General features: G+C 72.7%; 47 protein-coding genes, 1 tRNA gene and 1 pseudogene. 27 read left to right on the forward strand and 22 right to left on the reverse strand.

From position 1 onward, the window contains the following. Positions 1-359 precede the first annotated feature (359 nt). The 7 genes from eno to AB1460_RS01735 all read left to right on the forward strand — a co-directional run bounded on the left by eno (position 360) and on the right by AB1460_RS01735 (position 7,467). On the forward strand, positions 360-1,643 hold the full coding sequence (gene eno, locus AB1460_RS01705; RefSeq protein WP_368958751.1) for a phosphopyruvate hydratase: 1,284 nt from the start codon (positions 360-362) through the stop codon (positions 1,641-1,643). 7 nt (positions 1,644-1,650) lie between these two features. Continuing rightward, positions 1,651-2,052: an FtsB family cell division protein gene (locus AB1460_RS01710; RefSeq protein WP_368958752.1), complete on the forward strand. Its 402-nt coding sequence runs from the start codon at positions 1,651-1,653 to the stop codon at positions 2,050-2,052. A 158-nt stretch (positions 2,053-2,210) separates the two neighbouring features. Continuing rightward, a complete protein-coding gene (locus tag AB1460_RS01715) occupies positions 2,211-2,747 on the forward strand; it encodes a DUF501 domain-containing protein (RefSeq protein ID WP_368958801.1) in 537 nt (178 codons plus the stop codon). Next, positions 2,744-3,718, forward strand: a complete 975-nt coding sequence (locus AB1460_RS01720) for an exopolyphosphatase (RefSeq protein ID WP_368958753.1) — start codon at positions 2,744-2,746, stop codon at positions 3,716-3,718. Before AB1460_RS01715 ends, AB1460_RS01720 begins: the two co-directional genes overlap by 4 nt. Before the next feature lie 31 nt (positions 3,719-3,749). Then, positions 3,750-4,562, forward strand: coding sequence for a uracil-DNA glycosylase (locus tag AB1460_RS01725; RefSeq protein WP_368958754.1), 813 nt, complete (start codon positions 3,750-3,752; stop codon positions 4,560-4,562). A 1,649-nt stretch (positions 4,563-6,211) separates the two neighbouring features. Then, positions 6,212-6,286 (forward strand) — tRNA-Leu (locus AB1460_RS01730). A gap of 374 nt (positions 6,287-6,660) precedes the next feature. Further along, on the forward strand, positions 6,661-7,467 hold the full coding sequence (locus AB1460_RS01735) for a Bax inhibitor-1/YccA family membrane protein (protein ID WP_368958755.1): 807 nt from the start codon (positions 6,661-6,663) through the stop codon (positions 7,465-7,467). A 78-nt stretch (positions 7,468-7,545) separates the two neighbouring features. On the opposite strand, the gene AB1460_RS01740 is transcribed toward AB1460_RS01735, so the two are convergent. Together AB1460_RS01740 and AB1460_RS01745 are read right to left on the reverse strand one after the other, a co-directional pair. After that, positions 7,546-7,956, reverse strand: coding sequence for a PPOX class F420-dependent oxidoreductase (locus tag AB1460_RS01740; RefSeq protein WP_368958756.1), 411 nt, complete (start codon positions 7,954-7,956; stop codon positions 7,546-7,548). Between the two features lie 77 nt (positions 7,957-8,033). After that, positions 8,034-8,261, reverse strand: a complete 228-nt coding sequence (locus AB1460_RS01745) for a DUF4287 domain-containing protein (RefSeq protein WP_018634628.1) — start codon at positions 8,259-8,261, stop codon at positions 8,034-8,036. A gap of 127 nt (positions 8,262-8,388) precedes the next feature. On the opposite strand from AB1460_RS01745, the gene AB1460_RS01750 reads away from it, so the two are divergent. Beyond that, positions 8,389-8,802, forward strand: coding sequence for a hypothetical protein (locus AB1460_RS01750; RefSeq protein WP_368958757.1), 414 nt, complete (start codon positions 8,389-8,391; stop codon positions 8,800-8,802). Between the two features lie 103 nt (positions 8,803-8,905). Here the strand turns inward: AB1460_RS01750 and AB1460_RS01755 are convergent, their stop codons facing one another. Together AB1460_RS01755 and AB1460_RS01760 are read right to left on the reverse strand one after the other, a co-directional pair. Next, a complete protein-coding gene (locus tag AB1460_RS01755; RefSeq protein ID WP_368958759.1) occupies positions 8,906-9,889 on the reverse strand; it encodes an SGNH family hydrolase in 984 nt (327 codons plus the stop codon). Positions 9,890-10,312: 423 nt separating this feature from the next. Beyond that, complete coding sequence (locus AB1460_RS01760) at positions 10,313-12,016, reverse strand: MBOAT family O-acyltransferase (protein ID WP_368958760.1); 1,704 nt, start codon at positions 12,014-12,016, stop codon at positions 10,313-10,315. 219 nt (positions 12,017-12,235) lie between these two features. Between AB1460_RS01760 and AB1460_RS01765 the strand changes: the two genes are divergently transcribed. Continuing rightward, positions 12,236-13,144, forward strand: coding sequence for an alpha/beta fold hydrolase (locus tag AB1460_RS01765; RefSeq protein WP_368958761.1), 909 nt, complete (start codon positions 12,236-12,238; stop codon positions 13,142-13,144). Here the strand turns inward: AB1460_RS01765 and AB1460_RS01770 are convergent. From AB1460_RS01770 to greA, 5 genes are all read right to left on the reverse strand, one after another. Beyond that, entirely contained in the window at positions 13,119-13,580 is a 462-nt protein-coding gene (locus AB1460_RS01770) for a hypothetical protein (RefSeq protein ID WP_368958762.1), read from the reverse strand. The genes AB1460_RS01765 and AB1460_RS01770 overlap by 26 nt on opposite strands. 99 nt (positions 13,581-13,679) lie before the next feature. Beyond that, complete coding sequence (locus tag AB1460_RS01775) at positions 13,680-14,831, reverse strand: trypsin-like serine peptidase (RefSeq protein ID WP_368958763.1); 1,152 nt, start codon at positions 14,829-14,831, stop codon at positions 13,680-13,682. A gap of 103 nt (positions 14,832-14,934) precedes the next feature. Next, a complete protein-coding gene (locus AB1460_RS01780) occupies positions 14,935-16,938 on the reverse strand; it encodes a vWA domain-containing protein (protein WP_368958764.1) in 2,004 nt (667 codons plus the stop codon). Between the two features lie 80 nt (positions 16,939-17,018). Then, a complete protein-coding gene (locus AB1460_RS01785) occupies positions 17,019-18,530 on the reverse strand; it encodes a magnesium chelatase (RefSeq protein WP_368958765.1) in 1,512 nt (503 codons plus the stop codon). Positions 18,531-18,656: 126 nt separating this feature from the next. Further along, complete coding sequence (gene greA, locus AB1460_RS01790; RefSeq protein ID WP_368958766.1) at positions 18,657-19,142, reverse strand: transcription elongation factor GreA; 486 nt, start codon at positions 19,140-19,142, stop codon at positions 18,657-18,659. Positions 19,143-19,691: 549 nt separating this feature from the next. Here greA and mca point away from each other — a divergent pair. Beyond that, positions 19,692-20,597: a mycothiol conjugate amidase Mca gene (mca, locus tag AB1460_RS01795; protein ID WP_368958767.1), complete on the forward strand. Its 906-nt coding sequence runs from the start codon at positions 19,692-19,694 to the stop codon at positions 20,595-20,597. 162 nt (positions 20,598-20,759) lie between these two features. Continuing rightward, positions 20,760-21,173, forward strand: a complete 414-nt coding sequence (locus AB1460_RS01800) for a hypothetical protein (RefSeq protein ID WP_368958768.1) — start codon at positions 20,760-20,762, stop codon at positions 21,171-21,173. Between the two features lie 9 nt (positions 21,174-21,182). Here AB1460_RS01800 and arfB read toward each other — a convergent pair whose 3' ends face one another. Together arfB and AB1460_RS01810 are read right to left on the reverse strand one after the other, a co-directional pair. Continuing rightward, a complete protein-coding gene (gene arfB / locus AB1460_RS01805; protein ID WP_368958802.1) occupies positions 21,183-21,623 on the reverse strand; it encodes an alternative ribosome rescue aminoacyl-tRNA hydrolase ArfB in 441 nt (146 codons plus the stop codon). Positions 21,624-21,688: 65 nt separating this feature from the next. Continuing rightward, a complete protein-coding gene (locus AB1460_RS01810) occupies positions 21,689-24,688 on the reverse strand; it encodes a leucine--tRNA ligase (RefSeq protein ID WP_368958770.1) in 3,000 nt (999 codons plus the stop codon). Positions 24,689-24,953: 265 nt separating this feature from the next. Here AB1460_RS01810 and AB1460_RS01815 point away from each other — a divergent pair, with 265 nt between their 5' ends. The 3 genes from AB1460_RS01815 (at position 24,954) to AB1460_RS01825 (ending at position 27,822) form a co-directional block, all read left to right on the forward strand. Beyond that, positions 24,954-26,963 (forward strand): thioredoxin domain-containing protein, encoded by a 2,010-nt coding sequence (locus AB1460_RS01815; protein WP_368958771.1) that lies wholly within the window; start codon positions 24,954-24,956, stop codon positions 26,961-26,963. Between the two features lie 5 nt (positions 26,964-26,968). Beyond that, positions 26,969-27,106 (forward strand): hypothetical protein, encoded by a 138-nt coding sequence (locus AB1460_RS01820; protein ID WP_368958772.1) that lies wholly within the window; start codon positions 26,969-26,971, stop codon positions 27,104-27,106. Positions 27,107-27,252: 146 nt separating this feature from the next. Continuing rightward, complete coding sequence (locus AB1460_RS01825) at positions 27,253-27,822, forward strand: hypothetical protein (protein ID WP_368958773.1); 570 nt, start codon at positions 27,253-27,255, stop codon at positions 27,820-27,822. Between the two features lie 189 nt (positions 27,823-28,011). On the opposite strand, the gene trhA is transcribed toward AB1460_RS01825, so the two are convergent. After that, positions 28,012-28,629, reverse strand: coding sequence for a PAQR family membrane homeostasis protein TrhA (trhA, locus tag AB1460_RS01830; protein ID WP_051102316.1), 618 nt, complete (start codon positions 28,627-28,629; stop codon positions 28,012-28,014). 375 nt (positions 28,630-29,004) lie between these two features. Here trhA and AB1460_RS01835 point away from each other — a divergent pair, with 375 nt between their 5' ends. The 3 genes from AB1460_RS01835 to msrA all read left to right on the forward strand — a co-directional run bounded on the left by AB1460_RS01835 (position 29,005) and on the right by msrA (position 33,530). After that, positions 29,005-30,828, forward strand: a complete 1,824-nt coding sequence (locus tag AB1460_RS01835) for a phosphoenolpyruvate carboxykinase (GTP) (RefSeq protein WP_368958774.1) — start codon at positions 29,005-29,007, stop codon at positions 30,826-30,828. Positions 30,829-31,357: 529 nt separating this feature from the next. Continuing rightward, on the forward strand, positions 31,358-32,650 hold the full coding sequence (locus tag AB1460_RS01840) for a PhoH family protein (RefSeq protein ID WP_026310533.1): 1,293 nt from the start codon (positions 31,358-31,360) through the stop codon (positions 32,648-32,650). Positions 32,651-32,864: 214 nt separating this feature from the next. Further along, positions 32,865-33,530, forward strand: coding sequence for a peptide-methionine (S)-S-oxide reductase MsrA (gene msrA / locus AB1460_RS01845; protein WP_368958775.1), 666 nt, complete (start codon positions 32,865-32,867; stop codon positions 33,528-33,530). A 39-nt stretch (positions 33,531-33,569) separates the two neighbouring features. Here msrA and AB1460_RS01850 read toward each other — a convergent pair whose 3' ends face one another. Beyond that, complete coding sequence (locus AB1460_RS01850; protein WP_368958803.1) at positions 33,570-34,040, reverse strand: HIT family protein; 471 nt, start codon at positions 34,038-34,040, stop codon at positions 33,570-33,572. 51 nt (positions 34,041-34,091) lie between these two features. After that, entirely contained in the window at positions 34,092-34,775 is a 684-nt protein-coding gene (locus tag AB1460_RS01855; protein WP_368958804.1) for a JAB domain-containing protein, read from the reverse strand. Between the two features lie 195 nt (positions 34,776-34,970). On the opposite strand from AB1460_RS01855, the gene AB1460_RS01860 reads away from it, so the two are divergent. Next, positions 34,971-35,594: a hypothetical protein gene (locus AB1460_RS01860; protein WP_368958777.1), complete on the forward strand. Its 624-nt coding sequence runs from the start codon at positions 34,971-34,973 to the stop codon at positions 35,592-35,594. 19 nt (positions 35,595-35,613) lie between these two features. Continuing rightward, entirely contained in the window at positions 35,614-36,372 is a 759-nt protein-coding gene (locus tag AB1460_RS01865; protein WP_368958779.1) for a maleylpyruvate isomerase family mycothiol-dependent enzyme, read from the forward strand. A gap of 26 nt (positions 36,373-36,398) precedes the next feature. Here AB1460_RS01865 and AB1460_RS01870 read toward each other — a convergent pair whose 3' ends face one another. After that, complete coding sequence (locus AB1460_RS01870) at positions 36,399-37,850, reverse strand: hypothetical protein (protein ID WP_368958780.1); 1,452 nt, start codon at positions 37,848-37,850, stop codon at positions 36,399-36,401. A gap of 395 nt (positions 37,851-38,245) precedes the next feature. On the opposite strand from AB1460_RS01870, the pseudogene AB1460_RS01875 reads away from it, so the two are divergent. Next, a pseudogene (locus AB1460_RS01875) lies at positions 38,246-38,878 on the forward strand (adenylate kinase family protein); the annotation flags it as partial. 157 nt (positions 38,879-39,035) lie between these two features. On the opposite strand, the gene AB1460_RS01880 reads toward AB1460_RS01875, so the two are convergent. Beyond that, entirely contained in the window at positions 39,036-39,641 is a 606-nt protein-coding gene (locus AB1460_RS01880; RefSeq protein ID WP_368958781.1) for a hypothetical protein, read from the reverse strand. 369 nt (positions 39,642-40,010) lie between these two features. Here AB1460_RS01880 and AB1460_RS01885 point away from each other — a divergent pair, with 369 nt between their 5' ends. Then, the gene (locus AB1460_RS01885) at positions 40,011-40,562 is read left to right on the forward strand and encodes an NUDIX domain-containing protein (protein ID WP_420497158.1); all 552 of its coding nucleotides are present in this window, start codon (positions 40,011-40,013) and stop codon (positions 40,560-40,562) included. Between the two features lie 83 nt (positions 40,563-40,645). Then, positions 40,646-41,701 (forward strand): DUF3616 domain-containing protein, encoded by a 1,056-nt coding sequence (locus tag AB1460_RS01890; protein ID WP_420497164.1) that lies wholly within the window; start codon positions 40,646-40,648, stop codon positions 41,699-41,701. A 30-nt stretch (positions 41,702-41,731) separates the two neighbouring features. Here the strand turns inward: AB1460_RS01890 and sthA are convergent, their stop codons facing one another. The 3 genes from sthA to AB1460_RS01905 form a co-directional block, all read right to left on the reverse strand. Continuing rightward, positions 41,732-43,144, reverse strand: coding sequence for a Si-specific NAD(P)(+) transhydrogenase (sthA, locus tag AB1460_RS01895; RefSeq protein ID WP_368958783.1), 1,413 nt, complete (start codon positions 43,142-43,144; stop codon positions 41,732-41,734). Positions 43,145-43,557: 413 nt separating this feature from the next. After that, entirely contained in the window at positions 43,558-44,949 is a 1,392-nt protein-coding gene (locus tag AB1460_RS01900; protein ID WP_368958784.1) for a class II fumarate hydratase, read from the reverse strand. 445 nt (positions 44,950-45,394) lie between these two features. Next, a complete protein-coding gene (locus tag AB1460_RS01905; RefSeq protein WP_368958785.1) occupies positions 45,395-46,354 on the reverse strand; it encodes a 4-hydroxy-3-methylbut-2-enyl diphosphate reductase in 960 nt (319 codons plus the stop codon). Positions 46,355-46,476: 122 nt separating this feature from the next. On the opposite strand from AB1460_RS01905, the gene xseA reads away from it, so the two are divergent. From xseA to AB1460_RS01930, 5 genes are all read left to right on the forward strand, one after another. Further along, entirely contained in the window at positions 46,477-47,742 is a 1,266-nt protein-coding gene (gene xseA, locus AB1460_RS01910; RefSeq protein ID WP_368958786.1) for an exodeoxyribonuclease VII large subunit, read from the forward strand. After that, positions 47,729-48,007, forward strand: a complete 279-nt coding sequence (locus AB1460_RS01915) for an exodeoxyribonuclease VII small subunit (RefSeq protein ID WP_420497159.1) — start codon at positions 47,729-47,731, stop codon at positions 48,005-48,007. The genes xseA and AB1460_RS01915 overlap by 14 nt, the downstream gene beginning before the upstream one ends. 153 nt (positions 48,008-48,160) lie before the next feature. Next, positions 48,161-48,751, forward strand: a complete 591-nt coding sequence (locus AB1460_RS01920; protein ID WP_368958788.1) for a DUF4245 domain-containing protein — start codon at positions 48,161-48,163, stop codon at positions 48,749-48,751. 521 nt (positions 48,752-49,272) lie between these two features. Then, the gene (glpX, locus tag AB1460_RS01925; protein ID WP_420497160.1) at positions 49,273-50,211 is read left to right on the forward strand and encodes a class II fructose-bisphosphatase; all 939 of its coding nucleotides are present in this window, start codon (positions 49,273-49,275) and stop codon (positions 50,209-50,211) included. A 206-nt stretch (positions 50,212-50,417) separates the two neighbouring features. Continuing rightward, positions 50,418-51,209 carry a sterol desaturase family protein gene (locus AB1460_RS01930; protein ID WP_368958790.1) on the forward strand — a complete coding sequence of 264 codons (792 nt, stop codon included), beginning with the start codon at positions 50,418-50,420 and terminating at the stop codon, positions 51,207-51,209. On the opposite strand, the gene AB1460_RS01935 is transcribed toward AB1460_RS01930, so the two are convergent. Genes AB1460_RS01935 through AB1460_RS01945 form a run of 3 tightly spaced genes read right to left on the reverse strand, consistent with a single transcriptional unit; the run spans position 51,210 to position 55,980 of the window. After that, positions 51,210-52,667 (reverse strand): hypothetical protein, encoded by a 1,458-nt coding sequence (locus AB1460_RS01935; RefSeq protein WP_368958791.1) that lies wholly within the window; start codon positions 52,665-52,667, stop codon positions 51,210-51,212. Then, the gene (locus AB1460_RS01940; protein WP_368958792.1) at positions 52,664-54,007 is read right to left on the reverse strand and encodes a lipopolysaccharide biosynthesis protein; all 1,344 of its coding nucleotides are present in this window, start codon (positions 54,005-54,007) and stop codon (positions 52,664-52,666) included. Before AB1460_RS01940 ends, AB1460_RS01935 begins: the two co-directional genes overlap by 4 nt. Further along, entirely contained in the window at positions 54,004-55,980 is a 1,977-nt protein-coding gene (locus tag AB1460_RS01945) for a hypothetical protein (protein WP_368958793.1), read from the reverse strand. The genes AB1460_RS01940 and AB1460_RS01945 overlap by 4 nt, the downstream gene beginning before the upstream one ends. Positions 55,981-56,080 lie beyond the last annotated feature (100 nt).

Genomic DNA, 56,080 nt, shown 5'->3' on the forward strand with positions numbered 1-56,080 from the left:
CGGCGTCCGCGTGGCGCGACCGGGAGGCGACGCGGCGGCACGTCCCGGCGGTAGTCTCGCACCGACCGGTTCGTCCGGACGGCGTCGCTCGTCCCCGGGTGCCGAGATCCCGTGCCGTCCCGCGTTCCGGGCGCCCGGGCGGCTGCCCGGCGGGCCCGACGAGTCCGGCCGCCGGTGCCGCGGTGCCGGCTCACCGGCCCTGTCGCGGTCGGCCCACCGGGCCGGCCCCGGTGCGGCCGGTTCGCTCGGCGGCTCCGCGGTGTGTGTCCGTCCGCGCTTCCGTTGATCTGTCCGTCTGTCCGCCAGCAGCTGCCGTCCCGCGCCGGTGTCCCGGTCGCGTTCCGTCGAAAGGTGCGCTCGTGCCGTCCATCGAGGCTGTCGGAGCTCGCGAGATCCTCGACTCGCGAGGCAATCCCACCGTCGAGGTCGAGGTCGTTCTTGAGGACGGCACGCCCGGCCGCGCCGCCGTCCCCAGCGGTGCCAGCACCGGTGCCTTCGAGGCCGTGGAGCTGCGTGACGGCGACGACAGGTACGGCGGCAAGGGTGTCACCAAGGCCGTCGAGGCCGTCATCACCCGGATCGGCCCCGCGATCATGGATCTCGAGGCCACCGAGCAGCGGCTGCTGGACGCCCGCCTCATCGACCTGGACGGCACGCCGGACAAGTCCGCGCTCGGCGCCAACGCCCTGCTCGGCGTCAGCCTGGCCGTGGCCAAGGCGGCCGCCGCCTCCAGCGGCCTGCCGCTGTTCCGGTACCTGGGCGGGCCCAACGCCCACCTGCTGCCCGTGCCGATGATGAACATCCTCAACGGCGGGGCGCACGCGGACACCAACGTCGACATCCAGGAGTTCATGATCGCTCCGATCGGCGCCGGCACGTTCGCCGAGTCGCTGCGCTGGGGCGCGGAGGTCTACCAGGCGCTGAAGAGCGTGCTCAAGGGCCGCGGCCTGGCGACCGGCGTCGGCGACGAGGGCGGCTTCGCCCCGAGCCTGCCGACGAACCGGGAGGCGCTCGACCTGATCGCCGAGGCCATCGACAAGGCCGGCTTCAGCCTCGGCAGTGACATCGCCCTCGCGCTCGACGTCGCGTCGACCGAGTTCTTCAAGGATGGCGCGTACACCTTCGAGGGCAGCGCCCGCTCGTCCGACGAGCTGATCGACTACTACACCGACCTGGTCGACTCGTACCCGATCGTGTCCATTGAGGACCCGCTGGCCGAGGATGACTGGGCCGGCTGGGTGAGCATCACCACCCGGCTGGGCGCGAAGGTGCAGCTCGTCGGGGACGACCTGTTCGTCACCAACCCGGAGCGGCTCGCCCGCGGCATCGCCGAGGGCGCCGCGAACGCCCTGCTGGTGAAGGTGAACCAGATCGGCACACTGACCGAGACGCTCGACGCCGTCACCCTCGCCCACCGCAGCGGCTACCGGGCGATGATGTCGCACCGGTCCGGCGAGACCGAGGACACGACGATCGCCGACCTCGCGGTGGCCGTTGACTGTGGCCAGATCAAGACCGGCGCTCCCGCCCGCAGCGAGCGGGTGGCCAAGTACAACCAGCTGCTGCGGATCGAGGAGGAGCTCGACGACGCGGCACGGTTCGCCGGGGCCGCCGCGTTCCCGCGGCGGACGACCGCCGGCTGAGCTGACGGTGCCGTTCCGCCGCCGGGCGCTGACCACCCGGGCCACGCTGCTCGCGGTCGTGATCTGCGTGCTCGTGCTGACCCTGGCCTACCCGCTGCGGCTGTACCTGCAGCAGCAGGCCAAGATCTCCGAGCTCACGCGGGCCAACGCGGAGCGTCAGTCCAGGGTCGACGACCTGCGTGACCAGGTCGGCCGGTACAACGACTCCGAGTGGGTGGCTGACGAGGCGCGCCGCCGGCTGCACTACGTGCTGCCCGGGGAGAAGTCCTATCTCATGCAGACGACTCCCCAGCAGACGGCGGAGGCCGGGGCGGAATCCGGCGCTGGCACGGGCGACGGGTCCTGGTACAACCGGCTGTGGTCACAGCTCTCCGAGCCGGCTGTACCGACCGAGCAGGCGAAGCCGTGAGTACCGACCAGGCGGACGCCGGCGCCTCGTCCGGCGGGCATGGCGTGTACGGCGTGCAGGAGCGGCCTGGCACCGGCGCTGACGGCGGCGCCGGTGCCGGCTCCGGCTCCGGCTCCGGCGGTGGCGGTGGCGGTGGGCTTGGTGCCGAGGCCGAGACGGTGCGGCGGCAGCTCGGGCGCGAGCCGCGGGCGGTGCTCGGGGTCGCCCACCGCTGCTCGTGCGGGCTGCCCGACGTCGTCGAGACTGCGCCGCGGCTCGAGGACGGCACGCCCTTCCCGACCCTGTTCTATCTGACCTGCCCGCGGGCGTCGTCGGCGGTCTCGCGGCTCGAAGGCTCCGGGGTCATGCGGGAGATGACCGCCCGCCTGGCCACGGACCCCGAGCTCGCGGCTGCGTACGCGGCCGCCCATCGGGACTATCTGGCCCGGCGTGACGCCCGCGGCGCGCTGCCGGGCCACCCGAGCGCGGGCGGTATGCCCGAACGGGTCAAGTGCCTGCACGTGCTGGTCGCGCACAGCCTCGCCGCCGGTCCCGGTGTCAACCCGTTCGGTGACGAGGCCCTCGCCGCGCTCGCGGACTGGGGGGGCCGTGGGCCCTGCGTCGACGCCGACGGCGCATCCTGTGCTGAGGAGTCCGTGCGTTCGCGCGGTCGTGCGGCCGGACCCGGCCAGGGACGAGAGGAGACCGCCGGATGACCCGTGTCGCCGCGATCGACTGCGGTACCAACTCCATCCGCCTGCTCGTCGCCGAGGTGGACGAGGGAGCCGGCGGCTCCGGCGGCCGCCTGCACGAACTCACCCGTCGGATGGAGATCGTGCGGCTGGGAGCGGGGGTCGACCGCACCGGCGAGCTCGCCCCGGACGCGCTGGCCCGGACGCTCGCCGCGCTGCGCGACTACGCCGACGAGATCGACCGGCTGGGCGCGTCACGCGTGCGCATGGTGGCGACCAGCGCCACCCGGGACGCCCGCAACCGCACGGACCTGGTGGAGGGCGTCCGCGCGATCCTCGGCGTCGACCCCGAGGTGATCAGCGGCGACGAGGAGGCCGCGCTGTCGTTCGCCGGCGCGATCGGCGACCTTGACGGTGTCTCCACCCCGATCCTGCTGGCCGACATCGGCGGCGGCTCGACGGAGCTCGTCCTCGGCGACGCGGGTGGCGTCCGTGAGTCGATCTCGGTGAACGTGGGCTGTGTGCGCATGGCCGAGCGGCACCTTCACGACGACCCGCCCACCCCCGCCCAGGTGGCCGCGATCGTGGCCGACGTGAACGCGGCGTTCGACCAGGCGGAGCGCGTCGTCCCGCTCACCACTGCCACCACCCTGGTGGGTGTCGCCGGCACGGTGACGACGGTTGCCGCGCTTGCCGCCGCCCTGCCCGCCTACGACGCCGACCGCATCCACCTCATGGTCACCTCGGCGCAGGATGTCGCCGCGGTGACCGCCCGGCTCCTCGCGATGACCCACGCCGAGCGCGCGGCTCTCCCGGTGATGCACCCGGGCCGGGTCGACGTCATCGCCGCGGGCGCGCTCGTGCTGCGGACCCTGGTCGAGCGGTCCGGCACCACCGCGGTGATCGCCAGCGAGCGGGACATCCTGGACGGCATCGCGTTGTCGCTCGGTGGAGTGGTGGGGTCCGGGGGAGTGGTGGGGTCCGGCGCCCGGTGAACGGGACCGAAGCGCGGACAGCCCGCATCGTGTGACCGCTCCGGCCCGCGGGCCCGCCGCTCCCGGGGCGGGATGGCCGGAGGACCCCGCGACGCCGTCGACCCCGGTCGCCCAGGCCGCCGCGCAGGTCGCGGACCTTGCCGCGACGGCGGCCGACTGCGCCGACCTGGACGCCCGGATGTCGGTCTGCCGGGCCTGCCCGCGGCTGGTGGCCTGGCGGGAGGAGGTCGCCTCCGCGCGCCGCGCCGCCTTTGCGGACCAGCCCTACTGGGGGAGGCCGGTGCCCTCGTTCGGCCCGTCCGACGCACGGTTGCTGGTCGTGGGGCTTGCCCCGGCGGCTCACGGAGGAAACCGCACCGGCCGGATCTTCACCGGCGACCGCAGTGGGGACTGGCTGTTCGCGGCACTGCACCGGGCCGGCCTGGCCCGGTTGGCGACGTCGGTCGCGGCCGGCGACGGCCAGTGCGTGATCGACACCAGGGTGGTGGCTGCGGTGCGGTGCGCACCGCCGGCGAACAGGCCGACCCCGGCCGAACGTGACACCTGCCGACCGTGGCTCGTCCGGGACCTCGAGCTGCTGCGTCCGGGGCTGCGCGGCATCGTGGTGTTGGGCGGGTTCGCCTGGGCGGCGCTGTGGCCTGCGCTGCGCGCGGCCGGGTACGAGCTGCCTGCGCGCCGGACGCCGTTCGGCCACGGTGTGACCGTCGACCTGGCGGTGCTGCGGGTCTTCGGCTGCTATCACCCGAGCCAGCAGAACACCTTCACCGGCCGGTTGACGGCCCCGATGCTCGACATGGTCTTCGCCGCGGCGGCCAGCCACGCTCGGGCAGGTGACCACTCGTGACCGCCGGGAGACCGGCGACGGCCGGGCGATGCTGTGACGAAAGTCGGTAACGCGCGCGTCGCCAGAAACCTCCGCGCACAGTATTGAGTGGGCCAGGGCTTGTTCCGACACCGAGAACAGTGGGACAGATCACTTTTCTCGCCGGATGGCCGCCCGGGCCGCCCGGACCGATCGCCCGATCCCGGTGAAGCGCGCCGCGGGCCCGGTCCCAGGCCTCGTTTTCGTCGCGAGGCTTCTCTGCGCCGAGAAGGTTTCCGGCCCAGAAGAGGGTTCATCCGGCAGCTCATTGTTGTCCGTGGATTGCGTAGCCGAACTCCACCGGACGGGATTGCGGGCCAGGTGTCGCCTCCGGGCCCGTCCGGGAGCGGGCGGTCCCGGGGTGCCGAGCTCGCGGTCCGTCCCGGATCTCTTGCGGAAAGTGTTGCCTTCGTGTTGCGCTTTCGTTCAGATGTGGCCAGCGTCACCTTGGTGCCTCGGACAGCGTGGGCCCACGCGTGTCCGGTGCGTGGAAGCGGTCGAACCGTGCCGCGAGGGCCTCCGTCGGCTGTCTCTCCACTCCGAGGGGCGGCCCGATCGCCGGGTGCTGGGGACGGCGCCGGCGCCAGTCGAGAAAGGCGGGAGCGGAGCCGCCCGCCGGCCTCTCTCGGAGGGATGGCGGGGCGCTCCCGGAACACCCGGGTGAGTGCCTGAGCAAAGCACGGGCGAGCGCGGAGAGCCTAATCCGGGGCCGCACCGACAGAACGGCGCATTGTTCTATCCGGCTGCAGGTGAATAGCACGGGTGCCATGCGCCCTGCATCGCCGCCCACGACGCGCGGCGCCCGCGACGGAGGCCGCCAGCGAATTCGGTGGAGCGCCGGATTGTTTTCCTTGTCGGGTGCGCGACGGCGCGCGGCGCCCGGCGGGTGCTGTCTGTCTGTGACGGTCCGACCGCTGTCGCCGGCGGCTTCCGTCGGGGCGCCCGGGCGTGGCTCCCGCCCCGGTTCGTGCCTCACCGGGCGCCCGTCCCGGCGTCGGGGCCAATGCCCTCCGTCTGGTGCCCTCCCTGGCCCTGTCGCGGCGTCGGCCCCGCCATCCGCGCCGGCATCCGCCCTGGCGTTTGCTTCGTCGCAGGCCACCGACCCACCTCGGCGTGGGCCGGTATCGGGTCCGGCCTCGGCTCGGCGAGGAGCGCGTACCCGCTCGGCGGTCGACCTGCAACAGCCAGCTGTGAAGTGAGGACTGCGGGCTGTCGCCGGGGCCGGTCGTGCCGTCGAGCGCGGCGGCGGATGCCGGGTGGGCCGCGCTACGCCGGGGCCCCGAGCGCCGGGGATCCGGCCCCCCGGACCTGTGCGGAAGTGAGCCGCCGGCTTCGGTATCCTTGATCTTCGCTGGTGCGGGCCCGTGCTCTGGGCGGCGGCTGGCCGGGGTGAGGCAGGGTCGCCAGGGCCCCGGTACCGAGCCGGCGGATGCCCGGTCGGTCGGCCGGCACGGCTGCCCTCCGGAAGCGAATCGACGCGTGACCGCCTGGCGTGAGATGACGGCGAGCGCGTCGCTGTCGTCACCAGGAGTCACGAAATGATCCGGGTCGGCCGCTCCGTACGACTTTTCCTGCGATGCGTTATTCCCAGACCCTACGTAGCGTGGTAGAAACATCAGCGATGTGCACGAGCCGGTGTATCCCAACAGGTAGAGGAGGCTGTCCTAAAAACAGCTCGAGTGTCGGTTCGACTCCGACCACCGGCACCTATCAATGGCGACCGTCTGCCTCCTATTGCCCCTGAGGTCGGCGGTCGGCCGGACGCTGGCGACGCCTAAGGGCGCTTTGTCTGAAGAGCGACTGCCAGCAGCTCGTTTCTGATCCAGTGGATCTCCGTGGCTGTGCGCCGCGCCTTCTTCCGATATGTCCAGCTTGGCCGCGGCTCGGCCGCGCGGTCCGTCTCCGGGCCGCGACAGCGCGCACCGCACCGCGGTACGCCCGGCCGGGCGCCGGTCAACCGCCCGTGGCCCGAAGGTCGCTCCGCGCACCTGGGCGGAACGGTGGGCGGGGCGGGGCCGTTGTACTGTGCGATCGTCGTGCGGCAGGTCGCCCGCGCGGGCTGCTGGGGAGGTCCAGGCCGATGGCAGAGCTGCACTCGTCCAATCCGGCGTTCACCCGGTCCGGCTTCGGGCAGACGAGGTCGCCGGTGCCGCCGCCCCCGGGATCCTGGCAGCCTGGTCCGTGGCCGCAGGGCCCGGGCTTCCCGCCCGCACCGCCGGCCCCGCCGCGGGGCGGGCTGACCTTCGACGACGTGGTCATGCACACGCTCGGCGTGTTCGCGGTGATGCTCGTCGGCGCGGGAGTGGGCTGGTACCTCTCGCCGGACTCGCCGGGCATCGCCTTGGGCGCGGCCGTCGCCGCGCTGGCGCTGAGCCTCGTGATCTCGTTCCGTTCCCGGATCAGCCCGCCTCTGGTCGTGGTGTTCGCCGCGCTCGAGGGCCTGTTCGTCGGCGGGGTCTCCCGGTTCTACGAGTCGGCCTTCTCCGGCATCGTCCTCCAGGCCCTGCTCGGCACGGCGCTGGTCTTCGTGGCCATGCTCGCCGCCTACCGCAGCGGCCGGCTACGGGCCACGCCCCGCATGGCACGGATCATCACCGGCACACTGCTCGGCGTGGTCCTGCTCGGCATCACCGACCTGGTTGTCAGGGCGGTCTCCGGCAGCCACCTGCCGATCATCAACGACGCCTCGCCGCTGGGCATCCTGTTCAGCGTCGCCGTCCTCGCCGTCGCGAGCCTGCAGTTCATCCTCGACTTCGACTACATCGAGCGGGCGGTCGCGAACGGCGCCCCGCGTGAGGAGGCGTGGCGGGCCGCGTTCGGCCTGCTCGTCGGCTTCGTGTGGGTCTATCTGGAGCTGCTGCGCCTGCTGTCCAAGCTCCGGCAGTAACTCGTCCGGGCGGCTGGCCACCCGCCCCTGCGGGGGGGCAGGTCGGGTGGCAACGGCTCGAAGTTCATCCCTCGAAGATCATCCCGAGCGGTCGGGGCCTGCCACCGTCGGCGTCACCCTGATCAGGCAGCGATGCTCGCGCTCCATGGCTGCGCGGTAGTCGTCCCAGTCGGCATGCTCGCCGGAGATCTGCCGGTAGTAGTCGACGAGGGGCTCCATCGCCTCCGGCAACCGGATGATCTCGGCCACGCCGCCGACCTGCACCCAGGGCCCGAAGAAACCATCGGACAGGACACACAGGGAAACCTGCGGCTCACGCTGGATGTTCGCCGTCTTCAGGGCTGTCGTCCGGGTGCTGATCACGAAGGCTCCCGCGGTGTCGACGGCCACGAGTACCGGGGAGAGCTGCGGAGTGCCGTCACGCCGAGCGGTGGCCAGCACGGCACGGTGCTGATCCCGGGCGAAGGAGCGGGCAGCGTCAAGGTCCACCGGGTCATTCTCGCCCGCCCGCCGCGGCCGGCCACCGAGGGCCGCGCCGGGCGGGCGATCAGCGCAGCGAGCGCAGGTCAGGTGCGGAGCGCATGCCGGCGCAGGTGGGCCTCGTGCACGACGGCCGCGGCGTACCGATGGGGCAGGCTGTGCACGTCCCGCAGCCAGCCCACTCGCTCGGAGGACCGGAGCAGCCCTGGACCCTCGTTGAGCTGGGCGAGCCAGTGCCCCAGATCGTGTCCGGTGGCTTTCGGCATGCGCTCGATGAGGCTCCGGTGGGTCTGCGGGGAGCGATGCTTCAACATGCGCGCCTCCAGAGATCAGGCCCGACGTCCGTCGAACCCGGAATCAGCGGTACATGCTTCGAGCGTGCGCCCCGCCGCACCGATCGGCAAGGCGTGCGGCACGGTTACGCGCGGGTATCCTGGCCGGATGTCGGATTCGCTCCGTGAGGTCTCCCGGCAGACGAGCATGCTGGTCTCCAGGGCCCGCGGGTGGATGGGCTCCGCCTGGGATGTGCGGATCTCCGGCGGTGCGACCCGCGCCGACCGACTCCGCGCGCTGATCGACGAGTTCGCGGCGCTCGGCCGGGAGGCGGGCAGCGGCGCGCCCTCCGGAGCCCGCCCGCCGCGGATCTCCGACCATGCACTGCCAGACCAGCTCATCGTCCTCGCGGACGACTTCTTCGCCGCGGCCGCGACCGCCGTGGCGGCCGTGGCGGGGAGCGGGCCCGGCGTGCCGCTGCCCCAGCACGAGGTCACTCGGCTGCTGGCACGTGCGGGCGCCGCGGTGAGCGCGGCCAGGGCCGATCTTGACACCCCGGGCTTCGGCTTCCGCCCGTTCTGAGGTGCCGGTGCCCCGGTGCCCCGTGCGCTGCGCCCCCGTGCGACGGGCATGACCGACCCCGGCCGACCTGCCGCCCGCCTGCCTGCCTGCCTGCCGACCTGCCTCAGCGTGGATGCCAGTCGCCTGCCAGCGCGGCGAGGACGGGCGCCGCGGCCATCCGGGCGCCGTCCAGCGTCAGGTGCACGCCGTCGCGGGTGCGGATGAGGACGGAGCGCCCGCCGCTGTCCGTCAGGTAGTCGGTGTAGCGCCCGCCAGTGGACAGCGTCGGGCGCAGGTCAAGGAAGCGCGCGCCGGGCACCCGCTCGGCCGCCGCCCGGGTCGCCTCGTTCATCCGGGTGAAGTAGCCGTTCAGGGTTTCCGACCGGGCGGGCGGCAGGCCGAGCCAGTAGACACGGCGGCTGCCGCCGTCCGACCAGATGCGCATCAGGACGATGGCCCGGCGGCGGTACTCGGCTGCCCACTCGTCGGAGCCCGCGGGCAGGATGGTGCCGTCCGGCTGGGTGATGCCCTGGCCGTCGTTGCCGCCCATCGCGACCACCACGGCCTCCGGGTTGCGCTCGCTGACCTGGTGGCGGGCGTGGGTGGCCCAGTCGAAGAAGTCGGGGCGGACGAGCCCGGTGCCGAAGCGGGTGTCGGTCTCGGCGCGGATCGCCGCCGGCGCGGTGTTCGTGATCGTCGGTCCGAGGGATTCGGTCAGGGAGTCACCGGTGACGAGGACCCGCAGCGGATCGGCGGCGGTCGGGGTCCGCAGCCGGGTGGCTTCGCTGCCGTTGCCTCCCCGGCGGGTGGCGCCGTCGCGGCTGTCGGCCGGTGGCTCGGCGAGTGCGGCGGCGGAGGCGAGCTCGGAGCTGTCCGCCTTCGCCCCGGCGGGGTCGGGGTGCCCGAAGGCCCTGGTCAGCAGCCGGTCCGGCTGGTCGAGCCAGAGCGTCGAGGTGACCTTGTCCAACGGGCGTGCCACGGCGAGCACCAGATCGCGGGTGGTACCCGGCGGCATCCCTTCACCCGCGTGCACCATCGCGGATGATCGCAGCACCGCCAGAAGCCCCAGGCACGCCGTGACCAGGATGAGCGCCTGCCGCGCCGACATCGCCGGGGTCCGCGGGCCCGACGGCGCATCGGGCTCGTCGGGTGTGTCCACGGGCGGGATGGCGGCACCCGTGGCACGCGGCCCGGTGGATGAGGCTGTCGGCTCGGGAGCAACGGGGCGCGGCGCCGTGGCCTGCGGTGCCGTCGGCCGAGGCGCCGGGGTGGCGGGCCGCGGCGGGGAGGTCGCCGGCCTGTCGGGATCCCTGCGCGGAGCGGGCGCGGATGGTGCCGATGCCGTGGGCTCGTCGCGCTGCGTCATGGCGTCTCCCGCCGTCATCGGGATGTCGTGTTCGAGCGATTACCTTAAGTGATGATCGCTCATGCTGCTGGTCGTGCGGCGTTCTGTCCGGTGCGCGTGGAGGCGGCCGGCCGGGACCGGCTGGCGGCCCCGGCCCATGAGCCGGGAACAGCCGTGAACACCGGGTCAGAACCGGAAGTAGATGAACGGTGCGACGTCCTGTTGGCCGACAAAGGTGTAGATGAGCAGGAGGAACGCGACCACCAGCACGATCTGCACCCCGAGGGGGCGGGCGGCGAAGACGCCCTGGGCGCGCACCCACCACCAGCGCGGGATGGCGGCCGCACCGAGCCCGGCCACGATGGCGACCAGCACCGTCGTCGTGACCAGAGGTGCTGGGCCCCAGGCGGTGAACAGCCGGGTGAAGATCTCGCCCGCGGTGCCGAGGTCGGGTGCGCGGAAGAGGACCCAGGCCACGCAGACGAAGTGGAAGACGAGGATCCGGCTGAGCCAGGCTCCGGGGGTGTGCGTGGGGCGGTGGGCCGGGCCGGTCGCCGCCAGCGTCGCGGGCGCTGGGTCCGGGGCCTCGACAGCCTCGGTTCCGATCCCGGTGCCGGCTGGCCCGCCGCCGGCTCCGGCGTGGGCGCCGAGCAGGGACTCCCGGGACGGCGTCGGTAGCGGCAGCGCGGGTGGCGGACCAGGTGGCAGGCCCGACGAGCGGGGCTGGGTGACCATCCCGGTCGGCTGGGTGATGACATGCTTCGGGCCGGACCCGGCAGGTGCGGACGTGGGCGTGTGGGTGGGCGTGGGCGTGCTCCCGGGTTGCTCCGGGCCCGGGTGGCCGTTGCGGCGCGCGCGCCAGGCCCGTTCCGCGGCGAGACCGGCGCCGTGCAGCGCGCCCCACAGGACGAAGGTCCAGGCGGCGCCGTGCCAGAGCCCGCCGAGCGTCATCGTGACCATGAGGTTGAGGTACGTCCGGCGGCGGCCCCGGCGGTTGCCGCCGAGGGGGAGGTAGACGTAGTCCCGCAGCCAGCGGGAGAGGGTCATGTGCCAGCGGCGCCAGAAGTCCTGCAGGCTGATGGCGGCATAGGGGCGGTCGAAGTTGTCGGGGAACCGGAAGCCGAGCAGCAGGGCCACCCCGATCGCGATGTCCGAGTAGGCCGAGAAGTCGCAGTAGATCTGGACGGCGTAGCCGTACACGGCGACGGCGATCTCCAGGGCCGAGTGCTGGCCTGGCGCGTCGAAGACCGGGTCGACGATCCTGGTCGCGATCAGGTCCGCCAGGACGACCTTCTTCACCAGGCCGCCGCCGATGAGGAAGACCGCGCGGGTCACCTGGACCTGCCGGGGGTCCCGCGGGGAGGCGAGCTGCGGGGTGAACTCGCTCGCGCGCACGATCGGCCCGGCGACGAGGTGGGGGAAGAACGCCTCGTAGACGGCGAAGTCGATCAGTGAGACGGGGCGGATGTCGCGCCGCCAGACGTCGATCACGTACGACAGTGCCTGGAAGGTGAAGAACGAGATGCCGATCGGCAGCGCCACCTGCAGCAGGGGAAGCGGGGCGGGCAGCCCGACGTCCTGCAGGGCCCTGTCCACGGAGAGGGCGAAGAAGCCGTAGTACTTGAACCAGCCCAGCAGCCCGAGGTCGCAGACGACAGCGGCGATCAGGATCCGGCGGTCCCGCCACCGGTGGATCGCCACCGCGGCCGCCTGGTTGATCAGCGTGGAAGCCATGATCAGCAGGACGAACCGGGCATCGGCGTAGGCGTAGAAGAAGTAGGAGGCGCCCAGGATGAAGGGCTTCCACAGCGCGGGGATCGGCATGAGAAGCCAGGAGACGGCCATGACGATCACCAGGAACGCGGCGAACTCGATCGTTGGGAATACCACGCGTAACCGTCCGGCATCTGCTACGGAGAGGATTCAGTCAACTACTGAAAGTAGTTGAGGCGCGGCTGTCGCGCTCCTCGACGTGCCCTCGGCGCACGTCCCGGGAAGGCCCTGGTGCGGTTTGCCCGGGACGGCCCGCCGGCCCGGCCGGGTGATCTGGGGCCGAATCCGTAGCCGTGTACTGACGAGATGGCCAGCCTGTCGCTACCGTCCCGGGGCATGAGAATCGTTCCGGTCAACGGCATCGAACTCGCTGTCGAGACGCACGGTGATCCTGACGGCCTGCCGCTGGTGTTGGTGAACGGGCTCGGGCAGCACCTCATCGGGTGGCATCCCGATCTGCTGGCGAGCATGGTCCGGCGTGGCTACCACGTCATCGTCTTCGACAACCGGGACGTCGGGTACTCCACCCACCTCGACTGGCACGGCCCACCCGACCTGCTGGGCATCGTGGCCGGCCAGCCCGGGCTCGCGCCCTACGGCCTGGAGGACATGGCCGCCGACACCGTCGGGCTGCTGGACGCGCTGGGCCTCGACTCCGCCCACGTCATGGGTGTGTCACTGGGCGGGATGATCGCCCAGCTCCTCGCGCTGAACAGCCCCGACCGGGTCCGCAGCCTCATCTCCGTGATGTCGCATCCGGGCGACCACAGTGTGAAGCCGACCGATGAGGCCATCAACCTGCTGCTGCGGCCAGGGGCGACCACGCTGGACGAGTTCATCCTCGGGGCTGAGGAGTCCGCGCGGGTGATCGGCTCGCCCGAGTTCGCGGTCGACGTCAGCTGGCTGCACAGCCGGTCGAGGGCTCTCTGGGAGCGGCGGCAGAACCCGGCCGGCGTCGCACGCCAGCTGGCCGCCGTCCTGGCCGCAGCGGACCGCTCGGCGGCCCTGGCCGGCCTGCGGGTGCCCACCCTCGTCGTGCACGGGTCACACGACCCGCTCATCCCCGTCCGCGGCGGGCGGCTGACCGCGGCCGCGGTCCCGTCCGCCGAACTCCTGGAGATCGACGGGATGGCACACGACCTGCCCCGGGAGATCTGGGCCCGCCTGCTGGACCGGATCGACGACACCACCCAGCACGGCGAGTCGTTGCGGACGGCGGTCAGGAGCCCGGTTTCACCACCATGAGCACGACGACGAGGATCCAGCAGGTGACCGCGGCGGCGGCGCCGATCGTGATCATGGGCAGCTGGCGACGGCCGTCGCCCCCGCGCTCGATCTCGTACACGGCCCGCCGCAGGTTCCGGGAGACGACGGCCATGGTGATCACGACCGCCGCGATCCACAGTGTCAGCGAGGCCGTCAGCCACGGATCGCCGAGGCCGCGCGTGCTGCCGAACGAGCCGGCCCGCAGGATCACCAGACCGAAGCCGGTGACCAGGACCGTCGCCGGCGGGTAGTACCGGGTGGAACGCACCGCGGCCCGCAGCCGGGGCAGGGCCGCCGGGCCACCGAGGACGAGGCGGGGGGCCGCTGCCGTCGTGACACAGAGCGGGCCGACGAGCAGGACGGCGGCGAGCACGTGCAGGGTCAGGAAGAGGCCGTAACTGCCTGAGTGAGGCATGCCCGAACCGTATCGGCCCGTCCCCGCCGGGCCGGGCGCGGGGCCGCGCCGGCCTGGTCAGAGCTCGCCGGACGAGCGTCAGGGCCCGCCGGACGAGCGTCAGAGCTCGCCGGACTGGTAGTAGAGCAGTTCGATCGCGCGCCCGAAGTAGGTGCCGTAGACCGTGTCCGGGTCCCCGGCGTACGCGTAGCTCACGACACTGTCGACCCAGCCGGCCCCCGGCCCGGCGCGGCCGAGGCCGACGAACAGCGGGCCGCCGCTGGCGCCGCCGGTCATGTCGCAGCGCAGGCCGATCGAGGTGGTGCCGTACGGGTCGGACATCGGCGGGCCGGCACAGTAGATCAGCCGGTCGCCGTCGTAGGGCGCGATGCGCGGGTAGCCGAACGCGTACTGGGCGCTGGTCCGTGGCTGGTTGAAAGCGATCTTCTGAGCGCCGACGACGTCCTGGATGTGCCGTCCGTCGAGGGTGTTGAACAGGACGAAACCGGTGTCGTAGTCGAAGTTGCCGCGCAGCCCCCAGTCCGGGGTGACCGTGATCCGGCGGGCGGTCCACAGCCCGAAGGGCAGTGAGCCGTCGGCGAAGCCCGGCATGAAGGCCACGTTGGTCGCGAACTGCCCGCCGTTGCCTTCGTGCAGGCAGTGCCCGGCCGTGACGGCGAGATCCCGGCCCGGGCTGGACACCACCGTCGCGGTGCAGGCGTAGTCGGTGCCGCGCAGGGTGGTGAAGAGCCGGCCCACCGTCCTCGTCACCAGCCCGCCGTAGGTGTAGGGCGTGCCGGTGGCGGGCGGTGGCGGGCCGGTCTGGTCCGGGGCCTGCCACGTGGCGGCCGGCCCGTCCAGGGTCCTCGGAACGGGTGCGCCGTCCCGGTCGACGGTGTCGGCCGCCTGTGCCCGGGTGCGGCGCTCGGCTGACCAGTACGCCGCGATCCGCGCCTGCTCGACGCCGCTGAGCGCGACGGGCGCCGACATCGGCTCCGCGAGCGGGCGTTCCAGCGGCTCGGAGTAGCGGCCGGCGAACGGCCCGGGCAGATCCTCGGAGATGACGGCACGCGGCGGCGGTCCCGCGGCCGGGACGCCACCGGTCGCCACCGCGGCCAGCGCGGGGACGGCCGGGGCCAGGGTGCAGAGCGCGAGGGCAGCCGCGGCGACGACGAGCCGTCGCCGGCCCACCCGACCGGGACGGTCAGGCTCCTGCCGAGCGGTCTCGTGCCGGTCCGGCCGGTGCTTGTCGTGCCGTGCGCGCTCTGCCACCACGAGCGCGCACGGTAGCAGCTAGGTAACGGAAGGTGCTGACGATGGGCGGGTGTGGTCCGCCAGTCCTCTCTGGTGGCTCAGCGGGACGGCCGCCGCCCGCTCAGCGGGCAACCCGCCGGGAGCTGCGGGAGTGCAGGTAGTCGTGGATGACGAAACTGCCCAGCGTGGATGGATCGGGCGAGAGGACGCGGCCGCCGTTGCGCCGGGCCATCTCCTCGACGAAGCGGACGAGCCGGGGCTCGTCGTCCAGCATGAAGACGTTGATCGACACGCCGCGGCGGGTCAGCCGGTCCACCTCGGCCAGCGTCAGCTCGAGGGTCTCGGGCATCGGCGGCCAGGAGAAGGACGGGGTACCGTCCCGCTGCAGGTGGGCGGTGGGCTCGCCGTCCGTCACCACCATGACGACCGGCTCGGACTCCGGATAGCGGCGCAGCAACCGACCCGCGATGAGCAGCGCATGCTGCAGGTTCGTGCCCTGGACCATCTCCGAGTCCAGGCCCGCGAGCTCGACGGGCCGCAGCTCCCGGGCGTAGTCGGAGAACCCGATGATGTGCACCTTGTCCTGCGGGAAGCGGGTGGTGACGAGCGAGTGCAGGGCGAGGGCGGTCGACTTCGCCACCCCCCAGGTGCCGCGCAGGGCCATCGAGTAGGAGAGGTCGACGAGCAGGCAGACGGCCGCGCTCGTGCGGCGCTCCGTCTCGGCGACCTCGAAGTCGTCGACCGTCAGCCGGATCCGGTTGCCCGGGCCCGGCGGCCCGCCCCGCAGCACCGCGTTGCGCACCGTGCGGACCACGTCGATCGGCTGGGTGTCGCCGAACTGCCAGCGCCGGGACGTCCCGAGCAGGTCGCCGGCCGAACCGGCGTCCGAGTGGGTGTGGTCACCACGGCCGCGGGCGGTGACGTCCCGGAAGATGCGGGCGAGTGCCGTCTCGCCGATGCGCCGCACCGCCCGCGGGGTGAGCTCGAGCGTCCCGGCACGGCGGGTGATGAAGCCCTGGCGCTCCAGCTCCCGTTCGACCTGCTGCAGCTGCGCCAGGTCGTCGACAGCGGCCCGGCCGAGCGCCCGCTCGACCGCCTCGGGGTCGACGTCGTCGAGGGAGGCCCCCGGGTAGTCCTGACTGAGCGAGGCGGCGAGTTCGTCGAGCTCGGCGAGCTCCTCCAGCGCGCTGGTCGCGTCGCCGAGGCCGAGCGGCTCGTCTCCGGTCATCGCGCCGGAGAAGCGCCCGCGGCCACGCCCCCGGCCGCGGCCGCGCCCGCCCCAGTCCAGCCCGGGCCGGGCGGACCGCAGCGCCCGCGACAGCCGCGACATCTCCCCGGCCAGGCCCATGTCCTCCATCGCCGTGGCCATCAGGTCGGCGAGCTCCTGGCGCTGCGCGGGCGTCAGCCCGGCGAGCAGACGCTCCGCGGCGGCGGCGCGGCGGGCCAGCGCGTCGACCAGCTCGTCGAGGTCACCCGGGTTCTCCGGGAAGAACTCGCCGTGCTGGCGCATGAACTCCGTGAAGCGGTCCTGGGTGTCCTCGCCGCGGGCGTCCGCCTCGAGCAGCTCGTTGAGGTCGCGGACCATGTCGCGCACCCGCGCCATGTCGTCGGGAGTGGCGCCCTCCAGCGCCTGCTTCATCCCGCGGAACTGCGCGTCGAGCACCTCCCGGCGCAGCAGGTCGGCGATCTGTTCGTAGGTCTCCCGGGCCTGCCGCGAGCGCCAGTCGTAGTCGGCCAGCTCGCGGACGGCACGGGCCGGGTCCGAGGGCAGGCCGTCAAGCTCCGCCTCGCGCATCCGCGCCTCGTCCGCCGGGTCGGGGAACAGCGCGGCCCGCTCCTGCCCGACGGCGGTGTCGAGCAGGCGGCGGACCTCCTCCAGCGTCCCGTCGAGGCGGCCGCGGGAACGGGCCTCCCGACGGCGGCGCTCCACCGCGCGGCGAAGGTCGTCCAAGCCGCGGCGGTTCGGCATGCCGCGGCGCAGCAGGGCCTCGAGGGCCTCCCGGGGCGTGCGCCCCTCGAGGATCTCGCGGGACATCTCGTCCACGGCATCCGTCGCCGCGAACGGGGACGCGAGCGGGTCGGGCCCGCCGTCCCACGGGCCGTATCGGAACTGTCCGGAACTCACCGGTGCCTCCTAGCCCCCATAGAACGCCTGGCCCCCGGAGACCGTCTGGCACCCGTGGACCGTCTGGCCCCGTAGACCGCCTAGCCCCCGTAGACCGTCCGGCCGGGAAGCTCCTCCTTGGCCAGGCGCCGGTTGAGGTGCAGGCCTTCCATCGCCAGCTCCAGGGCCGCGGCGGCCAGGCCGGGCGACTCCGCGCCATCGACATCCAACCGGTTGAGGATCGCGGCCAGCCCCGGCACCGGGCCGATCCGGCGCAGCAGCTCGGTGGCCGGGACGAGATCGCCCGTCTCCACCGCCCCGTCGCGCTCGAAGCGCTCCTGGAGGCCCGAGAGGTCGGACCCGGCCAGCTTGGCGCGGAAGGTCTCGGCGATCGCCCGCCGCAACAGCAGCGCCAGGACGTCGTCCTCACGCCCTTCCTCCAGCTGGTCGAACTCGACCTTGCCCCGCACCGCCGGGACGATCGCGGCCAGGTCGACGACCCGGGCCGTCGCCGTCTCCTCACCGGTCAGGGCGGCCCTGCGCACGGCCGAGGCCGCGACGGTCTCCGCGGCAGCCACCGCGAGCCGGGCGGAGACGCCGGAACGCTGGTCGACCTGCGGGGCCTCACGCACCAGCCGGGTGAAGCGGGCGACCACCTCGATGAGGTGGTCGGGCAGCTCGGGCGTGCCCAGCGGCGAGCCGGCCCAGGAGATGACCGCCTCCTGGCGGATCAGCCGCAGCTCGTCGTCGAGGCGCAGCGGGTAGTGGGTGCGGACCTCGGCACCGAAGCGGTCCTTGAGCGGGGTGATGATGCGCCCGCGGTTGGTGTAGTCCTCCGGGTTCGCCGAGGCGACCAGGAGCAGGTCGAGGGGAAGCCGCAGCATGTAGCCACGGACCTGGATATCCCGCTCCTCGAGCACGTTGAGCAGCGCCACCTGGATGCGCTCGGCCAGGTCGGGCAGCTCGTTCACGCTGAAGATGCCGCGGTTGGTCCGGGGGACCAGCCCGTAGTGCACCGTCTCCGGGTCGCCGAGCGTGCGGCCCTCGGCGACCTTGACCGGGTCGACGTCGCCGATGAGGTCACCGACGCTCGTGTCCGGGGTCGCGAGCTTCTCACCGAACCGCTCGGAGCGGTGCCGCCAGGTGATCGGCAGCTTCTCGCCCACCTCGGCGAGCAGCAACCGGCAGCGGCCGCAGACCGGCGCGTATGGATGATCGTTGATCTCGCATCCGGCGACGGACGGCGACCACTCGTCGAGCAGGCCGACCAGGGTGCGGATCAGCCGCGTCTTGCCCTGGCCACGTTCGCCGAGGAACACGATGTCGTGCCCGGCGAGCAGGGCCCGTTCGACCTGGGGGAGAACGGTGTCGTCGAATCCCACGATGCCCGGGAAGCGGTCCTCGTCCGACCGCATCCGGGCCAGCAGGTTGCCCCGCAGCTCGGCTCGGACCGACCGGTGCACATGACCGGAACGGCGCAGGTCGGCCAGGGTGATCACGGTCGGCGGGGGCCCGGACGCAGGCGGGTCGGCCGTCGCGGGGACCGCCGCGCCGGCGGCGGTCTGGTGCGTCGGAGGCGTGGACGGACTGTGCGGAGCCGGCGGATCTGCCACCAGCCGACGGTACGTCCACACCGGCCCGCGCGCAGCGGAGTGGGAGGCCGTCCGCTTATGGCGTAGTCGCCCCGGCAGCCCCGGCAGCCCCGGCAGCCCCGGCAGCCCCGGCAGCCCGGGCCGCGCTCACGGCGAGTACGGCGAGACCGAGACGATCTCCACCTTGGCCGCACGTCCGTTGGGCAGCGTGTACGTGACCGTCTCGCCGGCCTTGTGGCCGGTGACGGCGCCGCCGAGAGGAGAGGCGGGGGAGAAGACCTCGATGCTGGCGCTGTGATCCTCACGTGAGCCGATGAGGAACCGCTCGGTCTCCTTCTCGCCGGGAAACCGGATCTCGACGATGGTGCCGGGGCCGGCCTCGCCGGACGCGGCACGCGAGGACTCGCCGACGCTGGCGTCGCGCAGCAGATCCATGAGCTGGCGGATGCGGGCCTCCTGCTTGCCCTGCTCCTCCTTGGCCGCGTGGTAGCCGCCGTTCTCCTTCAGGTCGCCCTCCTCGCGGGCGGCCTCGATCTTCGCGGCGATCTCCGTACGCCAGGTGCCCGTGAGGTAGTCCAGCTCGGAGCGAAGTCGGTCGTAGGCCTCCTGGGTGAGCCAGGTCTGCTGCGTCACGCGTCACGCTCCTCGAGGGATACAAAGTTCTTACTTTAACGGAGGGAGCATTGGCTCCCGGCCGCTCCGCCACACGGTCCACCACCGCGCGCGGATCCGCCCCCGGCCGGCGCGGCGGCCGGCGCGGGATCAGGCCGAGCGGGTGATCCGGCAACTCCCGACGCCGTTCCCGGCCGCCAGGCCGTCCGTGAGGACAACCGGTGCGGCGCCGCTGCGGCCGTCGCGGGCGGCCGGGCCGACGACGATGTCGGGCCTTCGGCCGGATTCCGGCGGGCCGGCGGGCAGCCTGCCGGTCGGGCGACCGTGCGTCTTCGGGGCGGTACGTCACCGCCGATCGTGCGTCTCGGGTTCGGGCGTCATCGGAGTGTGCGCGGACTGTGCATTCTGCCACGGCGCTCGGTAACATTTCCAGATCGCACGTGAACTGGGTCTCCTTCTCTGACCGTTCTCCGGATACGCGCCGCCCGTCGGCCGGCCCCGTCCGTTCCGTTCCGCGGCGATGCGCGCCGGTCCGGCGGCCGTCGTCGTCCGTCCCATTCGTCAGCCACAATGGGGCGCATGCTCCCGGCCGACGAGGAGCGCGGGCTGCGGCTCATGGCCGTCCACGCGCATCCCGATGACGAGTCCAGCAAGGGCGCGGCGACGATGGCGCGCTACTCCCACGAGGGCGTCGAGGTGCTGGTGGTCACGTGTACCGGCGGTGAGGCGGGCAGCATCCTCAATCCGGCCATGGACACGCCCGCGAACCTCGCCCGGATGCCACAGGTCCGGCAGGAGGAGATGGAGCGGGCCCGGAAGATCCTCGGCGTGCGCCAGGAGTGGCTCGGGTTCGTCGACTCCGGGCTGCCCGAAGGTGACCCGCCGCCGCCGCTGCCCGAGGGGACGTTCGCCACGCTGGACGTCACCGAGGCCGCCCGCCCGCTGGTGCGTCTGATCCGGCAGTTCCGCCCGCAGGTCCTGACGACCTACGACGAGAACGGCGGCTATCCCCACCCGGACCACATCATGACGCACCGGATCAGCGTCGAGGCGTTCGAGGCGGCCGGCGACCCGCAGCGCTACCCGGAGGTGGGCGCCGACGTGGGCCTGGCCCCCTGGCAGCCGCTGAAGCTCTACTACCACCTCACCTTCCACAAGGACCGCATCCTTGCCCTGCACCAGGGAATGCTGGCCGCGGGGCTGGAGTCGCCCTACACGAAGCGGCTGGGCGAGTGGATCGACCGGGCCGAGGACGCGGGCCGGCTGACCACCCGGGTGCGCTGCGACGACTGGTTCGAGGTGCGTGACCGCGCCCTGCTGGCGCACACCAGCCAGGTGGATCCGACCGGGCCGTGGTTCCAGGTGCCGCTCGCCCTGCAGCGGGAGGCCTGGCCCACCGAGGACTACCAGCTCGCCCGGTCCCTGATCGAGGTCGGTGTGCTTCCCGAGAACGATCTGTTCAACGGCGTCCGCTGAGGGCGCCCCGCGGCCTGCGGTGCCTGCCGTGGCCGGCGGGTGCCGCCGCGCGGCGCGCCGCGGCGGCGGGTGAACGTAAGGTCGGCTGACGGACGGACGTCGCGATGTGCGGGCGTACGGGAACGTTGGGGAACTGACGGAACGGACAGGAGGTGCCGGTCGATGTCTGACACGCCCGGCGGACTGCGGCTCGCCGCGGAGATAGGCACGGGCACCAGCGGTGCCCTGGTGGTCTTCGCACTGATCCTCGCGTCGGTTGCGCTCTTCGTGTTCCTCTCGCGGAGCCTGCGCAGGATGCGCGCGAACGTCGCCAGCGGAGAGTTCGGGTCGGGCCCCGCCGCCAGGCCGGCGGCTCCCGGCGGCCCGGCGCCGGGGTCCACCAGCGCGGGCGACGGCTCGGGCTCAGGAGCAGGCGTCGGGGAGGCCGGTGCCGCGCCCGGCGGTGACCGGGCCGCCACGGTGGCGACCACCTCCGCCGGGGCGACCACCTCCGCCGGGGCGGCCGGGACGGGCACGCTCCCGCGTCAGCGCGAGGGAAAGGGCACCGGGGAGGATGCCGGCTCCGACCCGGCCTGACCGGGGTCGCTAGTCGTCGGCGCCGGGGGTTCGGCCGCCGCGCTGCCGCTTGACCTGTGCCCGCCGCTTCTTCCCGGCGAGCCTGCGCTCGACCGAGCCGCGGGTCGGGTTGGTGGGTCGCCGGGAGCGCGGCGGCGGGGCGGTGGCCTCCCGCAGGGCGGCCGCCAGCCGCTCCAGCGCCGCCTCCCGGTTGCGCAGCTGCGACCGGTGCTCGGACGCGGCCATGGTGAGCACCCCGCCGACCAGCCGGCTCCCGAGCCGGGACACCGCCCGGCTCCGCAGCTGCTCCGGCACCGACGGCGAGCCCGCCACGTCGAACAGCAGCTCCACCCGGCTGTCGGACGTGTTCACCGACTGCCCGCCCGGGCCGCTGGACCGGGAGTACCGCCACGTCAGCTCGCCGGCCGGGATCCTGAAACCCGGCCGGATCACCAGGACATCCGGCAGCATCATCACATCGTGCCAGGCCGCGCCGGGGGAGTCCCGGGGATTTCGCCCCGGGACCCGCGGCGCCGTCAGCCCAGCGCGATGTTGACGATCCGGCCGGGGACCACGATGAGGCGCTTCACGGTCCGGCCGGAGGTGTGCCGGGCGTAGTCCTCGTGGGCCTCGAGTGCCTGGCGCACCGCGGCCTCGTCCGCGTCGGGCGTGACATCGATCGTGAACCGCACCTTGCCGTTGACCTGCACCGGCATCCGTACCGTCGAGGCGGCGGCGAGCGTCTCGTCCCCTTCGGGGAAGGGCACCGCGGAGACCGAGCCGGTGTGCCCGAGCCGGCTCCACAGCTCCTCGGCGAGGTGCGGCGCGAGCGGTGCTGTCATCAGCACCATCGCCTCCGCCAGCTCGCGGGGCGGCCCGTCGAGGCCGGCGCCGAAGTGCTTGCTGGCCAGGTTGGTCAGCTCGATCAGCCGGGCCACCGCGGTGTTGAACCGCAGCTCGGCGTAGTCGGCCCGGACGGTCAGGATCGTCCGGTGCAGTGCCTGGGTGACCTCGTCGCCGAGCGCGGCGTCGCGGACCCGGGGGGCACCCGTCTCCTCATCGATGATGTTGCGCCAGAGCCGCTGCAGGAACCGGTAGGAGCCGACGATGTCGTCGGTGCGCCACGGGCGGTGGGCGTCGAGCGGGCCCATGGCCATCTCGTACACGCGCAGCGTGTCGGCCCCGTAGCTGTCGTACATCTCGTCGGGGCTGACGCTGTTCTTGAGGCTCTTGCCCATCTTCCCGGAGCGCCGGTTGACCGGTGCGCCCTCGTGGCGGTACGTCCCGTCCTCGTCGCGGACGACCTCGGCGGCGGCGACGTACATGCCCCGCTCGTCGGTGAAGGCGTCCGCCTGGATGTAGCCCTGGTTGTAGAGGCGCTTGAACGGCTCCCGGGTGGAGACCAGACCCAGGTCGTACAGCACCTTGTGCCAGAAGCGGGCGTAGAGCAGGTGCAGCACGGCGTGCTCGACACCGCCGACGTACAGGTCGACGCCGCCGTCGCCGGCGGACGCGCGCTCCGGGTGCATCCAGTACCGCTCGACGGTCGGGTCGACGAAGCTCTCGGTGTTCGTCGGGTCGAGGTAGCGCAGGTAGTACCAGCAGGAGCCGGCCCACTGCGGCATCGTGTTCGTCTCGCGCCGGTACGGGCGCGGGCCGTCGCCCAGGTCGAGCGTGACCGTGGTCCACTCGGCGGCCCTCGCCAGCGGCGGGACGGGTTCGCTCGCGTCGTCGTCCGCCATCGCCCGCGGCCGGAAGTCGGTCATCTCGGGCAGCTCGACGGGCAGCAGGTGCTCGGGCACGGCCAGCGGCGAGCCGTTGTCGTCGTAGACGATCGGGAACGGCTCGCCCCAGTAGCGCTGGCGGGAGAACAGCCAGTCGCGCAGCCGGTAGGAGCGGGTCGCGCGGCCGCGGCCGGCGTCCTCCAGCCAGCCGATCGTCGTCTTGACCGCCTCGCCCTTCGACAGCCCGGCCAGCGCCGGCAGGTCGGGCGGGCCGGGCAGGTAGGCGCCCTCGCCGGCGAACGACTCCGGCCAGGACGCCGCCGGCGCCCCGGCGGGCAGCCCGCGCTCGGTGAGCCAGGCCGCACCGGGATCCAGCACGGCCACGACGGGCAGGCCGAACTCGCGGGCGAAGGAGAAGTCCCGCTCGTCGTGCGCCGGTACCGCCATGATCGCGCCGGTGCCGTAGCCGAGCAGCACGTAGTCGGCCAGGAAGACCGGGATCGTCCCGCCGCCGACCGGGTTGGTCACGTACGTCCCGGTGAACACGCCGGTGCGGTCGATCTCGGCCCCGCCGCGCTGGCGGTCGGTACGCCGGCCGGCGAAGGTGCGGTAGGCGTCGACGGCGGCCCGCGGGGTCCACTGCTCGTCGGGTGTGCCGGCGGGGCGGTCCTGCCCGAACCGCCAGCCGGCGGGGGTGCCCGCGGGCCAGGTGCCCGCGGTCAGCGCGTCGACGAGCGGGTGCTCGGGCGCCAGGACCAGGAAGCTCGCGCCGGGCAGTGTGTCCGGCCGGGTGGTGTAGACCTCGATGTCGACGCCCGCCCCGCCGCCGGCCGCGGTGGAGAAGCGGACGGTGGCGCCGTCACTGGGCCCGATCCAGTTCCGCTGCATCTGCTTGATGGAGTCGGGCCAGTCGACCAGGTCGAGGTCGGACATCAGCCGGTCGGCGTAGGCGGTGATCCGCATCATCCACTGGCGCAGCGGGCGCCGGTAGACCGGATAGTTGCCGATGTCGCTGCGCCCCTCGGGCGTGACCTCCTCGTTGGCCAGCACCGTGCCCAGGCCGGGGCACCAGTTCACCAGCTCCTCGGAGATGTAGGTCAGCCGGTGCGCGTCGAGGACGCGACGCCGCTCGGCCGGCGTCAGCTCGGCCCACTCGGCGCGGCGCGGGTTCGCGTCGAGGCTGGCCGGGCCGGCGGCGGAGCGCCGCCCGCTCTCGAACTCCTCGACCAGCTCCTCGATCGGGCGGGCCCGCCCGGCGGCCTCGTCGTACCAGCTCCCGAAGATCTTCAGGAAGATCCACTGGGTCCACCGGTAGTACGCGGTGTCCGTGGTGGCGATCTCGCGGCGGGTGTCGTGGCCCAGGCCCAGCCGGCCGAGCTGGCGCCGCATGTTCGCGATGTTCGCCTCGGTCGTCACCCGCGGGTGCTGGCCGGTGTTGATGGCGTACTGCTCGGCCGGCAGCCCGAACGCGTCGTAGCCGAAGGTGTGCAGGACGTGCCGGCCGTTCATCCGCAGGAAGCGGGCGAAGACGTCCGAGCCGATGTAGCCCAGTGGGTGGCCCACATGCAGACCCGTGCCGCTCGGGTACGGGAACATGTCCAGCACGTAGAACGGGTCGCGCCCACGGACCGCGTCGAAGCCGCCGGAGAGCGGACCGGTCGGGTTGGGTGACTCGAAGGTGCCCTCGTCGAGCCACCGCCGCTGCCAGTTCCGTTCGATCTCGGCGGCGAGCCGGGAGTCGTACCGGTGGGGCAGGTCGCCGTCGCCGCCCGCGGGTGCCGCAGGGGTGTCGCGCTCGGTGGGCTCGTTCATGGCTGGTCGCATCCCAAGGCATCGATCACTGTTGACCCGCTCCCGCTCGCGCGCCCGGTCGGTGCCGGGCGACCGCGGAGCCGGCCGGGGCCGTGGGCCCGGGCGGCGGTCCTGGCGGTGGCGCCGGTCGCGGACCGGGGCGGGTGAGCGGCGGGGATCACCTCTGGCGTCCAGCGTATCCGGGCCGCCCCGATCGTTGCCGGCGGCGCCGTTCGTTGCCGCGGCGCCGCGGTGACCGGCCCGTCGCCGGTGGCATGGTGGTGCGGTGCCCAACAAGCTCGCGGAGCAGACGTCCCCCTATCTCCTGCAGCACGCCGACAACCCGGTCGACTGGTGGCCGTGGGGGCCCGAGGCCTTCGCCGAGGCCACGGCCCGCGGGGTGCCGGTGCTGCTCTCGGTCGGCTACGCCTCCTGCCACTGGTGCCACGTCATGGCGCACGAGTCGTTCGAGGACGCCGAGATCGCCGCGTACATGAACGAGCACTTCGTCAACATCAAGGTCGACCGGGAGGAGCGCCCCGACGTCGACTCGGTCTACATGGACGTCACGGTCGCGCTCACCGGGCACGGCGGCTGGCCGATGACGGTCTTCCTCACCCCCAGGGCGGAGCCGTTCTTCGCCGGCACCTACTTCCCGCCGCGCCCGCAGCGGGGGCAGACGTCCTTCCCGCAGCTGATGACGGCCATCGCCGACGCCTGGACGCAGCGCCGGGCGGAGGTCGAGGAGTCCGGCGCGGACATCGCCCGCCGGCTCGCGGAGATCGTCGCGCTGCCCGGCGGCGCCGCCGGGGGCGGGGCGGCACCGGTGGTCACCGCCGAGCTGCTCGACGGCGCGGTCGCCGGCCTGGCCGAGAAGTTCGACGCCCGGCACGGTGGCTTCGGCGCCCGGCCGAAGTTCCCGCCGTCGATGGTGGCGGAGCTGCTGCTCCGGCACTGGGCACGCACCGGCGACCCGCAGGCGCTGGCGATGGTGGTGACGACCTGCGAGCGGATGGCCCGCGGCGGCATCTACGACCAGCTCGCCGGCGGTTTCGCCCGGTACAGCGTCGACGACACCTGGACCGTCCCGCACTTCGAGAAGATGCTCTACGACAACGCCCAGCTGCTGCGGGTCTACCTGCACCTGTGGCGGGCGACCGGCTCGCCGCTGGCCGAGCGCGTCGTCCGGGAGACCGCCGAGTTCCTGCTCACCGACCTGCGCACCCCTGAGGGCGGCTTCGCCTCCGCCCTCGACGCCGACGCCGTTCCCGCCGGGCAGCCGGGCGCGCACGCCGAGGAGGGCGCCTCCTACTCGTGGACGCCCGCGCAGCTGGCGGACGTCCTCGGGCCGCAGGACGGGCCCTGGGCGGCCCAGGTCCTGGGAGTCACCGAGGCCGGGACGTTCGAGCACGGCACCTCCGTCCTGATGCTTCCCGCGGACCCGGACGACCCGGCCCGGTTCGCCCGCATCCGCGCCGCGCTCGCCGCCGCGCGGGCGGGCCGGCCGCAGCCCGCCCGCGACGACAAGATCGTCTCGGCCTGGAACGGGATGGCCGTCGCGGCGCTCGCCGAGGCCGGCGCGCTGTTCGCCGAACCGTCCTGGGTGGAGGCCGCGACCAGGGCAGCCACGCTGCTGCGGGACGTCCACCTGCACGAGGGGCGGCTGTGGCGGACCAGTCGCGACTCTCGCCGGGGGCCCGGAGCGGGAGTACTGGAGGACTACGGGTGCGTGGCCGAGGGCTTCCTCGCCCTGCACCAGGTGACCGCCGACCAGAGCTGGCTGACCCTCGCCGGCGAGCTGCTGGACGTCGTCCGGGCCCGTTTCGCCGCGCCGGACGGCGGTTTCTTCGACACCGCGGACGACGCCGAGGCGCTGTTGCGCCGGCCGCGCGAGTCCTCCGACTCGGCCACCCCGTCCGGGCAGGCAGCCGTCGCCGGTGCTCTGGTGACCTACGCGGCGCTGACCGGGTCGGCCGAGCACCGTGACGCCGGGCTGACGACGGTCGGACTGCTCACCCCCCTGCTCGAACGGGACGCCCGCTTCGCCGGCTGGGCGGGCGCGGTGGCCGAGGCGGTGCTGGCCGGCCCGGCGGAGGTCGCCGTCGTCGGCCGGCCTGACCTGGAGCGGCTGGCCAGGCTCGGAACCGCGCCCGGCGCGGTCGTCGTCACCGCCGGCCCCCTCACCGAGGGCCGGGACGTCCCGGCTGTCTATGTGTGCCGGGACTTCGTCTGCGACCTGCCCGTGACGACGGCCGAGGAGGTCCGCGCGAAGCTCGGCGTCCGCCTGCCCGGGTGACCCGGGTGACCCGGGTGACCCGGGCGACCCGGGTGACCCGGGCGACCCGGGCGACCCGGGTGACCAGGGTGACCCGGGTCGCGTTCGCTGAGACCGAAACCGGCTGGCCGGGCCCGATCGCGAGTGTGAGCATTCTGATGTAAGCGTGTAATCAGAACCGATGGGGCCAGTAGCGTGACGGGGGACGGCCGGCGGCCGGGCGCCTGGTCTCCGGCCGCACGTGTGCCGGCAGGTGCCGTCGGGTGTCGGTGGGTGTCGGTGGGTGCCGTCGACCAGTGAGGGGACTGTGATGGCCGGTCTTCGAGGGCGTGGGCCTGCGCGGGGAGGCGACAGCGGCGACGCCGTCTCCGCGGACGAGGTCGCGGCGTGGTTCACCGCCCGGGTACCCGAGGGCTGGTTCACCGGCCCGCCCAGAGTGACGGTCGACCGGGACGAGATCACGGTCGTCGGCGCGCTGCCTCCGGGAGATCCGCACTCCGGCGACCTGGCGGCCGGGCCGGGCCCGGTGGCTGGCGGAGCGGGGCGGAGCCGGCGCTTCCGGGAGGAGACCCGGGACGCCCGCATCGAACTCGCCCGCGACGCCGAGCACCAGTTCGGCCGCAAGGTGTCCTGGGGCGTCTCCCTCGGCGGGGGCACCGAGTTGTTCACGACGTTGTCCGTTCCGGTGATGACCCGTCTTCGGCAACCGGAACGACAGGTTCTGGACACCCTCGTTGATTCGGGAGTCGCGCGCAGCCGAAGCGAGGCCCTTGCCTGGTGCGTCCGGCTGGTCGGCGAGAACGCCGACGAGTGGCTCGCCCGGTTGCGTGAAGCCATGGAAAAGGTCGAGCAGATCCGGGCGGAAGGCCCGGGGATTTAACGCTCCGGGCATCTGCGGGCGGATTTCGTCACGCTGCGTCGGGCCGGGCGGGGCGGTCTGTCGTACGCGCCTCCGAGGGCGCCGCCGGGCCGGGTGAAACAGAAATCACCCCCCCGTCACGGGTGCGGGTGGCGTTCCGCGCTCAGGTGACGTTCCGCATTCGTGCGTTGCTGAGTGTGCGCGGGCGACTCAGCCCAGCATTGCGATCATCAGGGCGATGTAGTGGCAGCAGGCGGCGACCAGAGTGAAGGCGTGGAACACCTCGTGGTAACCGAACGTGGTCGGTGCGGGGTCCGGCCGGCGTGTGGCGTAGACCACCGCACCGAGGCTGTAACACGCGCCGCCGACCAGGAGCAGCACGATTGCCGCCACTCCGGCCTGGTGGAGCAGTTCGGGCAGGACGAACACGGCCACCCAGCCGAGCGCGATATAGAGCGGGATGATCAGGTAGCGCGGGGAGTGCAGCCAGAGCATGCGAAGCAGCACGCCGAGGGCCGCGCCGCCCCAGACGACGCCCAGCACGATCCGGGCGGTCCGCTCGGGCATCGCGATGAGCGCGAACGGTGTGTAGGTGCCGGCGATGAAGACGAAGATCATCGAGTGGTCGAGGCGCTTCATCAGCGACCGCGTGCGTGAGGTCGACCACACTTTTCGGTGATAGAGGGCACTGGTTCCGAACAGTGCCGCAATACTGACGGCGTAAACCGCCACACCCAGGCGGGCCCTCAGTGTCGTGGCCAGTGTCAACGCTATGACGCCGAGTGCGAGGCTCACGGGGAAAGCTCCGGCGTGTAGCCACCCCCGCATGCGTGGTCGCACCAGGTCACGCGGATGGGTGTTCAGTGGTGCACCGGTGGAGCCCAGGGTCTGACGCGCGAGGGTGGCCACAGGGGAGAACGATATCGGGTCGCCATCGAGGTCACGAAGCGGAGCGGGCCAGTGCCCGTCGGTCCGTCCCGGTGCGTGATGGATCCTACGTTTCCGCGCACTGCCTACCGCGCGACTCTGCACCGAAAGCGCGGTACAGTCTAATGATCCTGAACGCGGCCTCGAACTGCCCCGTTTCCCGCAGGTTTGTACCTGGGTGTCTGGTGGTGTTCGGGTGCGAACGCGGCACCTGGCTACGGCACTCGCACACGGGACGAGAACGCGACAGGTTCAACTCGACCGGAGGTGTGAGCTGTGACGACCGCGGCACAGATTCCCGGGCTGGATGCCGCCCCCACCAAGCACGCCAGGCTGATCGCCTGGGTGCGTGAGATCGCCGAACTCACCCAGCCGGACCGTATTGAGTGGTGCGACGGCTCGGAGTCCGAGTTCGATCGGCTGACCTCGCTTCTCACCGAGAAGGGCACACTGGTCCGGCTGGCCGACAAGAAACGCCCGAACAGCTTCTATGCGGCGTCGGATCCCAACGACGTCGCGCGGGTGGAGGACCGGACGTTCATCTGTTCGGAAAAGGCGGAGGACGCCGGCCCGACGAACAACTGGCTGGACCCCGCAGAGATGCGGGCAAAGCTGGGCGAACTGTTCGCCGGGAGCATGCGCGGGCGGACGATGTATGTCGTTCCCTTCTGCATGGGGCCGCTCGGGTCGCACATCTCCGCGCTCGGGGTCGAAATCACGGACTCGCCATATGTCGTCATCTCGATGCGCACGATGACCCGTATGGGAACGCCGGCCCTTGAACAGCTCGGCGAGGATGGTTTCTTCGTCCCGGCGGTGCATTCACTGGGCGCTCCGCTGGAGCCGGGCGCGAAAGACGTCCCGTGGCCGTGTAACACGACGAAGTACATCTCGCACTTTCCGGAGACCCGGGAGATCTGGTCGTACGGGTCGGGCTACGGCGGTAACGCCCTGCTCGGCAAGAAGTGCTACGCCCTGCGTATCGCGTCGGTCATGGCACGTGACCAGGGTTGGCTCGCGGAGCACATGCTGATCCTCAAGCTGACCTCGCCGCAGGGGAAGGTCCACTTCGTGGCCGCGGCCTTCCCGTCGGCGTGCGGCAAGACCAACCTGGCGATGCTGATCCCGACCCTGCCCGGCTGGAAGGCCGAGACGGTCGGTGACGACATCGCCTGGATGCGCTTCGGTGAGGACGGTCGGCTCTACGCCGTGAACCCGGAGGCGGGCCTGTTCGGCGTGGCTCCCGGCACCGGTGAGGAGACCAACCCGAACGCCGTGAAGACCCTCTGGGGTAACGCGGTGTTCACGAACGTCGCCCGCACCGACGACGGCGACGTCTGGTGGGAGGGCCTGACCGCGGACAAGCCCGCGCACCTGATCGACTGGAAGGGCCGGGACTGGACCCCCGAGTCGGCGGAGCCGGCGGCCCACCCGAACGCCCGGTTCACCGTTCCGGCCAGCCAGTGCCCGACCATGGCGCCGGAGTGGCAGGACCCGGCGGGCGTGCCGATCTCGGCGATCCTGTTCGGCGGCCGCCGTGCGACGGCCGTCCCGCTGGTGACCGAGGCTCCGGACTGGCAGCGCGGTGTCTTCTTCGGCTCGATCGTCGCCTCCGAGACGACCGCCGCCCAGGCAGGCGCCATCGGCAAGCTGCGGCGCGACCCGTTCGCGATGCTGCCGTTCTGCGGTTACAACATGGCCGACTACTTCGCCCACTGGCTGGAGATCGGCAAGCGTGCCGAGTCGGGCAAGCTCCCGCGGATCTACTACGTCAACTGGTTCCGCAAGAGCCCCGAGGGTCGCTTCCTGTGGCCAGGGTTCGGCGAGAACAGCCGGGTGCTGGCCTGGATCGCCGCTCGTCTCGAAGGCACGGCAGAGGGTGTCGAGACGCCGCTGGGCATCCTGCCCGCGCCGGGCGAACTGCCCATCGAGGGCCTGGACGTCCCCGCTGCCGACCTCGAGACGCTGCTGAGCGTCGACACCGAGGTGTGGCGGCAGGAGGCGGAGCTGATCCCCGAGCACTACAAGACCTTCGGTGACCGCCTGCCGGAGGAGCTGTGGGCTGAGCACGAGGCTCTGATCAAGCGCCTCAACGGCTGAGAACTCCGGCGACCCGCTCGCCCATCCCCGTCGACGAACCGGCGCCCGCGATCATTCGCGGGCGCCGGTTCGTCGTTGCTGGTCCAGGGGATGAACGGTGGGTCAACGGTGATGCGTGCCCGGAGTGGTGCCTGGCTCCGTCGGGCCAGCGAGCGGTGGGGCCCAGCTCACGGTGGCGAGCGTCTCATCGCGGCGGGATGCCCGGACCTCCGCTGTTGTGTCATCTGAGAAGAACCGCGCGGTTTCGTACCGTGAGATTCTTCGCAGACGGTGACGAGTGGCCGGCGATCGTCGAGCATAGACCACGAAGGGCACACAAAGACAAGCGAAGCGTGTTGTAAGAAGTTGGTCGCCATCTTGCGGGGTGACGGCTAACGTGAGAGCCCTAGCGTCTCAAGTCGTGGTCCGACATCGGGTCGGCCACTCGGGAGGCCCCTCGGTGCCGCAGTTGCGACAACGCCAGGAGGCCGGTACCCGGCCCCTGACCAGGGGCCCGGTCCCGGATACCTCCGAGTAGGCGGGTGGGCGTGTGCCACGAACGCATGTCGTCGACACAAGCGTGCTGCTCTCTGATCCTGGCGCGCTGCTGCGGTTCGCGGAGCACAATGTCGTGCTCCCCCTGGTCGTCATAGGGGAGCTGGAAGCCAAGCGGAACCATCCGGAACTGGGCTGGTTCGCCCGGGAGGCCCTGCGCATCCTGGACGACCTCCGGATCCGTCACGGGCGGCTGGACATGCCGCTGCCACTGGAGTCCGGTGGGACGCTTCGGGTCGAACTTAACCACACCGACTCGTCCGTACTTCCACCGGGGTTCCGCGTGGACGACAACGACTCCAGGATCCTCTCGGTGGCACTCAACCTCGCCGGCGAAGGCGCCGACGTCGTGCTGGTCACCAAGGACCTCCCGCTGCGCGTGAAGGCATCCGTCGTCGGGCTCGCCGCGGAGGAGTACCAGGCGCTGTCACCGGTCGACAGCGGCTGGAGTGGCATGGCGGAGCTGACCCTCGACCAGGACGACCTCGACCGCCTGTACGCCAAGGAGCTGGTCGAGCCCCCGGAGGCGGCTGATCTGCCCTGCCACACCGGGCTCGTGCTCACCACCGCCGGCGGCAGCGCCTCCGCCCTCGGCCGCGTCACCGCCGACAAGACCATCCAGCTCGTGCGCGGTGACCGGGACGCCTTCGGCCTGCACGGCCGCTCCGCGGAGCAGCGCGTCGCGCTCGACCTGCTGCTCGACAACGAGATCGGCATCGTCTCCCTCGGTGGCCGCGCCGGGACGGGCAAGTCCGCCCTCGCGCTGTGCGCCGGCCTGGAGGCGGTCATGGAGCGCCGGCTGCACCGCCGGGTCGTCGTCTTCCGCCCGCTCTACGCCGTCGGCGGCCAGGATCTCGGCTACCTGCCCGGCAGCGAGAACGAGAAGATGGCACCCTGGGCGCAGGCCGTCTTCGACACCCTCGGCGCGCTGGTGTCGCCCGAGGTCATCGAGGAGATCGTCGACCGGGGCATGCTGGAGGTCCTCCCGCTGACCCACATCCGCGGGCGTTCCCTGCACGACGCCTTCGTGATCGTGGACGAGGCCCAGTCGTTGGAACGCGGGGTCCTGCTCACCGTGCTGTCCCGGCTCGGCCAGGGGTCGCGGGTCGTGCTGACCCACGACGTCGCCCAGCGCGACAACCTGCGGGTCGGCAGGCACGACGGGGTCGCCTCGGTCATCGAGACGCTCAAGGGCCACCCCCTGTTCGCCCACATCACCCTCACCCGGTCGGAGCGGTCGCCGATCGCCGCTCTGGTCACGACCATGCTTGAGGATCTCGTGCTCTGATCGGACCGGATCGGCCGGACTGGTCCAGACTGGCCTAAACCCCCAACAGCACATCGCGATGGCCTCGTCGCTGGTAGTGGCAGGCGACGGGGCCGGACCGGGGGCGGCCCGGTGCGAGCCGCGGGCACCCACGGCCGGCGGGTGCTGCCACCGACGCGGGAACTAAGCGGGCGGCGCGGTGGTTGTGCGGGGAGAAGCCCGGAGGTGGTTCGTGATGTTCTTCGGTCGCCACAAGACGACCCTGCCGACGGCCGAGCAGGCACTGCCCGGCCGTACCGTTCCGATCTTCACCGGTCCTGACCGCCACACCGTTCTCGGGACGTCCCTGCTCGGCCCCTTCCCGGAAGGGCTGGAGACCGCGGTGTTCGGCATGGGCTGTTTCTGGGGCGCCGAGCGGAAGTTCTGGCAGGTGCCCGGCGTGTACTCCACCTCCGTCGGTTACGCGGGTGGGATCACGCCGCACCCGACCTACGAGGAGACCTGCTCCGGGCAGACCGGCCACACCGAGGCCGTGCTCGTCGTCTTCGACCCGGCGAAGGTCAGCTACGACGAGCTGCTGCGTGTCTTCTGGGAGGGCCACGACCCGACCCAGGGCATGCGGCAGGGCAACGACGTCGGCACCCAGTACCGCTCGGCGATCTACACGACGACCGACCTGCAGGCCACGGCGGCGGCCGCGAGCCGGGAGGCGTTCCAACGCGTCCTCGACGCCGCCGGCTACCCGCAGATCACCACCGAGATCGCGCCGGCCGGCCCGTTCTACTACGCCGAGGAGTACCACCAGCAGTACCTCTCGGAGAGCAAGAACCCGCACGGTTACTGCGGGCTCGGCGGGACCGGCCTGTCCTGCCCCGTCGGCGTCGCGTCAGCGGAGTCCTGAGCGATTCGTCGGCCGGTTGCACCGGGTGCCCTGACGGGGCTACGACCGCGGTTCGTGGGCGCCTCGTGCGGACCCGCCCCGCGCGAGCGCGGCCAGGCCGGCGCGGACGGCGGCGGCGGTCTGGTCGAGTTCGGCGCGGTCGCGGATCTCCCAGTGCGCGTCGATGCGGAACGTGTCGCCGGTGAAGCGTGGGAACACGTGCAGATGGAGGTGGAAGACCTCCTGGAAGGCGGCCTCGCCGTCGGCGAGGAAGACGTTGACTCCCTCGCACCGCAGCCCGGAGCGGCGCAGGGCCCGCCCGAGCCGGTGCGCGACCTGCCAGACCCGGATGCCATCCGGCTCGGCCAGATCCTCCAGGCCGACGGCGTGCGCGCGGGGGACAACCAGAAGGTGGCCGGGCGTCACCGGTGAGTGGTCGGCAAAGGCGACGACGGCGTCGTCCTCGTAGATCAGGCTGGCCTGCTCCTCGCCGCGCAGGATCGCGCAGAACACGCACTCCTCGTCGGTCAGGGCCGGACCTCCTCGCTGTGCGCGGACCGGGACGCCCCCGCCCGCCGCTCCTCATGATCCCAGGCCGGGCTCGACCCGTCGCCAGCTTTTCTCGGTGACGATCACGTGGTCGAGGAAGCGCAGGCCGACCAGGCCGGCGGCCTCCTGGACCCGGTGGGTGACCTGGCGGTCGGCCCGGCTGGGTTCCAGGTTGCCGTCCGGATGGTTGTGGGCGAGCCCGAACGCCGAGCCACCGCAGCGCAGAACATGGGCCAGCAGCTCGCGGACGCTCAGCGGACTGCCGTCGGACGTGCCGTCACCCGTCGCCGGGCTGAACGGGCCGGCCCGCAGGACGGTGCCACCACCGTCGCAGACGATCACGACGACCCGCTCGGTGCGCAGCCCTCGCAGGTGCGGCGCTGCCACCGCGGCCAGCGCCGCGGTGCTGGCCACCGCCCGCCGTGCCGGCGGAGGCCCGGATGCCCGGCGGCCGAGGTGGAACGCGGCACAGACCCGGGCGGCCTTCGCCGGGCCGACGCCCGCGTGCGCGACCAGCTCCGCGGGCGCGGCCCGGGCAAGTTCGTACAGACCGCCGTGCCGTGCGATGAGCTGACCGGCGAGGTCGACGGCGTCGCTGCCAGGGGCGCCGGAGCCCAGCAGAAGCGCGAGCAGCTCGCGGTCGGCGAGCGCCTCGACACCGGATGCCAGCGCCCGCTCCCGCGGCCGCTCGTGGGTGGGCAGGTCCTTCAACCGCATGGCCGTTACCCCGTTCATGGTGTGCCCGTTCATGGTGTGTCGTGCCCCGCCGGGAAGGTGTTGTCCGACCCGAGCGAACACCGTAGGTGTCGGGTACGACAGGTTCCACGGTCGAGCTGCCCCGGGTCGCCGCAACGTCGGTGGCCGCCTGCGCGTCTGCCTTGTGCCTGCACACCTCGGCGCGTGGGAGAACATATGGCACGCCGTAACCATGACCTTCTTGTACGTGACAACGACTTCCGGACCTGGGACGAACTCAGCCGGCAGGAGCGACGGACCGGCATCACGGTGCTGGCCACGATCGGGATCGTCGCGGTCGCCGCGGTGTGGTTCCTGGTCGGTGGCGAGACCAGCGTGGAGGCCGAGACCGGCGCCGCCCCGCCGCCGACGCTGGACGTCGCTGCCGAGCTCGACGCCTGGTACGGGTCCACCGCGGCCGCCCGGGCCGAGGTCGCCGCCGCGGCGGCGGGCGTCCGCACCGCCGTCGCCGCGAACGACGGGCGCGCTCTGCAGCCGGCCTGCGCCGTGCTCGGTACGGCCGCTCGGGACGCGGCGGGCGTGGCGGAAGCGCCCGTGGACGGGGCGCGGAAGGCCTGGACCGACGGCGTGGCCGCCTACCGCGGCGCGGCCGAGGCCTGCGGCCACCTCTTCGACGGCACCCAGGAACCTGTCGGCACGCTGCTGGCGCGTACGACGACCGCGCTCGGCACCGCGGACGGCCGGTGGGCCCGGCTCGCGGCCGACCTCGGCCAGCCCGCGCCGACCGTGCCGGCACAGGCGGTGCCCGCGCCGTCCGTGCCCGCGGCGTCTGCAGGTTGATGCTGCAAGACTCCGTCCCATGGACTACCCAGCACTGTTGGAGGCGCACGCGGACGTCCTGCTGACCGCAGCGCTGCGCGATCTGGACGCGCCGGTCCCGAGCTGCCCCGGCTGGGACTGCCGCCGCCTGGTGTCCCACGTCGGCCGGTTGTTCACTGTGACCGCGCGGCACCTGCCGAGGGGCACGACCGAGGAGCCCGAGCGGGTTCCGGCGCCGCCGCGGGACGACACCGAGCTCGCCGACTACTACCGGCGTTCGGTGGCCGACGTTCTCACCGTGCTCCGGGACGTCGACCCCCGGTCACCGGCCTGGACGTTCACTCTCCACGTCACCCCCGGCGTGGCCGGATTCTGGTCGCGCCGGCTGGCCAACGAGACCCTGGTCCATGCCTGGGATGCTGCCGGAGCGGTCGGCCAGCCGCCGGCGTTCCCGCCCGACCTGGCCGCCGACGCCATCGACGAGCTGCTGACCCTGCTGCTGCCGGCGGCGCGCGCGGTCGGGCTCTCGCCACCCGGGCAGGGCAGCGTGCACGTCCACCTGACCGACGTTCCGGGGGAGTGGCTCGTGCGGCTGGACGGCCCGACCGCGACGGTGACGACCGAGCACGCGAAGGGGGACGCCGCGCTGCGCGGCCCCGCGGGCCCGGTGCTGCTCGCGCTGTGGGGCCGGCTCGATCCGGCCGCTCCCGGGGCCGCCAGGGCCGCCGGGCCCGGCGGCGGCGGGCCCGAGGTCCATGGCGACGTCGGGCTGTTGCAGGCGCTGCGCACCGGGCGGTGATCCCGGTGTGAACCCGCGCAGTCGGCTCAGGAGGTGCCGGTGGGGCGGCGGAAGAGCGTGGCGGTCGGGGCCGCCGAGGTCAGTGTCGCCCGGGTCGGGGTGAACAGGAAGGACTCCTGGGGCAGCCCGTCGGGCCCGAGGAAGAACGCCTGCTCGATGGAGTCGATCTGGACCCGGGCGCCGGTGTCGCGCCCCTCGCCGACCACCCGGGTGGCCTGGATGGACGCGATGTCCTCGGCGACGGTGCCCGGCGGGAGCGCGATGGCGGTCTGGGCCGGGGAGTCCCGCTCGATGGACCACACCGGGTACACCTGGTTGGAGCGGAACGTGTTCGGGTTGCCGGACAGGCGCACGCCGACCGACACCCCGACCCACGCCGTGTCGGTGTTCGGCGGCCCCTGGGTGGACTTGCGGATCACCAGGTACAGGTAGTTGCGCGGGTCGCTGATCCGCTCGGTGGACGAAGGCTCGGGTGCCTCGGTGACCTTGCCCTCGCGGTTGACCTCCTGGGCCATCACCCAGTATGTCCACGGGTTGCGGTCCATGATCCGTTCGCGGGCCTCGTTGACCGGGTCCAGCCGCTCGCCGGCGGCGAGGGCGAAGCGCATCTGCCCGTCCGTCCGGTCGCAGATGTTGTTGTTCAGGGTGCAGGTCTGCAGGATCGGGTGGGTGCCCTCGACCTGCCCGCGGAACGGGACGTCGAGGTGGTCGGGGCCCTGCATGACGGCGCTGCCGGGCACGGCGTTGCCGGCGCCGTCGACCTCGACCCTGTAGGTCCACTCGATGTCGGTGGTGCGCCCCCAGCGGGCCATCAGGGCCGGGGTCGAGGTTCCGCCGTCCTCGTTGCTCCAGATCATGGAGTAGGTGAGCAGCCGGTGCCCGGTGGCTGTCGGTGCCTCGGTGTGGAAGGCGACGAGCGGCGAGTCGGTCAGCGCGTTCTGGAAGGGGCCCGTCGCGGGGGTGCCCGGCAGCAGGGCCGGGTTCACCGCTGTCCGCCCGTAGACCACCGGCGCGTTGCGGGCCGCCGCGTACTGCGGGTCGTCGGGGCCGATCGCCCGGAAGGCGAAGTTCGACAGCTTCGCCTGGGTGGAGCCCTGCGGTGAGCGGTCCGCCGCGAACTGCACACGCAGGTCGTGCCTGCCCCCGCCGAGGCTGCCGAGCGCGAGGCTGCGCCGGATCGGGAACGACGCGGGGATCACCAGGTCTGTCGTGTACGTGCCGTCGACGAACAGGGAGACCACAGCGGACTCCGAGCCGACGGTGCCCCAGGCTGCTCCCGGGGCCTCGGTGGTGACATCCAGTACCACCTCGCCGGCGGCCGGTACCTCGAACGGGACGGTGCTCTCGCCCGCACGCGCCAGCACGACCGAGGCGGGCGGGGCGGGGTCGTCCCCGTCGGAACTGCAGGCCGTGACGGTCACGGCCAGCATGGCGGCGGTCAGCCCACCGCCGAGCAGCCGGCGAAGTTGCCCAGACACCCGAATCTCCTTCGTGCGATCCGGGAGTCCCCACCGCGGCCGCGGCTGTCCCACCCGTCCCGAATCCTGACGCGAAACCGCGCCTCTCCATCCTGACGGGTAGGTGGTGCTCGGTCGCAGCCGGCTCCCCGCATTGGACGGCATCGTCCTGGTAGGGGCGGATACGTGGGTGTCGTTGGCAACTCCCGGTAGCCGCGGATCCGTCATCCGGATGTCACACGTGAGTGCACCCGAGTGGGGGTGGCGGATGTCGCGTCCCGGCGCGCCGGGAAATCCCTCCGAACGTGCCCGCCAGACGCCCGGGGGCACAATTCCGTCCGGCATCATTCTTGGGGGTACGTGCTGGGGCGGGGGCCACTGACCACAGGCCGTCGAGCACGCGGGGAGGCAGCACGGTGCGCAAGTTCGTGATCATGGGCGTGCAGGGTAGCGGCAAGGGCACCCAGGCGAAGCTGATGGCCGACGAGCTCGACCTGGTGCACATCAGCGTCGGAGACGTCTTCCGCTGGAACGTCCAGAACCACACGAAGATCGGCGCGCAGGTCCGGCGGATCGTCGCGAGCGGCCACCTGGTGGGTGACGACCTCGTCGAGTCGGTGGTCCGGACCCGGCTGACCGAGCACGACTGGAACTACGGGTTCATCATCGACGGCTTCCCGCGCAACGCCCGTCAGGCGGAGTTCTTCCTCGAGAGCTACGACATCGACGGCGTGATCTACCTCGACCTGCCCGACGAGGAGGTCGTGCGCCGGGTGCTGGCCCGGCGGCTGTGCTCGCGATGTGGCCTCGACTACAACCTGATCGCCAGCCGTCCGCAGGTGGAGGACACCTGCGACGTCTGCGGCGGTGCGCTCGTGACCCGCTCCGACGACAACCCGGAGGCCCTCGCGGTCCGGCTCTCCGACTACCACATGAAGACCCGTCCGGTGATGGAGATCTTCCAGCGCAAGGAGCACGTGGCCGTGGTGGACGCCCGCCGGTCGGTGCTGGAGGTGCAGTCCGAGATCCGCGACCACTTCGACCTGCCGGCGCCCCGCTCGCTGGCGGCGCGGCCCACGGCGGGTGCCGCGCGCCGCTCCGCCGGCCAGGTGGCCGATCAGGTGGCGGGTCAGGTTGCCGGCCGGCCGGAGGACCAGCCGGCCGGAGCTGACCGCTCCGCCGGCTGAGCGGTCGCGGCGGGCCGGGTCACTGCTTCTCGAAGACCACCGCGACGCCGTTGCTGGAGCCGGACCCGGCGGCGCCGATGGTCCCCGTCACCCCGTTGCCCCGGAACCCGAGGGAGCTGGCGACACCGGGGACGCCGACGTCCGAGGTGATCTCGTAGCCGGCGGCCGGCAGCGCCTGGCGGTAGAAGGCGCGGACGGCGTCGCTGCTCACGCCCTGCATCGTCACGGTCGAGCGGCTGCCGCCGGTCGCGCCCACCCTGACGGTGGCGCCGGGCGGGACCGGGAAGCCGGGCGGGATGTTGGTGCCCTTCAGCGCGTCGGCGCCGGTGGCGGTGTCGACCCGTCCGATGCCGGGCAGCGAGGTCGGAACCCCGGTCGGCACAGTCGTCGGGATCCCGCTCGGCAGCGAGGTGGGAATGCCCGTCGGGAGGGCCGAGGACAGGTCGGCCGGCAGCGTGGGCCGGGTCGACGCCGACGGCCGGGGGATGTCGTCCAGCGCGTCGCCGTCGCCGCCGCAGCCCGCCAGGGAGACGGCTGCCGCCGCCACTCCCATCGCGACGAGGAGGCGCGGCCCCCGCCCGCCTCCGACGACCCGCCGGATCTGGGTGCGGGTGATGTTCGGCATGCCCGGTCACTCCCCTGCTCGCACGCGGCGCGACTGCCGGCGCCACCCGTCCGGGGTGGTCTGATCGCGCAAGATCAACGATCACACCATAGCGGCATATCGTCCGACCGCGACTCATCCTGTCACCAAGGCGACCCGCTCTGTCTCGGCCCCCTGTCGGGCCGTGGGAGCGGCGCCGCGCGGCATCGTGCGGCACCGTGCGCGACGTAGTGATCGTCAGGCCATCCAGTCATTCCCTTTTGCCTGGATATGTCCTGGTGTGCAGCTATTGTTACTGTGTGGGGACGGTGGTTGTGTAGGGATGAAAGCACCTCGGTGTACACCCGGCCAGGGGGTGTGTGGGAGGTCTTACACCTGTACGTTCCATTTGTGACGGTCACGAACAATGCGGTGATCGGTATGGCTCTGGAGTACATCGAGGCCAATCCCGACGAGCGGGACCTCCTGCGCTCCCTGATCGTGCTGGCACTCCACGGCCCACCCATCGCCAGTACGTCCACCACTCCGGCGCATGTCACCTGCAGCGCGGTCCTCGTCTCGCCCGACTGGCAGGTGCTGCAGACGAAGGGCCGGGCGGCCCCGGCCTGGCGGCTGCCCGGCGGGCACGTCGACCAGGAGGACCAGTCGCTGCTGGGCGCCGCCCTGCGGCACCTGACGGACCAGGCGGAGGTCGAGACCAACGGCCTGATCCCGGCGAGCGTGCTGCCGGTTGACGTCACCCCGTACCCGGTCGACGCGGTGCCGGCCCGGCGGGAACCGGAGCACGTCCACTACGAGGCCACGTTCCTGCTGCACCTCGCCGACCATCCCCTCGCCCAGCTCACCGGGAAAGGGATCTCCCGGCGCTGGGTGAACATCGCCGACGTGCGGGGCAAGCTAGGTGACAAGCTGCGGCTGGAGTCCGCCCGCGCCCGCGTCTGACCGTCCGGCGCCGGTGCCGGGCACAGGCGGAGGGGGCAGGCGTGGGTACGGTACCGATCCGGTTCGTCGACGACGACGCGGTCATGGACATCGCCGAGTCGCTGTCAACGCTGCGGGTCGACGGTCGACACCTGTGGCTCGGCGGGGACGAGACGGTGACGATCGAGCGACTCACCCTGTCGCCGGCCGGGGATGCCTTCGCCGGGCACGTGAGCTTCGCCGTCGGGGACTTCCTGCCCCTGCCCGAGCCGCCCGACGCAGACGGCGTGGTGCCCGAGATCGACATCGAGGGTCTCGACCTGGCCGGTGGCTACCTGTGGTTCACCGGCTCGCACGCCCGGACCCGCAAGCGGGTGCGGCCCGACCACGCGACCGAGACCGCCCTCGCCCGGCTCGCCCGGGTCAGTAACAACGCGAACCGCCACCTCGTCGGACGGATCCCCATCCTCGACACCGAGGACGGCCCGGTGCTCGTTGCCACCGCGCCGGATCCCACCTCCGGCACCGGTGCGCCGCTGACCGCGGCCGCCCTCGGCCTGAGCAAGCCCACCCGGCTCACCCGGGCGCTGCGCGACGACCCGCACCTCGGGCCCTTCCTGCGCATCCCCAGCAAGGACAACGGCCTGGACATCGAAGGCCTGGCGGTCGTCGGCGAACGGATCTACCTGGGCCTGCGGGGGCCGGTGCTGCGCGGCTGGGCGGTCGTCCTCGAACTGCGCGTCGCCGGCAGCGACGGCCAGGACCTGGTGCTCGCGCCGCTCGACGGCGGCAGCTACCGCAAGCACTTCCTGGACCTCGGCGGCCTCGGCGTGCGGGACATGGCTGCCCACGGCGACGACCTGCTTCTGCTCACCGGCCCGACGATGGATCTCGACGGACCGGTCCGGGTGTACGTCTGGCGGGGCGCGGCGCAGGCCGAGACGTCCGTCGTCGTGCACGACAAGGAGATCGAGAAGATCCTCGACATCCCCTACGGCGACGGGCTGGACCACGCCGAGGGCATCAGCCTGATGCCCGACCCCGCCGGTTCGGGCCAGGACACGCTGCTGGTGATTCACGACAGCCCGGCCCCCGCTCGCCGGCGGCATCGCCACGAGATCCTGGCGGACCTCGTGCCGCTCCCGCCGGCAGGCGGCTGACCGGGCGCGTCCGCGTGGGCGGAGACAGTCTCAGTGGGCGGAGATACGCGCCACCGCCCGCATCTTGTTCATCGCGTCGAGTGCCGCGACCTTGTACGACTCGGCGAGGGTCGGGTAGTTGAAGACGGTGTCGACGAGGTAGTGCACCGTCCCGCCGCACCCCATGACGGCCTGCCCGATGTGGACCAGCTCGGTCGCGCCCGTCCCGAAGACATGGATGCCGAGCAGCCGGCCATCCTCCGGGCTGACCAGCAGCTTCAGCATTCCGTACGAGTCACCGAGGATCGCGCCGCGGGCGAGTTCGCGGTAGCGGGCGACCCCGACCTCGAACGGGACGGCCTGCTCGGTCAGCTCGTCCTCGGTGCTGCCCACGTAGGAGATCTCGGGAATCGTGTAGATGCCGATCGGCATCAGCTCGGCCCGCATCCCCGTCGACGGCTCGCCGCAGGCGGCGTAGGCGGCCAGCCGCCCCTGCTCCATGGACGTCGCCGCCAGCGCGGGGAAGCCGATCACATCGCCGACCGCGTAGATGTGGTCGACCTCGGTGCGGAAGTCCGGGCCGACCAGGATGCGACCGCGGCTGTCCGCGGTGAGACCGGCGTTGCGCAGCTGCAGCACCTCGGTGAGCCCCTGCCGGCCGGCCGAGTACATGACGGTGTCGGCGGGGATCTTCTTGCCGCTCTCCAGGAGGGTGAGCGTGCCCCCGTTGTGGCGCTCGACCGACACCACGGACTCCCGGAACCGGAAGGTCACCGCGAGATCGCGCAGCTGGTACTTGAGGGCCTCGATGATCTCCAGGTCGCAGAAGTCCAGCATCCGGTCGCGCCGCTCCACGACGGTGACCTTGGTGCCCAGGGCCGCGAACATCGAGGCGTACTCGATGCCGATCACGCCGGCACCGACCACCACCATCGAGCCCGGGATGCGGTCGAGGTCGAGGATCTGGTCGCTGTCGACCACCGTGCGGCCGTCGAAGTCGACGGACTCCGGCCGCGCCGGCCGGGTGCCGGTGGCAATGATGATCTTGTTTGCGCGGACCTGTCGCTCCTCGACGCCACCCTGCCCCCGCACGCTCACGGTGTGCGGGTCGAGAAACGTGGCGAGGCCGGAGAGGACCTGGACCCGGTTGCGCGTGAGCTGGCTGCGGATCACGTCGATCTCGCGGCCGATCACATGCTGGGTTCGCGCCGAGAGGTCCGAGACGGTGATCTCGTCCTTGAGTCGGTAGCTCTGTCCGTAGACCTCGCGCTGCGCCAGACCCGTCAGGTACATGACCGCTTCGCGCAGCGTCTTGGACGGGATCGTTCCCGTGTTGATGCAGACGCCGCCGATCATGTCCCGCTTGTCGACGACCGCGACGCTGCGCCCGAGCTTGGCCGCGGCGATGGCAGCCTTCTGCCCGCCGGGACCGGAACCGATGACAAGGACATCGACCTCATGCACGTCGTTTCCCCCTGTCATTTGTCGTGTCGCCCGAGGCTATCCGCCCATCCGGCCTGGAACGCACGGCAGCTGGTGTTGTTACGTTCTTTTCCCTCCCGGGTCCCCACATCGACACATCTGGCGCGCCGAGTTGGTAACTGAGTGCCCATGGTCACATATCGGCGGGCGGGGGTGAAGTGGTCCTATGGGGCCCACCCGCCGACGGGGCAGTCGGAAAATCCGCGGCGGAGGCCGTAACGAAAGCTCCGGTGCCTCGTTGGACATGCATCGGGGCCGCGGAGGTCGTGGAGGCTGGCTGGGGGGTCTTCCACGGCTCCCGCGGCCTCGGTGCCGGCCCGCGGGGGACGGCGTCGGCATGAGGACCGGCTCCCCGCAGCTGCTGCGGGGAGCCGGATCCGGCCCGTGCCCGCCCGCTACGGGTGCGTCATCGACAGGACGTCCAGCGCCTGGTCGAGCTGCTCCTCGGTGAGCTTGCCCGCCGCGATGTAGCCACGCTCGAGCACCACCTCGCGGATCGTCTTCTCCTCGGCCAGCGACAGCTTGGCGACCTTCGCCGCCTCCTCGTAGCCGATGTACTTGTTCAACGGGGTGACGATCGACGGCGAGGACTCCGCATACCGGCGGCAGCGCTCCTCGTCCGCCTCGATGCCGTCGATGCACCGGTCGGCGAAAAGGCGGCTGATCGTCGACAGGATGTGGATCGACTCCAGCAGATTGCGCGCGATGACCGGCAGCATCACGTTGAGCTCGAAGTTGCCGGCCGAGCCGCCGAACGCCACCGCCGCGTCGTTGCCGACGACCTGGGCGACGACCTGGCAGACAGCCTCGGGAATGACCGGGTTCACCTTGCCCGGCATGATCGACGAGCCGGGCTGCAGGTCGGGCAGCCGGATCTCGCCGAGCCCGGCCCGCGGGCCCGAGGACGCCCACCGCAGGTCGTTGGAGATCTTGTAGAGCGACACCGCGATCACCCGCAGCATGCCGGACGCCTCGACGAGCCCGTCGCGGGACGCCTGCGCCTCGAAGTGGTTGCGCGCCTCCGTCAGCGGCAGGCCCGTGGAGGCCGCAAGCTCCTCGATGACGGCCGCGGAGAAGCCGGGCGGAGTGTTGATGCCGGTGCCGACCGCCGTCCCGCCGAGGGGCAGCTCGCCGATCCGCGGCAGCGCCGCGTTCAGCCGCTCGACGCCGAGCCGGACCGCCGCCGCGTAGCCGCCGAACTCCTGGCCGAGGGTCACCGGCGTGGCGTCCATCAGGTGGGTGCGGCCCGACTTGACCACACCGGCGAACGCCGTCGCCTTGCGCTCCAGGGCGACGGCGAGGTGATCGAGGGCGGGGATGAGTTCGTGCACGATGCCCTGGGTCGCCGCCACGTGGATCGACGAGGGGAACACGTCGTTGGAGGACTGCGAGGCGTTCACGTGGTCGTTCGGGTGGACGGCCCGCCCGAGCCGCTCGGAGGCGAGCGACGCCAGCACCTCGTTGGTGTTCATGTTCGACGAGGTGCCGCTGCCGGTCTGGAAGACATCGAGGGGGAACTGGTCGTCCCAGTCGCCGCGGGCGACCTCGCCGGCGGCCTCGGAGATGGCTGCGGCGATGTCACCGTCCAGCACGCCGAGCTTCGCGTTCACGGTGGCCGCGGCGGCCTTGATCCGGGCGAGCGCGGAGATGTGGGCACGGGAGATCCGCTGGCCGGAGACAGGGAAGTTCTCGACCGCGCGCTGGGTCTGGGCACGCCACTTCGCTGCGGCCGGCACCCGCACATCACCCATGCTGTCGTGCTCGATGCGGTAGTCCTGCTCGCTCATGACGCCTGCTCGCTCATACGCCGATCTCCCGAGATGTCCGTCAACCCTGGTCTGCTGGTCGCCATGCCCGGCCACCCGCGGACATGTCCGGGGCGCAGGCCGGCCACTGCCGACCCTAGGACATCAGGAGCACCCGTCGCCTCGGCCGAGGTCACCGCAGGCGATCGTCACACCGCACCGCGGCGGACGGCGGCCCGGCCGCGGTGCCCCGTCGTGCCCGCGCCGACCCGTGAGGAGCCGCGCGGCACCCGCCGGGGTGGCCGGGCCGGGCGGGCGGGACCTTCGGGCACCGAGGGCCCGATCGTGCTCCCACCGGAGGGCAGGAGAGCGGGATGGCGGCACAGACGGGATGGCGGCACAAAAAGGCGCCGGGCCCGGCCTGGCCGCCACTGTGTGAGCTGGCGGCCGGCCCGAACCCGGCGCGGAGTCGGAAGGTGAGCTGAACTCAGCCCGCGGCCCGCTCGCGGGCACGCATGTCCCGGCGCAGTTCCGGCGGGAGGGCGAACAGGAGGTGCTCGTCGGCGGAGGTGACTTCCTCCACGTCGTTGAACCCGTGGCCGGCCAGCCAGGCCATGACGCCTGTGACCAGTTCCTCGGGCACGGACGCCCCGCTCGTCACACCGACCGTCTCGACGCCGTCGAGCCAGCTCTCGTCCACCTCGGTGGAATCGTCCACCAGGTAGGACTTCGGTGCCCCGGCGTCGAGGGCGACCTCGACGAGCCGGACCGAGTTGGACGAGTTCGGCGAGCCGACGACGATCAGGAGATCGACCTTCTCGGCGATCTCCTTCACGGCCACCTGACGGTTCTGGGTGGCGTAGCAGATGTCGGAGTTTGGTGGACCCTGCAGATGCGGGAACCGCTCACGCAGTGCGTTCACCGTGGTCATCGTCTCGTCAACGGACAGCGTCGTCTGCGACAGGAACGCGACCCGCTTCGGGTCCCGGACCTTCACCGCAGCCGCGTCCTCCGGACCGTCCACAAGATGAATGCGGTCCGGCGCCTGGCCGGTGGTGCCCACCACCTCCTCGTGGCCCTCATGACCGATCAGGAGGATGTCCAGATCCTCCTTGGCGAATCGGCGAGCCTCGGAGTGCACCTTGGTGACAAGGGGGCACGTCGCGTCGATGGTGCGGAGCTGACGCGAGGCTGCCTCCTCATGGACCGTCGGTGCCACGCCGTGCGCCGAGAACACCACCGTGGCGCCATGCGGCACCTCGTCGGTCTCGTCAACGAAGATCGCGCCCTTGGCTTCCAACGTCTTGACGACGTGGGCGTTGTGCACGATCTGCTTGCGTACATACACCGGCGACCCGTACAGATCGAGTGCCTTCTCGACGGTCTGGACCGCGCGATCGACACCCGCGCAGTAGCCGCGCGGCTTGGCCAACAGGACCCGCCCCATGTCGCAGCAGTCTACGCGGGCGCTGCCCGCCGCCAAGGGGCGCCGAGCGGAGCATCCCGGATGCGCGCATCGCCCCGACCGCCGGTGACCTTGGCCGCCGGGCCGGGTCGTACCGTTCGGGGGTGGCCCTCACCTCGACGCCGGACGAGCCGCTCCCGGTACGGACGATCTCCCGCGCGATGGGCGAGTGGATCTCCAGGCTGGGCCGGGTCTGGGTCGAAGGTCAGGTGACCGAGATCTCCCGCCGCCCGGGCATGGGCACGGTCTTCATGACGCTGCGCGACCCCGTCGCGGACGTCTCCCTGCGGGTGACCTGCCCCCGCGCGGTGTGCGAGGCGGTCGGGCCCGGGCTGGTCGACGGCGCGCGGGTCGTGGTGTGGGGGAGGCCGTCCTTCCACCCTGGTCGGGGCACTCTGGCCCTTGCTGTCACGGAGATTCGGCCGCTCGGCGCGGGCGCGCTGCTGGCCCGGCTGGAGCGGCTGAAGTCCACCCTCGCGGCCGAGGGACTTTTCGCCGCGAGCCGCAAGAAACGGCTCCCGTTCCTCCCGGGGGCCGTCGGTCTGATTACCGGGCGTGCATCCGCGGCCGAGCGGGACGTCGTCGAGAACGCCCGCCGGCGGTGGCCCGCCGTGCGCATCGAGCTACGCGAGGTGGCCGTCCAGGGGCCGCTGGCGGTGGGCCAGATCCTGGACGCGCTCGCCGCGCTGGACGCCGACCGGGCCGTCGAAGTGATCGTCATCGCCCGCGGCGGCGGCTCGCTGGAGGATCTCCTGCCGTTCTCCGACGAGGCCCTGCTGCGTGCGGTTGTCGCCGCCCGGACACCTGTGGTGTCGGCCATCGGACACGAGCAGGACGCACCTCTGCTCGATTTCGTTGCCGACGTCCGTGCGTCCACGCCGACCGACGCGGCCAAGCGTGTGGTCCCTGACGTGGCCGAGCAGGCCGCCCTCGTGGACGCCCTGCGTGGGCGCGCCCGGCGGGTCCTCGCCCACCGCCTCGACCTGGAGACCCGCCGGCTGGCCGACCTGCGGGGGCGACCGGCCCTCGCGGCGCCGCTGCGCGACATCGAGCACCGGGAGCAGGCCGTGGACGCGCTGCGCGCGCGGGCGCGGCGCTGCGTCACTCATACGGTGGACGTCGCCGGGCGTGACCTGGCCCATGCGGCGGCCCGGATGCGCGCGTTGTCTCCCGCGGCGACCCTGGAGCGCGGTTACGCCCTGATCCAGCGGGCGGACGGCCTGGTGGTGCGCTCTCCGGACGAGGTCACGCCGGGGGAGCGGCTGGTGGTCCGGGTCGCGGGCGGTACGTTCGCCGCCACCGTGCCCGCCGTCGGAGATGCCGCGGCCGACGCCCTCTCGGGACAGGGAGACCACAGTGACCGATCCTGATCGCGAGCCGGCGGTCTCCGCCGGAGTCACCTACGAGGTGGCACGGGCGGAGCTGGAGGACGTCGTCCGCCGGCTGGAGGCAGGCGGGTGCGCGCTGGAGGAGTCCCTGGCGCTCTGGGAGCGCGGTGAGGAGCTCGCCGCCCTGTGCCAGAACCTGCTGGACGGGGCTCGTGCCCGCCTGGCGGCGAGCCCGGCGGCACGGGCGGCCGCCGTGCCGGTGCCCCAGCCGGGCCCGGGGGGCCCGAGCGGGCCGGCCGGCGCCTGACCACCGCGACAGGGTTCACTCGTTGGGCGGATCCACCCGGCGCCACACAGGTTCGGCGGGCCGTAGGGTCGGGTGTGCGGGCCGTGGGTGACGGTCGCCGAGCCGGTGGCCCGACCGGGGCAGGTGCGGCCGTCTGATCTGGAAGATGAGGGCGTGGCGCGTCAACGCGGTCAGGAAACAGTTCGGGACATGGTGCTCTCGCTCGGCGTGGTGCTGGCGGCCGTCGCCGTCTTCTTCCTCTTCGCGATGCCGCGCGGGACGGAGGATCCCGAGGTCAAGGTCGTCGACGTCGAGTCCACCCTGGTCCCGTACGCGCGCCAGGCGCCCTACCCGGCGTCGGCCCCGAGGGACCTGCCGGACCTGTTCAAGCCGACGTCCATCCGGATGACCCTGCCGTCGGGCGGCACCAGCGACGGTGACACCACCAGGATCACGATCGGCTACGTGGTGGACCGGCCCGAGGACCGCACCTTCGCCCGGTTCCTGCAGAGCAACGCCTCCGACGCGGTGCAGGCCATCCTCGGAGACCGCCCGGTCACCGGCTCGGTGGACGTTGCCGGCGAGCCCTGGGAGGAACGACGGGACGACCGCGGTCACCTGGCGCTCACCCGGATCGTCGACGGAGTGACCACGATCATCGACGACGGCGGCGGCCCGGGTGCCGCGGAGCTGGCCGATCTGCGGACGCTCGCCGCCGCGATCCGCCCCATCGATGCCACGGCGGCCGTCGGCACGACTTCCTGAGCGGACATCGCCACCTGAGCGGAACACCGCATCCCGCCCGGCATGCTCCGGCGCCCGGCGGGGCCCGGGGGGGCTCTGCCTGCCGGTACCAGCGCGGAGGCATCGGCCCGGAGACGGCGTCCGGAGGCATCGGCCCGGGAAACGGCCCCTGGTCCGGAAACAGCTGCGGGTGGCCGTCACGCCCCCTCCGCGTGACGGCCACCCGTATCGACCTGTTTGACGCGGCACATCCGACGAAGGTTGCGCGCCTGTCGAAGATTTTTTTCGCTGGTTCCGGGGCGGCCTCCGCGGGCGGCTGGCGGGCCCGCGCAGGCCTGTGCGGGAGCCGTCCCCGGCACCGGACCGACTGTTGGCGCCCGGCGCCGGAGCGCTGTCGCCTGGTACTGGAGCGTTACCATCGGCACGCGGCGCGCCGGCCAACTACGCTCCTTCCCGTGGCTGCCGAGACCGCTTCCGTACCCGTATCTCTCGCCGTCCAGGGCCAGGCGCCGGACAGGAACCTTGCACTTGAGCTGGTCCGCGTGACCGAGGCCGCCGCGCTCGCCGCCGCCCGCTGGGTCGGGCGCGGCGACAAGAACGGCGCCGACCAGGCCGCGGTCGACGCGATGCGCCGGCTCGTCGGGACGGTGTCGATGCGCGGTGTCGTCGTGATCGGCGAGGGGGAGAAGGACGAGGCCCCCATGCTGTTCAACGGCGAGGAGGTCGGCTCCGGTGAAGGCCCGGACTGCGACGTCGCCGTCGACCCCGTGGACGGGACGACCCTGACGGCCAAGGGCATGAACAACGCGGTGTCGGTGATGGCGGTCAGCGAGCGCGGCTCGATGTACGACGCCAGCTCCTGCTTCTACATGGAGAAGCTGGTGACCGGGCCGGAGGCGGCGAGCGTTGTCGACATCGACGCCCCGGTGGAGGACAACATCCGCGCGGTCGCGAAGGCGAAGGGCATCCTGCCGCGTGACGTCACAGTGGTCGTTCTCGACCGCCCGCGGCACACGGAGCTGGTGAACCAGATCCGTGCCGCCGGTGCCCGCGTCAAGCTGATCTCGGACGGTGACGTGGCCGGCGCGGTCATGGCCGCCTCCGCCGACACCGGTGTCGACCTGCTGCTGGGCATCGGCGGCACCCCGGAGGGGATCATCGCCGCCTGCGCCGTCACCTGCACCGGCGGCGTGGTGCAGGGCCGGCTGTGGCCGCGCGACGACACGGAGCGGGCGAAGGTGCTGGACGCGGGCCACGACCCGACCCGCCTGCTGCAGACCCGCGACCTGGTCGACAGCGAGAACGTCTTCTTCGTGGCGACCGGCATCACCGACGGGGAGCTGCTGGCCGGGGTCCGCTACCGGCCGGGCGGGGCGAACACCTCGTCGCTCGTCATGCGCTCCCGTTCCGGCACCATCCGGCGGGTGGACAGCCAGCACCAGCTCACGAAGCTGCAGGCCTACTCGACCGTGCCCTTCTAGTCTCCTACCCTCGGGCCATGGCTGACACGGCCCGAGGCTCCGCCGCCGCGCCGACCGGCACGCCGGCTTCCACGCCGTCCGGTGGCCGGCGGCGACCCGGGCGATGGCGTCCCGAACGGCTGCGGCGACCCGTTCGGCCGCGGCGGTCCGGCGGGGCGCGGTCCGGGCGGGGGCGTCCGGCCGGCGGCGGCCCGGTGGGGCGTGCGGTGGCCCGGCTCGACCGGCCGGGGCCGCACGGCAGCGCGGCCGAGGTGACGACCATGCCCGCGGCCCTGCGGCGGTTCCTCGGGCACCCACGGCCGCCGGTCCTCCTCGGCGCGGTCGGTGCGGTCGCGGCCGTCCGCGTGCTGCGTGGCCCGGTGCGCCGCCGTGACGCGGTGACCGCCGCGGTCTGCCTCGGTGTGCAGCCGTTCGTCGAGTGGGGGGTTCACCGCGGGCTGCTGCACGCCCGGCCGGGCGGGCGGCTGGGGTCGATCGGCTACCAGCTCGCCGGGTATGGGCACCAGCAGCACCACCGCGACCCCACCAACCTGGACACGATGTTCCTGCGGCCCCGGGAGGTCACGGCCGGAGCCGCGGCCGGCATGGCGGTGGCCGCGCTGGCCCCGCCGGCAGCAGGGACGGTCGCCGTCTGTGTCGGCCTCGGCGCGCTGGCCTACGACTGGACGCACTTTCTCATCCACACCGGCGTCCGCCCTTCGGGCCGCTACTACCGGCGGGTATGGCATGGCCACCGCCTGCACCACTACCGCAACGAGCGGTACTGGCTGGGAGTGACCAGCCCGATCGCGGACGTCGTGCTGCGCACCTCGCCGACCCGCGACGACATACCGGTCTCCCCGACCGCGCTCGGTGCCTCGGCACTGGCCGCCCGCCATGACCGCGATGAGCGAGCCAGTCGGCCGGGTCGCCCCGGGCGGAGGGGCCGGGACGTCCGCACGGCTGGCGCCGCAGGCACCACCGGCCCCAGGGCACGCGGGCCGTACCCGCCGGTCTGATCAGCCCGCTGGCCCCGCTGGCCCCGCTGGCCCCGATCGGTCAGGCCGGTCGAGTAGCCCGTTCGAGCAGGCCGGTCGAGTAGCCCGTTCGAGCAGGCCGGCCGGGTCGGTGCACAGCGCCTCCACCGCGTGCCGGATGCGCGCCGGGTCGAAGGTGCTGGCGTGGAACGAGGCGCTGACCTGCAGGCGTCCCATCAGCTGGGTGATCGCGAAGGTCACCAGCTCCGGATGGCCGGGTGTGCTCGCGGTGGCCAGACGGGAGGGCAGGCCGGGCTGCCACGGCAGGCGTTCGAGCTCGCGCAACCGTCCCAGGTAGTTCACGACCATCGCGGGCCGCGGCAGCGGCGGCACGTTCTCCGGCTGAGGCGGCGGCCGGCGGCGCTGCGCCCGGGCGGTCACCAGGGCCATCGTCGCCAGGGGGCGCCCGGCGCCGAGACCGGCGTCCAGCGTCGCGGCGACCGAGGCGGGGTCCAGCGCGTCCGGTGGATCAAGGTGGACGCCGACGGAGAAGTTCCCGGTCAGGCCGGCCGCTCCGGGCAGGTAGCGCCGGTTGTCGACGAGGACGCGCAGGCCCGGGGCGGGGGTCAGCCCCGCATCGAGGAGCGCCGCCCGGGCGGCGGCGAAGAACACCGCGGTCCTGGTCACACCGCGTGCGTTGTGGGTGCGCCACCGGTGCAGCCGGGAGAGCAGACCAGGGTCGCTGGTGGCACTGGCCGAGGAGACGTCCGAACTCCACCGGATCCGGCTGTCACCCGTGGCCGGCGAGTACGAGGGCGACGGTGCGGGCGCGGGTGCGGTGCGCTGGGCGCGGGCGACGGCGAGCAGCCGGCCGGGCGAGCGGCCGAAGTGATCGGCGAGCGCCAGCGCGAGCGGATGGCGCGGATCCGCGCCGACCAGCCCCACCGGGGGCTGTCCGTCCCGGGCGCGGGCCGTGAGCTCGGCCAGCAGGGTGACGACCGGACGACCGTCCAGCAGCGGGTGGGCCACCGACAGCGCGACCAGGTTCTTCCCAGCGAGGACCTGGAACGGGACAGCCGGATCGGCCTGGTCGTGCAGCTGCTTCTGCAGGCTGTCAAGGTCGCCCGCCGCCGCGTCGGTCGGGACGACCAGCTGGTCGCAGAAGTCGGCCAGCTCCGGGCGCGGTACCGGGAACCAGCGTGTCATCACCGGCCCGTCAGGCCCGTCAGGCCCGTCAGGCCCGTCAGGCCCGTCCGGCCTGACCCGCCCGACCAGCCCGCTCGACTGCCCGCGCATCGTCCCGGGCCGGTGGAAGATCCGGTGGTCGGGGGCCAGCGCGGCGAGGTCCCGCAGCGTGGCCCGCAGCGCGCCGGGGCCGGGTGCGTCCAGCCCGGAGAGCAGGACGGTGGTGTGGGTGCCGCGCCAGCCGCGGTCGCGGCCCGGCATGCGAGTGCCCAGCTGTCGACGCAGGCGTTCCGCCACCGTGGTTGTCGCGGTCACAGGTGTTCCCCCTGGAGTGTTCCGGGCGCCGGCAGCGGGCGCGACAGGAGTGACCGACGTCCTGGCCGCTCACCGGCGAGGACGATCGCCGCGGCGAGGCACTGCGCCCCGGCCCACGCGAGGCCGATGCCGGTCAGCCCGGCCCGGTCGCCGAGGACGAGGGCGCTGCCCGGCACCAGGACGGCGAGCAGCAGGTGCATCCGGACGATCCAGCCGATCCGGAGACGGGCACGCGCAGCGCAGATCGCCAGCGTGACGACCGCCCGCCCGAGGCTGCCGAGCAGCAGCAGGCGCAGGACGTCCGCGCCCTCGTGCGCGTACTGGGTGCCGAACACGCGCAGCAGTACCGGTGCGCCGAGCGCGGCGATGGCGGTGATGACGCCGAGCCCGGCCAGTGTCCGGCGGCGCAGTGCCCGATGCATCGAGGTGACGTCCGCCTCCGCGTGCGACCCCTCCACCACCAGCGACGAGCCCAGGGCGACGACCATCGCGTCCAGCGCCTGGACGATCATCCAGACCAGCCCGAACGGCGCCGCGGCGGCCGGCCCGACCAGGGCGACGACGAGCACCGGCAGCAGCGTCACGCCGATCTGGTCGAGCACCATCGCCGTCGACTCGCCGGCCAGGAAGCGCCGGAACGCCCGGCTGTCGACGCCGGGCGCCGGGTCGTCCCGGGTCGGCAGCACCCGGGTGAACAGCAGGTAGGCCACCGGCACGACCACGATGGCCGCGGGGATGATCCACGCGGCCAGCAGGGCGCCGGCCGTGCCGCCGATGACGAGGAGCAGGCCGAACTTCGCGGCGCTGTAGGCCGTGTTCTTCACCGGGACCCAGGTGGCGCACCGCATCCCGGTCAGGGCCGCGTCCTGCAGCGCGAACACCGACCAGATGCCGACGGCCAGCACGAACCCGACGGCGGGAAACGGGCGTTCCAGCGTGTGGAAGGCATCGGACACCCGCGGGGCGGCCAGCACGAACCCGGCCCCGAGCAGGAGGCTGAGGACCGCGGCGGTGGCGGTGCCGCCGGCGACCAGCGCCACGCGCCGGCGCCCGGCCCGTGGGAGGAAGGCGGCCAGTGCCGGCCCGAGATTGAGCTGACCGAGCATCGACAGCGCCATCATCGCGGAGACCAGTGCGGTGGCCTCACCCACGGCGGCTCGCGGTGTGGTGTGTGCCGCGGCGATCCAGAACCCGGCGCCGAGCAGCGCGGAGATCAGCCCGCTCAGCGCGAGCGCCGCGCCGTTGCGGTACAGCGCCCCGCCCGCGGCGGCCTCGGTGCCGATGACAGGGAACGTGCCGGAGGACATGGGGGAGCCGGTCGTGCTCGTCGGCGCGCTCACGTGGCCGGCCCGGCGGAACGGTAGCGGTAGATCCGGGTGTTCGCCGTCGAGTACCAGAGGCTGAACCGCCCGGAGTCCGCCAGTGCTGCCTCCAGCGAGCGGAGCGCGCGTGGCGGGGCGATCCGGTAGATGTCGGCGTACGTCTCCTGCGAGGCGGCGAAGACCAGGTAGCTCTCCGGGCCGTACCCGTCCAGGACCGCCTCGACGGTCTCGACGTCCGGGCGGCCCAGGGGGCGGCCGCGCAGCTCGGCATGGTCCAGCAGCGCGGGGACGTTCTGCTCGGCCGGGCCGAACCGGTCGTAGCCGCCGGTCAGCTTCACCGGGAAGTCAGGGGTCGCCGTCACGATCGCGGCGCCGGGCGTGGCCGCGTCGTACAGATGCTCCGCGGCGTGGACCTCGTCCGCCGGGAGGACGTTCAGGGCGGCCTGGCCGTGGAAGGCCGGCATGAACAGCGCGGCCAGCACGCCGAGGACCGGCAGCACGGAGAGCGCCCGGCGTGGGCGCCACCGGAGCCCCGGGCCGGGCGCGAGTGCGCGGGCGGCCAGGATCGCCGACCACGGCAGCGAGAAGAGGACCACGCGGAGGATCCCCTCGCCGCCGTAGTTCTGCCCGATGATCAGCCCGCCGGCAGCGAGGACGAGAACGACGGGGACGAGGGCCCGTCCGTCCCCGAGCGGTCGGGCCCCGGCCGGGGCGGTGGCTGGGGCAGCGACGGCTGGCGCGGTGGCGCTCGGGGCGGTGACGGCCGAGGCGGCTGCGGGTCCGCGTGCCCAGCGCACGGCGCCGAGCGCGGCCAGCAGCCACACCGCGATGCAGAGCAGCTGTCCGGCGAGACCGTTGAGGTTCTTGCCGGGCATCGGGTCCGGGGTGAACGGGCCCTGCGTACGCGCGTTGGCGATCGGGTCCATCCCGCTGAACAGCCCGAAACTGCCCTGGACATAGTCGAGGTTGGGCAGCAGGTACGCGGCCGCGACGACGGCGAGCGCGACGGCGAGCCACCACGGCCGGACCATCCCGAGAACCGTCAGCGCGGCGACTCCGAGCACCAGCATGTACGGAGTCAGCTGGTGGCTCGCGACCACGGTGGCCTGCAGCAGGACGACGAGCGCGACGACGGCCGCGCGCGGTGGTGTCCGCCGGCCGGCCGCCACGTCCGTGGCCTCCGTGGCTGCGAAGGGGGCGAGGGTGAGGCGCCGGTGGACCAGCGCCCCGGCGACCCGCAGCACCAGCCGGTTGACTCGGTTCTCCCGCGGCTCGGTGAAGTGGTCGACCACCAGGATGAAGATCCCCAGCGTGAGGGTGAAGGCGAACGCCTGCGGCGCGAAGTAGCTCTGGCCGACCCAGTTCGTCAGCACGAACAGCAGGCCGGCGAGCTGGCCGAGCCGGGCGTCGCCGAGCAGCCGGCGGCCCAGGGCGGCGACGGCGGCCGTGCAGACCAGGAGGAAGAAGACCTCCGCCCAGCCGGCGTAGTCGACGGGACTGCCCCGGCCGGCCAGCCAGGAGAAGGCGGCGCTGACGGCGAAGAACCCCGGCCACCGGTGATAGATGTCGATGCCCGGCGAGACCGACCCGTGCATCTCGATGTACCGGGTCACCCCGATGTGCTTGTACGCCCAGAAGTACTGCGGTACGTCCGACACCGCGGGGACAGTCCCGTAGAGCGCGACCACCAGCGCCGCGGTCGCCAGCGCGATCAGCGCCGGGCGGGAACGGCGCTGGCAGGACGCCGCCGCGGCGGCACCGAGCAGCAGCGCCACCCCGGCGAACCAGGTGATCGGCAGCGCGGGCAGCAGGCCGTAGTCGTTCATGCGGGCCAGGTCGATGCGGCCCAGCGAGACCGCCCACAGCAGTAGTCCCGTGCCGGTGAGCAGGACGGGCACGGCGACGTCGGCCCGCGGGCGTGGCGCCGCCCGGGCCGCGGCGCGTGGGACGCAGGAGACGGCGATGCTGATGGCGCTACCTTCCCTTCGCACGGTGGATCCCGGCAGGGAGCGCTTGCGGTGCTTGTCCCGTGAGGACTGATGTGAGACGGCGCTCCTGCCTGGACCCGGCGAAGGCCTGACGCCCAGGAGG

Source organism: Parafrankia sp. FMc2 (genome assembly GCF_041008525.1).
Lineage (GTDB): Bacteria > Actinomycetota > Actinomycetes > Frankiales > Frankiaceae > Parafrankia.

Bases quoted from the DNA above. Each gene is read 5' to 3' on its own strand.
- AB1460_RS01720 (WP_368958753.1), top strand. From the start codon at position 2,744: ATGACCCGTGTCGCCGCGATCGACTGCGGTACCAACTCCATCCGCCTG.
- AB1460_RS01735 (WP_368958755.1), top strand. From the start codon at position 6,661: ATGGCAGAGCTGCACTCGTCCAATCCGGCGTTCACCCGGTCCGGCTTC.
- AB1460_RS01745 (WP_018634628.1), bottom strand. From the start codon at position 8,261: ATGTTGAAGCATCGCTCCCCGCAGACCCACCGGAGCCTCATCGAGCGC.
- AB1460_RS01750 (WP_368958757.1), top strand. From the start codon at position 8,389: ATGTCGGATTCGCTCCGTGAGGTCTCCCGGCAGACGAGCATGCTGGTC.
- AB1460_RS01755 (WP_368958759.1), bottom strand. From the start codon at position 9,889: ATGTCGGCGCGGCAGGCGCTCATCCTGGTCACGGCGTGCCTGGGGCTT.
- AB1460_RS01765 (WP_368958761.1), top strand. From the start codon at position 12,236: ATGAGAATCGTTCCGGTCAACGGCATCGAACTCGCTGTCGAGACGCAC.
- AB1460_RS01770 (WP_368958762.1), bottom strand. From the start codon at position 13,580: ATGCCTCACTCAGGCAGTTACGGCCTCTTCCTGACCCTGCACGTGCTC.
- mca (WP_368958767.1), top strand. From the start codon at position 19,692: ATGGGGCGCATGCTCCCGGCCGACGAGGAGCGCGGGCTGCGGCTCATG.
- AB1460_RS01800 (WP_368958768.1), top strand. From the start codon at position 20,760: ATGTCTGACACGCCCGGCGGACTGCGGCTCGCCGCGGAGATAGGCACG.
- arfB (WP_368958802.1), bottom strand. From the start codon at position 21,623: ATGCTGCCGGATGTCCTGGTGATCCGGCCGGGTTTCAGGATCCCGGCC.
- AB1460_RS01810 (WP_368958770.1), bottom strand. From the start codon at position 24,688: ATGAACGAGCCCACCGAGCGCGACACCCCTGCGGCACCCGCGGGCGGC.
- AB1460_RS01825 (WP_368958773.1), top strand. From the start codon at position 27,253: ATGGCCGGTCTTCGAGGGCGTGGGCCTGCGCGGGGAGGCGACAGCGGC.
- trhA (WP_051102316.1), bottom strand. From the start codon at position 28,629: ATGCGGGGGTGGCTACACGCCGGAGCTTTCCCCGTGAGCCTCGCACTC.
- msrA (WP_368958775.1), top strand. From the start codon at position 32,865: ATGTTCTTCGGTCGCCACAAGACGACCCTGCCGACGGCCGAGCAGGCA.
- AB1460_RS01855 (WP_368958804.1), bottom strand. From the start codon at position 34,775: ATGCGGTTGAAGGACCTGCCCACCCACGAGCGGCCGCGGGAGCGGGCG.
- AB1460_RS01860 (WP_368958777.1), top strand. From the start codon at position 34,971: ATGGCACGCCGTAACCATGACCTTCTTGTACGTGACAACGACTTCCGG.
- AB1460_RS01865 (WP_368958779.1), top strand. From the start codon at position 35,614: ATGGACTACCCAGCACTGTTGGAGGCGCACGCGGACGTCCTGCTGACC.
- AB1460_RS01880 (WP_368958781.1), bottom strand. From the start codon at position 39,641: ATGCCGAACATCACCCGCACCCAGATCCGGCGGGTCGTCGGAGGCGGG.
- AB1460_RS01890 (WP_420497164.1), top strand. From the start codon at position 40,646: ATGGACATCGCCGAGTCGCTGTCAACGCTGCGGGTCGACGGTCGACAC.
- AB1460_RS01900 (WP_368958784.1), bottom strand. From the start codon at position 44,949: ATGAGCGAGCAGGACTACCGCATCGAGCACGACAGCATGGGTGATGTG.
- AB1460_RS01905 (WP_368958785.1), bottom strand. From the start codon at position 46,354: ATGGGGCGGGTCCTGTTGGCCAAGCCGCGCGGCTACTGCGCGGGTGTC.